This is a genomic window from Nocardiopsis endophytica (genome assembly GCF_027706725.1).
Classification (GTDB): Bacteria; Actinomycetota; Actinomycetes; order Streptosporangiales; family Streptosporangiaceae; genus Nocardiopsis_A; species Nocardiopsis_A endophytica.
Genome location: NZ_JAQFWQ010000044.1, coordinates 1 through 52,726, shown reverse-complemented (window position 1 = coordinate 52,726; position 52,726 = coordinate 1). Strand labels below are relative to the sequence as shown.

The 52,726-nt window shown below is 74.1% G+C and carries 49 protein-coding genes and 1 pseudogene; 30 read left to right on the top strand and 20 right to left on the bottom strand.

All coding sequences use genetic code 11. From position 1 onward, the window contains the following. Together O4J56_RS16380 and O4J56_RS16375 are read left to right on the top strand one after the other, a co-directional pair. Positions 1-222: hypothetical protein (locus O4J56_RS16380; protein ID WP_270686709.1), on the top strand; the 222-nt coding region annotated here is incomplete at its 5' end. A 10-nt stretch (positions 223-232) separates the two neighbouring features. Further along, the gene (locus tag O4J56_RS16375) at positions 233-1,081 is read left to right on the top strand and encodes a pyrroline-5-carboxylate reductase family protein (protein WP_270686708.1); all 849 of its coding nucleotides are present in this window, start codon (positions 233-235) and stop codon (positions 1,079-1,081) included. Between the two features lie 96 nt (positions 1,082-1,177). On the opposite strand, the gene O4J56_RS16370 is transcribed toward O4J56_RS16375, so the two are convergent. Together O4J56_RS16370 and O4J56_RS16365 are read right to left on the bottom strand one after the other, a co-directional pair. Then, the gene (locus O4J56_RS16370) at positions 1,178-1,747 is read right to left on the bottom strand and encodes a DUF7144 family membrane protein (protein ID WP_270686706.1); all 570 of its coding nucleotides are present in this window, start codon (positions 1,745-1,747) and stop codon (positions 1,178-1,180) included. A 155-nt stretch (positions 1,748-1,902) separates the two neighbouring features. Further along, on the bottom strand, positions 1,903-3,507 hold the full coding sequence (locus tag O4J56_RS16365; RefSeq protein WP_270686704.1) for an ABC-F family ATP-binding cassette domain-containing protein: 1,605 nt from the start codon (positions 3,505-3,507) through the stop codon (positions 1,903-1,905). A 259-nt stretch (positions 3,508-3,766) separates the two neighbouring features. Here O4J56_RS16365 and O4J56_RS16360 point away from each other — a divergent pair, with 259 nt between their 5' ends. Continuing rightward, entirely contained in the window at positions 3,767-4,420 is a 654-nt protein-coding gene (locus O4J56_RS16360) for a potassium channel family protein (protein ID WP_270686703.1), read from the top strand. 680 nt (positions 4,421-5,100) lie between these two features. Here the strand turns inward: O4J56_RS16360 and O4J56_RS16355 are convergent. Continuing rightward, positions 5,101-5,625: a lytic polysaccharide monooxygenase auxiliary activity family 9 protein gene (locus tag O4J56_RS16355; protein ID WP_270686702.1), complete on the bottom strand. Its 525-nt coding sequence runs from the start codon at positions 5,623-5,625 to the stop codon at positions 5,101-5,103. Positions 5,626-5,814: 189 nt separating this feature from the next. On the opposite strand from O4J56_RS16355, the gene O4J56_RS32045 reads away from it, so the two are divergent. The 5 genes from O4J56_RS32045 (at position 5,815) to O4J56_RS16330 (ending at position 9,817) form a co-directional block, all read left to right on the top strand. After that, a complete protein-coding gene (locus O4J56_RS32045) occupies positions 5,815-6,117 on the top strand; it encodes an aromatic-ring hydroxylase C-terminal domain-containing protein (protein WP_333563804.1) in 303 nt (100 codons plus the stop codon). 229 nt (positions 6,118-6,346) lie between these two features. Further along, positions 6,347-7,147 (top strand): ABC transporter permease, encoded by an 801-nt coding sequence (locus tag O4J56_RS16345; protein WP_270686700.1) that lies wholly within the window; start codon positions 6,347-6,349, stop codon positions 7,145-7,147. Next, positions 7,140-7,976 carry an ABC transporter permease gene (locus O4J56_RS16340; protein WP_270686698.1) on the top strand — a complete coding sequence of 279 codons (837 nt, stop codon included), beginning with the start codon at positions 7,140-7,142 and terminating at the stop codon, positions 7,974-7,976. Before O4J56_RS16345 ends, O4J56_RS16340 begins: the two co-directional genes overlap by 8 nt. A 2-nt stretch (positions 7,977-7,978) precedes the next feature. Further along, on the top strand, positions 7,979-8,983 hold the full coding sequence (locus tag O4J56_RS16335) for an ABC transporter ATP-binding protein (RefSeq protein ID WP_270686696.1): 1,005 nt from the start codon (positions 7,979-7,981) through the stop codon (positions 8,981-8,983). 120 nt (positions 8,984-9,103) lie between these two features. Further along, positions 9,104-9,817 carry a hypothetical protein gene (locus tag O4J56_RS16330; protein ID WP_270686694.1) on the top strand — a complete coding sequence of 238 codons (714 nt, stop codon included), beginning with the start codon at positions 9,104-9,106 and terminating at the stop codon, positions 9,815-9,817. 80 nt (positions 9,818-9,897) lie between these two features. Here the strand turns inward: O4J56_RS16330 and O4J56_RS16325 are convergent, their stop codons facing one another. Continuing rightward, on the bottom strand, positions 9,898-10,521 hold the full coding sequence (locus O4J56_RS16325) for a response regulator (RefSeq protein ID WP_270686692.1): 624 nt from the start codon (positions 10,519-10,521) through the stop codon (positions 9,898-9,900). After that, positions 10,518-11,750 carry a sensor histidine kinase gene (locus O4J56_RS16320; RefSeq protein WP_270686690.1) on the bottom strand — a complete coding sequence of 411 codons (1,233 nt, stop codon included), beginning with the start codon at positions 11,748-11,750 and terminating at the stop codon, positions 10,518-10,520. The genes O4J56_RS16325 and O4J56_RS16320 overlap by 4 nt, the downstream gene beginning before the upstream one ends. A gap of 203 nt (positions 11,751-11,953) precedes the next feature. On the opposite strand from O4J56_RS16320, the gene O4J56_RS16315 reads away from it, so the two are divergent. Beyond that, positions 11,954-12,511 (top strand): GlcG/HbpS family heme-binding protein, encoded by a 558-nt coding sequence (locus tag O4J56_RS16315; protein ID WP_270686689.1) that lies wholly within the window; start codon positions 11,954-11,956, stop codon positions 12,509-12,511. A 128-nt stretch (positions 12,512-12,639) separates the two neighbouring features. Here O4J56_RS16315 and O4J56_RS16310 read toward each other — a convergent pair whose 3' ends face one another. Next, a complete protein-coding gene (locus tag O4J56_RS16310) occupies positions 12,640-12,990 on the bottom strand; it encodes a DoxX family protein (RefSeq protein WP_270686688.1) in 351 nt (116 codons plus the stop codon). Between the two features lie 157 nt (positions 12,991-13,147). Here O4J56_RS16310 and O4J56_RS16305 point away from each other — a divergent pair, with 157 nt between their 5' ends. Next, positions 13,148-14,044 carry a LysR family transcriptional regulator gene (locus O4J56_RS16305; protein ID WP_270686687.1) on the top strand — a complete coding sequence of 299 codons (897 nt, stop codon included), beginning with the start codon at positions 13,148-13,150 and terminating at the stop codon, positions 14,042-14,044. Between the two features lie 34 nt (positions 14,045-14,078). Here O4J56_RS16305 and O4J56_RS16300 read toward each other — a convergent pair whose 3' ends face one another. Next, positions 14,079-14,552, bottom strand: coding sequence for a MarR family winged helix-turn-helix transcriptional regulator (locus O4J56_RS16300; RefSeq protein ID WP_270686685.1), 474 nt, complete (start codon positions 14,550-14,552; stop codon positions 14,079-14,081). A 64-nt stretch (positions 14,553-14,616) separates the two neighbouring features. Here O4J56_RS16300 and O4J56_RS16295 point away from each other — a divergent pair, with 64 nt between their 5' ends. After that, positions 14,617-15,054 carry a PaaI family thioesterase gene (locus O4J56_RS16295; protein ID WP_270686683.1) on the top strand — a complete coding sequence of 146 codons (438 nt, stop codon included), beginning with the start codon at positions 14,617-14,619 and terminating at the stop codon, positions 15,052-15,054. Between the two features lie 142 nt (positions 15,055-15,196). On the opposite strand, the gene O4J56_RS16290 is transcribed toward O4J56_RS16295, so the two are convergent. Next, a complete protein-coding gene (locus O4J56_RS16290; RefSeq protein ID WP_270686681.1) occupies positions 15,197-16,072 on the bottom strand; it encodes an alpha/beta fold hydrolase in 876 nt (291 codons plus the stop codon). A gap of 160 nt (positions 16,073-16,232) precedes the next feature. On the opposite strand from O4J56_RS16290, the gene O4J56_RS16285 reads away from it, so the two are divergent. From O4J56_RS16285 to O4J56_RS16270, 4 genes and pseudogenes are all read left to right on the top strand, one after another. Continuing rightward, positions 16,233-18,290: an AfsR/SARP family transcriptional regulator gene (locus tag O4J56_RS16285; RefSeq protein WP_270686713.1), complete on the top strand. Its 2,058-nt coding sequence runs from the start codon at positions 16,233-16,235 to the stop codon at positions 18,288-18,290. A 516-nt stretch (positions 18,291-18,806) separates the two neighbouring features. Further along, positions 18,807-19,358 (top strand): annotated as a pseudogene (locus O4J56_RS16280) ((2Fe-2S)-binding protein); the annotation flags it as partial. A 191-nt stretch (positions 19,359-19,549) separates the two neighbouring features. Further along, the gene (locus tag O4J56_RS16275; protein WP_270686680.1) at positions 19,550-20,548 is read left to right on the top strand and encodes an FAD binding domain-containing protein; all 999 of its coding nucleotides are present in this window, start codon (positions 19,550-19,552) and stop codon (positions 20,546-20,548) included. After that, a complete protein-coding gene (locus tag O4J56_RS16270) occupies positions 20,545-22,806 on the top strand; it encodes a xanthine dehydrogenase family protein molybdopterin-binding subunit (RefSeq protein WP_270686678.1) in 2,262 nt (753 codons plus the stop codon). Before O4J56_RS16275 ends, O4J56_RS16270 begins: the two co-directional genes overlap by 4 nt. A 107-nt stretch (positions 22,807-22,913) precedes the next feature. On the opposite strand, the gene O4J56_RS16265 is transcribed toward O4J56_RS16270, so the two are convergent. After that, positions 22,914-23,924, bottom strand: a complete 1,011-nt coding sequence (locus O4J56_RS16265; protein WP_270686677.1) for an alcohol dehydrogenase catalytic domain-containing protein — start codon at positions 23,922-23,924, stop codon at positions 22,914-22,916. 116 nt (positions 23,925-24,040) lie between these two features. On the opposite strand from O4J56_RS16265, the gene O4J56_RS16260 reads away from it, so the two are divergent. Further along, positions 24,041-24,790 (top strand): TetR/AcrR family transcriptional regulator, encoded by a 750-nt coding sequence (locus O4J56_RS16260; protein WP_270686676.1) that lies wholly within the window; start codon positions 24,041-24,043, stop codon positions 24,788-24,790. Between the two features lie 155 nt (positions 24,791-24,945). Here O4J56_RS16260 and O4J56_RS16255 read toward each other — a convergent pair whose 3' ends face one another. After that, complete coding sequence (locus O4J56_RS16255; RefSeq protein ID WP_270686675.1) at positions 24,946-25,785, bottom strand: siderophore-interacting protein; 840 nt, start codon at positions 25,783-25,785, stop codon at positions 24,946-24,948. A 303-nt stretch (positions 25,786-26,088) separates the two neighbouring features. Here O4J56_RS16255 and O4J56_RS16250 point away from each other — a divergent pair, with 303 nt between their 5' ends. Together O4J56_RS16250 and O4J56_RS16245 are read left to right on the top strand one after the other, a co-directional pair. Beyond that, the gene (locus O4J56_RS16250) at positions 26,089-26,586 is read left to right on the top strand and encodes a MarR family winged helix-turn-helix transcriptional regulator (RefSeq protein ID WP_270686674.1); all 498 of its coding nucleotides are present in this window, start codon (positions 26,089-26,091) and stop codon (positions 26,584-26,586) included. Next, positions 26,564-29,077 (top strand): PEP/pyruvate-binding domain-containing protein, encoded by a 2,514-nt coding sequence (locus tag O4J56_RS16245; protein WP_270686712.1) that lies wholly within the window; start codon positions 26,564-26,566, stop codon positions 29,075-29,077. The genes O4J56_RS16250 and O4J56_RS16245 overlap by 23 nt, the downstream gene beginning before the upstream one ends. Before the next feature lie 170 nt (positions 29,078-29,247). On the opposite strand, the gene O4J56_RS16240 is transcribed toward O4J56_RS16245, so the two are convergent. After that, positions 29,248-31,221, bottom strand: coding sequence for a caspase, EACC1-associated type (locus O4J56_RS16240; protein ID WP_270686673.1), 1,974 nt, complete (start codon positions 31,219-31,221; stop codon positions 29,248-29,250). Continuing rightward, entirely contained in the window at positions 31,218-31,727 is a 510-nt protein-coding gene (locus O4J56_RS16235; RefSeq protein WP_270686672.1) for an effector-associated constant component EACC1, read from the bottom strand. Before O4J56_RS16235 ends, O4J56_RS16240 begins: the two co-directional genes overlap by 4 nt. A gap of 571 nt (positions 31,728-32,298) precedes the next feature. Between O4J56_RS16235 and O4J56_RS16230 the strand changes: the two genes are divergently transcribed. Continuing rightward, positions 32,299-32,931 carry an NAD(P)-dependent oxidoreductase gene (locus O4J56_RS16230; RefSeq protein WP_270686671.1) on the top strand — a complete coding sequence of 211 codons (633 nt, stop codon included), beginning with the start codon at positions 32,299-32,301 and terminating at the stop codon, positions 32,929-32,931. A gap of 74 nt (positions 32,932-33,005) precedes the next feature. Continuing rightward, positions 33,006-33,533 (top strand): MarR family winged helix-turn-helix transcriptional regulator, encoded by a 528-nt coding sequence (locus tag O4J56_RS16225; RefSeq protein WP_270686670.1) that lies wholly within the window; start codon positions 33,006-33,008, stop codon positions 33,531-33,533. 33 nt (positions 33,534-33,566) lie between these two features. On the opposite strand, the gene O4J56_RS16220 is transcribed toward O4J56_RS16225, so the two are convergent. After that, the gene (locus O4J56_RS16220) at positions 33,567-34,553 is read right to left on the bottom strand and encodes a response regulator (RefSeq protein ID WP_270686669.1); all 987 of its coding nucleotides are present in this window, start codon (positions 34,551-34,553) and stop codon (positions 33,567-33,569) included. Positions 34,554-34,796: 243 nt separating this feature from the next. Between O4J56_RS16220 and O4J56_RS16215 the strand changes: the two genes are divergently transcribed. Continuing rightward, positions 34,797-36,014, top strand: coding sequence for a hypothetical protein (locus O4J56_RS16215; RefSeq protein ID WP_270686668.1), 1,218 nt, complete (start codon positions 34,797-34,799; stop codon positions 36,012-36,014). A gap of 99 nt (positions 36,015-36,113) precedes the next feature. Here O4J56_RS16215 and O4J56_RS16210 read toward each other — a convergent pair whose 3' ends face one another. Further along, the gene (locus O4J56_RS16210) at positions 36,114-36,428 is read right to left on the bottom strand and encodes a nuclear transport factor 2 family protein (RefSeq protein WP_270686666.1); all 315 of its coding nucleotides are present in this window, start codon (positions 36,426-36,428) and stop codon (positions 36,114-36,116) included. A gap of 273 nt (positions 36,429-36,701) precedes the next feature. On the opposite strand from O4J56_RS16210, the gene O4J56_RS16205 reads away from it, so the two are divergent. Continuing rightward, the gene (locus O4J56_RS16205; RefSeq protein WP_270686664.1) at positions 36,702-37,133 is read left to right on the top strand and encodes a VOC family protein; all 432 of its coding nucleotides are present in this window, start codon (positions 36,702-36,704) and stop codon (positions 37,131-37,133) included. Positions 37,134-37,146: 13 nt separating this feature from the next. On the opposite strand, the gene O4J56_RS16200 is transcribed toward O4J56_RS16205, so the two are convergent. After that, on the bottom strand, positions 37,147-37,608 hold the full coding sequence (locus tag O4J56_RS16200; protein WP_270686662.1) for an ATP-binding protein: 462 nt from the start codon (positions 37,606-37,608) through the stop codon (positions 37,147-37,149). A 132-nt stretch (positions 37,609-37,740) separates the two neighbouring features. Here O4J56_RS16200 and O4J56_RS16195 point away from each other — a divergent pair, with 132 nt between their 5' ends. Genes O4J56_RS16195 through O4J56_RS16185 form a run of 3 tightly spaced genes read left to right on the top strand, consistent with a single transcriptional unit; the run spans position 37,741 to position 38,919 of the window. After that, complete coding sequence (locus O4J56_RS16195) at positions 37,741-38,550, top strand: helix-turn-helix domain-containing protein (RefSeq protein ID WP_333563803.1); 810 nt, start codon at positions 37,741-37,743, stop codon at positions 38,548-38,550. Then, positions 38,547-38,741 carry a DUF397 domain-containing protein gene (locus tag O4J56_RS16190; RefSeq protein WP_270686659.1) on the top strand — a complete coding sequence of 65 codons (195 nt, stop codon included), beginning with the start codon at positions 38,547-38,549 and terminating at the stop codon, positions 38,739-38,741. The genes O4J56_RS16195 and O4J56_RS16190 overlap by 4 nt, the downstream gene beginning before the upstream one ends. After that, positions 38,731-38,919 (top strand): DUF397 domain-containing protein, encoded by a 189-nt coding sequence (locus O4J56_RS16185; RefSeq protein ID WP_270686658.1) that lies wholly within the window; start codon positions 38,731-38,733, stop codon positions 38,917-38,919. Before O4J56_RS16190 ends, O4J56_RS16185 begins: the two co-directional genes overlap by 11 nt. On the opposite strand, the gene O4J56_RS16180 is transcribed toward O4J56_RS16185, so the two are convergent. Genes O4J56_RS16180 through O4J56_RS16160 form a run of 5 tightly spaced genes read right to left on the bottom strand, consistent with a single transcriptional unit; the run spans position 38,903 to position 47,272 of the window. Then, on the bottom strand, positions 38,903-41,845 hold the full coding sequence (locus tag O4J56_RS16180; RefSeq protein ID WP_270686657.1) for a glycoside hydrolase family 2 TIM barrel-domain containing protein: 2,943 nt from the start codon (positions 41,843-41,845) through the stop codon (positions 38,903-38,905). The two genes, O4J56_RS16185 and O4J56_RS16180, sit on opposite strands and share 17 nt — an antisense overlap. A gap of 1 nt (position 41,846) precedes the next feature. Further along, entirely contained in the window at positions 41,847-44,066 is a 2,220-nt protein-coding gene (locus tag O4J56_RS16175; RefSeq protein ID WP_408639128.1) for an alpha-galactosidase, read from the bottom strand. Continuing rightward, complete coding sequence (locus O4J56_RS16170) at positions 44,063-44,983, bottom strand: carbohydrate ABC transporter permease (RefSeq protein WP_408639127.1); 921 nt, start codon at positions 44,981-44,983, stop codon at positions 44,063-44,065. Before O4J56_RS16170 ends, O4J56_RS16175 begins: the two co-directional genes overlap by 4 nt. Further along, complete coding sequence (locus O4J56_RS16165; protein WP_270686656.1) at positions 44,980-45,951, bottom strand: carbohydrate ABC transporter permease; 972 nt, start codon at positions 45,949-45,951, stop codon at positions 44,980-44,982. The genes O4J56_RS16170 and O4J56_RS16165 overlap by 4 nt, the downstream gene beginning before the upstream one ends. Before the next feature lie 28 nt (positions 45,952-45,979). Next, positions 45,980-47,272 (bottom strand): ABC transporter substrate-binding protein, encoded by a 1,293-nt coding sequence (locus O4J56_RS16160; protein WP_270686655.1) that lies wholly within the window; start codon positions 47,270-47,272, stop codon positions 45,980-45,982. 218 nt (positions 47,273-47,490) lie between these two features. On the opposite strand from O4J56_RS16160, the gene O4J56_RS16155 reads away from it, so the two are divergent. The 5 genes from O4J56_RS16155 (at position 47,491) to O4J56_RS16135 (ending at position 52,451) form a co-directional block, all read left to right on the top strand. Further along, positions 47,491-48,360, top strand: coding sequence for a DeoR/GlpR family DNA-binding transcription regulator (locus tag O4J56_RS16155; RefSeq protein WP_270686654.1), 870 nt, complete (start codon positions 47,491-47,493; stop codon positions 48,358-48,360). Continuing rightward, positions 48,357-49,439 (top strand): galactose-1-phosphate uridylyltransferase, encoded by a 1,083-nt coding sequence (gene galT / locus O4J56_RS16150; protein ID WP_270686653.1) that lies wholly within the window; start codon positions 48,357-48,359, stop codon positions 49,437-49,439. The genes O4J56_RS16155 and galT overlap by 4 nt, the downstream gene beginning before the upstream one ends. 79 nt (positions 49,440-49,518) lie before the next feature. Then, the gene (galE, locus tag O4J56_RS16145; protein ID WP_270686652.1) at positions 49,519-50,484 is read left to right on the top strand and encodes a UDP-glucose 4-epimerase GalE; all 966 of its coding nucleotides are present in this window, start codon (positions 49,519-49,521) and stop codon (positions 50,482-50,484) included. Beyond that, positions 50,477-51,685 (top strand): galactokinase, encoded by a 1,209-nt coding sequence (gene galK / locus O4J56_RS16140; protein ID WP_270686650.1) that lies wholly within the window; start codon positions 50,477-50,479, stop codon positions 51,683-51,685. Before galE ends, galK begins: the two co-directional genes overlap by 8 nt. A gap of 199 nt (positions 51,686-51,884) precedes the next feature. Then, positions 51,885-52,451, top strand: a complete 567-nt coding sequence (locus O4J56_RS16135) for a DUF2165 family protein (RefSeq protein ID WP_270686649.1) — start codon at positions 51,885-51,887, stop codon at positions 52,449-52,451. The last annotated feature ends 275 nt before the right edge of the window (positions 52,452-52,726 follow it).

Here is a 52,726-nt window from a genome sequence, read left to right as displayed (position 1 = left end):
GATAACCCCGACTTCCCCGAGATCAACACCAGCGCGCCCCCGCACCGCCGCCCCCTCGACGATCTCGACAAGAGTGCTGCCATTCCGGCGGTTTTGACAGCACCCTTGTCGAGATCATCGCCGAGCACACCCGTCGGTCCGCGCGCCTTCGATGGAACCGGCCCTCGGGTGATCGGCCGCCACACCGCGCATCTCCCGCAGCCGCCTCGCCACCTTCAGTAACCTTCCCGCTGTGATCAGCACAGATGCACTCCACGAGCCGGAACGGACCCGGATTGCGGTCATCGGCGCCGGGCACCTCGGGGAGGCGGTGCTCGGTGGCCTCCTGCGGGCGGGCCTTCCCGCGCGCGACGTCGCGGTGAGCGCCCTGCCCGCCGAGCGGGCCCACATCCTCGCCGAGCGCTACGGGGTGGCGGCGGGGACGGACGACGCGGCCGCCGCCGACGGCGCGGACATCGCCCTGGTCGCCGTGCCGCCGCCGGCCGTCCCCGCGGCCGCGGCCGAGGTCGGCCCCGCACTGCCCGAAGGGGCGGTCGCGGTCTCGCTCGCGGCCGCGGTGCCGCTCGCGCGGTTCGAGGAGGCTCTGGGCCCCGGGCGCCCGGCCGCGCGGGCCGTGACGAACACCGCCGCGGCGGTCGGCCGGGCCATGACGGCGCTGGTCGGCGGCATCCACCTGGACGGCGAGGCCCGGGCCCGGGTCGGCGGCCTGTTCTCCGGGATCGGCTCGATCACCTGGGTGGGCGAGGAGGCGATGGACGCGGTCACCGCGGTGGCCGGGTCGGGCCCGGCCCTCCTGTACCACCTGGCCGCCGCGATGGCCGGCGCCGCCGTCGACCAGGGCCTCCCACCCGGTGAGGCGCGGGCGGTGGTGGTGCAGACCCTGTTCGGCGCGGCGTCGCTGCTGCGGGAGGCCGACCGGGGCCCGGCCGAACTGGCCGCCGAGGCGGCCGCACCGGGCGGGACGACCCGGGAGGCGCTGGACCGCCTGGACGCGCACGGTGTCCCGGAGGCGGTCGCCGAGGCGGTGGCGGCGGCGGCCGAACGCAGCGGACGCCTGGCCGAGGACGCCGGACACCGGTGACGGACACCTGACGCTGGCCCTCGCACCGGCCCCCTCACATGGGGGCGCGGAGGAGGCCTCCTCCTCCGCGCCCCGCACGCCGCCGGTGTGCGCCGGTCACTCCATCGGCTGGGCATGCCTGCCCTTGGGCGGCGGGGGCATGCCCTCGTCCGACGCGCGCTCCTGGTCCATGCGCATGTCCGGCTCCCCCATGGGGCCGGACGCCGCGCCCGCCCCGGCCGGGGCCGCCTGGGCGTCGGACTGCCCCGCGCGGTAGGCGCGGCCCTCGCCGACGCCGCCCGCACCGGGCGCCCCGCTCGGCCAGCCCGCCGTCAGGCCGTAGATGGCCAGCATGTCCACGCCGATCGCCACCAGCGACCAGAGCGGGAACGCGGCCAGGAACCCCAGCTGCGCCACCGCGTTGACCGCCACCAGGACCACCGCGAGGGTGCGCGCCCACATGTGCCCGGTGAACAGGGCCAGCCCCGCCGCCATCAGCACGACGCCCCAGACGGTGAGGAGCAGGCCCCACCCGGAGAAGTCCAGGACGAGCATCTCGCCGCCGGCCACCGCGTAGTAGTCGGGGCGCGTCATGGCGACGATCCCCTGGACCAGGTTGACCGCTCCGATCATCAGCAGCAGTACGGCTCCGAAGACCATCCATCCGTTCGTGCGCGACGCTTCCATGCTCGGCCTCCTCGGTACGGGCTCCCCGCGGCCGCCCCGCCGGGCGGCGGGGCGGCCGCGGTCGTTCCTCAGGGCCGTGATGCCCACGGCACGACCCGTGACGGCCACGTTCCCGTAAAGAAGGGGCACTTGGTGGCAAAACGCCCGCCCCGTTCTCAGGTGAGCGCCACGAGCTCCCGGTAGTCCTCGCTCCACAGGTCCTCGTCGGCGTCCGGGAGCAGCAGCACCCGGTCGGGCCGGAGCGCGTCGATGGCCCCCTCGTCGTGCGTCACCATCACGATCGCCCCCGGGTAGGCCCCGACCGCGGAGAGCACCTCGCCGCGCGAGGCGGGGTCGAGGTTGTTGGTCGGCTCGTCCAGCAGCAGCACGTTGGCGCCCGAATGCACCAGCCCGGCCAGCGCCAGCCGCGTCTTCTCCCCTCCCGAGAGCACGGAGGCGGGCTTGTCGGCGTCGTCCCCGGTGAACAGGAACCCGCCCAGGACGCGCCGGGCCTCGCCCCGGGCCAGCCCCGGCGCCGCCGCCTGGAGGTTGGCCAGGACCGTGCGCTCCGGGTCGAGCGTGTCGTGCTCCTGGGCGAAATAGCCGAGGCGCAGGCCGTGGCCGTGCACGACGCGCCCGTCGTCCGGCGCCTCCCTGCCCGCGAGCAGCCGCAGCAGCGTCGTCTTCCCTGCACCGTTGAACCCCAGCACCACCAGGCGTGTCCCCCGGTCGACGGCCAGGTCCACCCCCTTGAGGACCTGGTGGCCACCGAAGGACTTGGCCAGGGACACCGCCCCCAGGGGCGTCCTGCCGCACGGCGCGGGCTCGGGCAGGCGGATGCGGGCGGTCCGCTCCGCGCCGCGCACCGGTTCGGTCTCGGCCAGCATCCGCTCGGCCCGCCGGGCCATGTTCTTGGCCGCGACCGCGGTCGACGCGCGCGCCCTCATCTTGGCGGCCTGGGCGTGCAGGGACGCGGCCTTGCGCTCGGCGCCCGCGCGCTCGCGGGCGCGGCGGCGTTCGTCCGCCGCGCGCTGGTCGAGGTAGCCCTGCCAGCCCACGTTGTGGACGTCGAGCGCGGCCCGCCGGGGGTCGAGGTGGAACACGCGGTCGACGACGTCGGCGAGCAGACCGGTGTCGTGGCTGATCAGTACCAGGCCGCCTCGGTGCGCGCGCAGAAACCCGCGCAGCCAGTGGACCGCGTCGGCGTCCAGGTGGTTGGTGGGCTCGTCCAGCAGCAGCATGCCGTCTGCGCCCGAGAAGAGGATGCGCGCCAATTCGACGCGCCGCCGCTGGCCCCCCGAGAGCGTGCCGAGCGGTGCGTCCAGCGCACGGTCGTCCAGGCCGAGCCCGGCGGCGAGGCGCGCCGCCTCGGCCTCCGCCGCGTGGCCTCCCGCCGCCTGGAACTCGGCGTCCGCCCTGCCATAAGCGCGCATTGCGCGTTCGAGGGCATCCGGTGTGGCGGCGCGGGCCATGGCCTCCTCCGCGCGCCGCAGCGCCGCCGACGCCGTGTCGAGCCCGCGCGCGGACAGGATGCGCCCGGTGACGGTGGCGGTCTGGTCGGCGGCGCGGGCGTCCTGGGGCAGGTAGCCCACCGGGCCGTGGCGCACGATCGTCCCCGAGGAGGGGGCGGCGGCTCCGGCCATCGCGGTCATCAGGGTCGTCTTGCCCGCGCCGTTGCGGCCGACCAGGCCGACGCGGTCGCCCGGGGAGACGGTGAGGGTGACGTCGGCGAGCAGCGTGCGGGCGCCCGCGCGCAGCTCGACACCACTGAGGGTGATCATGGGAGATACGCTCCGAATAAGCAGAAGGACACACTTCAGGCGGGGAAGCGGTGTCCTTCGCTAAGAGATTCGGGGCGTCGACATGCCCGTCAGGCTATCGGCGGGTGGGGCCGGAGGAACAACGGATTTTCCGTCCGGGAGCCGTGCCGTGCCCGCGCCGAGTGTCGCCCCCGCGCGGCGGCCGAGCCGCCCTACGATCCTGACCTGCCGACCTTCCGGGGCGGGCCCGGACGGGGACCGGTCAGAGGAGGCGTGGAACGTGCGCGACAAGGTGCTCCTGGGGTTCCTGGCGGCGGTGGCGCTGCTCCAGTTCGGCTACCCGGTGACCCTGCACGGGCCGGTGTGGACGGCGCTGTACATGTCGCTGTACGCGGTGATGATCGTCTTCGGGGTGATGATCTGCCGCGACGAGGGGCAGCGTACGGCCCCGGCGTTCATCGTGGCCGCGGTGTTCCTGGTGTTCGGCCTGTGGGTGGCCGTGGACCAGGACAGCAAGGCGGCCCACTTGGGGATGTTCGCGTCGGTGGCGGTCTTTCAGGTGGTGCTCGTCCACGCGCTGGCCGCCTTCATCTTCCGGCACAGCAGGGCGCACGGACTGGAGCTGATCCTGGCCGCGATCGCGGTGTACCTGCTGCTGGGCGGGCTGTTCGCGGCCACCTACGGCGCGCTGGAGATCCTGTGGCCGCAGAGCTTCGAGGACGCGCAGGCCCCGGGCGAGCAGGTCACCTGGCAGCGGCTCATGTACTTCAGTTATGTCACCCTGGCGACGCTGGGGTACGGGGACGTGCTGCCGATGACCGCGTGGGCGCGGACGCTTGCGGTGTCGGGGACGCTCTTCCTGACGACCGTGGTGGCCCGGCTGGTGGGCGCCTACATGTCCCCGGACGAGGCGCGGGGCGCCCGGTCGGAGTAGGGGCGGACGGAGCGGGGGCCCTGAGGGGACCGCCGCACAGGTCTGCGCGGAAACCTCCGCGGACCCCGCGAAACGCAAAGCGGGTGGCCGTCCCCGCTCGACGACCACCCGCGGTTCCGGTCTCGGGGACCGGAACTGATGCAACAGTATCGGGTCGCCCCAGGTCGTCAGGCCGCGTCGGCCGCCTGCGGCCACCTTCGGCCGACCTGCGCAAACCCGTCAACCACTTGGGCCTCTCAAGCGTCCACTCCCAACTGCCCCGTAACGTCCCCCTCTCGGGCCGTGGCGGGGGCGGGCGCCGGTGGGCGTCGACGGTGTACAGGATCCCTCGGATGGCGGGCCGGGGCCAGAGGGGGCGGGAGGGGAGGGCGTCCGCTCCGCGTGTGGGCCCGGGGCGGGCCCGTCGCCGGGTGCGGTGGAAGGCGGGGTGGTCGGCGGGCCGCGGGGCGCCGTGCACAAGAGGCGTGCGGCAGCCGGGAGGGGCGGACTGCCGCACACTTCATTGTCGCGCGGGCATCCCGTGTTCACAGGGAAACCGCGACTTCGGCGACGGATGCGCGCGAAGTGCCCCGCGTGGCCGGCGGGGCCGCCGTGCCCCGGACACGGGAACGGGGCGCACCCCTCAGGGCGCGCCCCGCGTTCCGTTCCGTCGCAGGCCTCCGCGGGCGGAGGGAGGGGGGTCAGGCCGCGCCGACGTTGACGTCGACGCAGGCGTAGAAGGCGTTGGCGGTGTCGGCGACGTTCCACACGGCCAGGACCTTCTGCTGGCCGCTGTAGCCGCTCAGGTCCACGTTGTGGGTGACGGTGGACGGGGGCTGCTGCCCGTTGCCGTCGACGGTCGCCACGCGGTCGCCGCCGACGTAGTACTGCCAGTCCGCGGTCGCGTGCCGGGCGGTGAAGGTCCAGGTGAAGTCGAGGCTGGTGCCGACGGGCTCGACCGACCAGCCCTTGGAGTCGTCGTCGAGCTCGGCGAAGGCCTCGTTGCCCCCGCTGCAGCTGGTCAGGCCCTTGGGGCCTTCGACGCTCTGCGGCTCCCACTTGATCGGGCCGCACTCGACGGTGCCCTCGGCGCACTGCGCCTGGCGGCTGGGGGGCGAGGAGACGTATCCGTGGGCGTAGGCGGCGCTGGTGGGAAGGAGGGCCAGGGCCAGTGGGGCGGCGGCCAGGACGGTGGCCGCCTGGATGGACTTCCTGCGCAGGTGCATCGCGTGCCCTTTCGTGCGGGTCGCGTCCCCCTCGGACCGTGTGGGCGGTCCGGCCTGCCGGGAGGATCGCCGTTCAGCGGGGATCGGGGCGGCGGGCGGCCCCTGCCGGACGGCCCACACGCGGAGCGCCGACCGGCCCTGGTGAACCTAAGAAGGCGCCCAAGAAAAAGATAGGAATCTTTTCAATTCTTGTGCAGTGCACAACCCGCCGCCCCGCACGGCCGGCGGGCGTCACGGCCCGGTCCGCTCCGCCCCCTCCTGCGCACCCGGCCCGGCCGGCGCGTCCCCGAGCCCCTGCGCGAGGCTGTGGAGGGGACCGCGGCGACGGTGCGGGTGCACGGCATCGGCGCCGGGGACGCGGCCGGGGTGCTGGCCCCGGCGTCGGCGGCGCTGATCCGGCCCGACGGCCATATCGCCGCGGTGGGCCCCGCGGACGCCCCGCAGGCGATCAGGGCGTATCTGCAGACCTGGACGCACTCCGCCGCCGGGTGAACGCATTCGCTCCATTCGACCGGCATTCGCCTCTCCGGCCGATTCCGGAATGGATTCCCTCCCTGGATCCGGACCGTGCTAGCATCCGTCATTCGCGGCGACCCGGACCTGCTCCCGCAGGGCCGTGCCGGACAACGGGCCCCGGTCCGGATCCGCTTCCGCAGTGCTTCCGGCCCCTGGCCCGATCGTTCTCCATTCGCACGGTCTCGAACTGCCAGGGAGTGCGCCGGTGCGCGTCTACTGTGCGGTGTTCGCCCTCGGGCTGCGCCGCTATTCCACTTATCGTGCGGCCACGGCGGCCGCCGTCTTCACCAATGTCGTCTTCGGCCTGATCAATGCCTCGGTCCTTCTGGCGCTCTTCCACGCGCGCCCGGAGATCAACGGCTATGACGCCGCGGACGCCGTCACGCACGTCTTCGTCGCCCAGGCGTTGATGGGCCCGGCCGCGGTGATGGGGCCGCCGCTGGAGCTGGCCGAGCGCATCCGCACCGGCGAGGTCGCGGTGGACCTGATGCGCCCGGCCTCGCCGCTGGCCTGGTGGCTCTCCCACGACATGGGCCGGGCGGCGTTCACCGTCGCCGCCCGCAGCGTGCCCACCTTCACGGCCGGGGCGCTGGTGTTCCCGCTCGCCCTGCCGGAGGCCCCGGCGCAGTGGGCGTGGTCGGCCGGGGCGCTCGCCCTCGCCGCGCTCATCGGCTTCGCGTTCCGCTACCTGTACGCGGTCAGCGGCTTCTGGCTCCTGGACACCAAGGGCGTGTCGGCCCTGTCCCACCTGCTCGCGCCGGTGTTCGCGGGCATGCTGATCCCGCTGGTGCTCTTCCCGCCGCCGGTGGCCGACGTTCTGCGCGTCCTGCCGTGGGCGGCGATGGTGCAGGTGCCCGTCGAGGTGTTCCTCGGCAAGGACACCGTCCCCGGCGGCGGGCCCGCCGGGGCGCTGGCGCTCCAGGCCGCCTGGGCGGCGGTCCTGCTCGGCCTGGGGGCGCTGGCCACCGCCCGCGCGGCGCGCAAGGTGGTGGTCCAGGGTGGCTAGCCTCCCCTCGGCCCTCCGGCACGGCCGGGCGCCGCGGGTGCCCGTCTACCTCCTGCTGGTCTGGACGTGGTGCCGGGCGAGCGCCCAGTACCCCGGTTCGCTGGCGCTGCTGGGCCTGGCCCAGGCGTTCTCGGCCGCCGCCGAGCTGACGGCGGTGCTGGTGGTGTTCGGCCACGCGGGCGAGCTCGCGGGCTTCACCGCGCGCGAGGCGATGCTCGTCTACGGCCTGGCGGCACTGGCGTTCGGCACCGCCGACCTGCTGATGGGGTCGGTGGAGCGCATCGGGGACCACATCCGCGCCGGTTCGCTGGACACGCTGCTGGTGCGGCCGGTCTCGCCGCTGCTCCAGTTGGCCGCGGACCGCTTCTCCCCGCACCGGCTGGGCAAGGTCGTGCCCGCGGCCGCCATCGCGGGCTACGCGCTCGCCACCCTGGACGTCCCGTGGACCCCGGGCCGCGCGGCGTACACGCCCGTGCTGCTCGCCAGCGGGGTGGCGATCTGCTGCGCGATCTGGACCATCGGGGCGTGCCTGCAGTTCTTCATCACCGACGCCCGGGAGGTCGCCAACTCGGTGACCTACGGCGGGCAGGCCCTCACCGAGTACCCCCTGGCCGTCTACGGCCGCGAGATCGTCCGCGCCGCCACCTTCACCGTGCCGCTGGCGTTCGTCACCTGGCAGCCCGCGCTGTACCTGCTCGACCGCCCCGACCCCACCGGCCTGCCGGACGCGCTGCGCTTCGCCCCTCCGGCCGTCGCCGCCGTGCTGTGCGCCCTGGCCGCCCTGGCGTGGCGCACGGGGCTGCGGCGCTACCGATCCACAGGGAGCTGACCTTGCCCTCCTCCGATTCCTCCGCCGCCCCCGCCGAGGGGCCCATCATCGACGCCCGCGGGCTCGGCCGGTCGTTCACCGTCTCCGAGGGGCCGCTGCTGCGCCGCAGGCGCCGCACCGTGGACGCCGTGGACGGGGTGACCTTCCAGGTGCACCCCGGCGAGGTCGTGGGCTACCTGGGGCCCAACGGCGCCGGGAAGAGCACGACGATGAAGATGCTCATCGGCCTGCTCACCCCGGGCCGCGGCCGCCTGCGGGTCCTGGGCGCCGAGCCGGCGCGCCACCGGACGCGGCTGGCGGCGCGCATCGGCATCGTGTTCGGGCAGCGCACCACCCTGTGGTGGGACCTGCCGCTGCGCGACAGCCTGGCGCTGACGCGGCACCTGTACCGGGTCCCGCCGCGCGACCACGCGCGGCGCCTGGCCGAGCTGACCGAGCTGCTGGAGCTGGGCCCGTTCCTGCACACGCCCGTGCGCCAGCTCAGCCTGGGCCAGCGCATGCGCGGGGACCTGACGGCCGCACTGCTGCACGACCCGGACCTGCTGGTGCTGGACGAGCCGACCATCGGGCTGGACGTGGTCAGCAAGTCCACGATCCGCGCGTTCCTGACCCGGCTCAACGCCGAGCGCGGCACCACGATCCTGCTGACCACGCACGACCTGGGCGACGTGGAGCGGCTGTGCCGCCGAGTGATGGTGATCGACCACGGCCGCCTGGCCTACGACGGTGACCTGGCGGGGCTGCGGGACCGCGCCCCGGGGCCGCGCACGCTCGTCGTCGACCTCGCCGAGCCCGGCCCGCCCATCGCCGTGCCGGGGGCGCGCTGCGTCCGCAGCCAGGGGCCGCGCCAGTGGCTGGAGCTGGACGGGAACCCGGCGGCGGTGATCGCGGAGGTGGCCCGGGACCACCAGGTCGCGGACCTGACCGTGCAGGAGCCCGACATCGAAGGGGTGGTCGCGCGGCTCTACAAGGGGGATGCCGCCCTGGCGGCGGACGGAGCGGAGTAAGCGGCGTGGCCCCGGGGGCGAGAGGGCCGGTGGTGATGTTCGCGGCGCCGGGGGTAAAGGATGGAACGGGCCAGTTCCCCCTGTTCCCTGCCGCCTCATCCCCACTAGGAATTCCCACCGATGTCCGATTCTTCCCCCGGCTCCTCCCCCGCCCCCGAACCGCAGGAGACCCCTTCGGCGGACGCCCGGCCCACATGGTGGTCCGACCGGCGGTACCTGATCGGCGGCGGCGTCGCCGTGGGGCTGGCCGCCGCCGTCTCCCTGGGCGTCTACGCCACACCCCCGGCGGCCTACGAGGGCATCGGCGACTGCGACGAGCTGCTCAAGGACGCCGTCGGGCACGTGACCAAGGACGACGTCAAGGTCGTGGAGTTGGAACCGGCGTTCACGGCGCCGCCGACGGCGGAGGACGACACGGGCCCCGAGTACTCGGCCTGCGGCGGCTGGGTCGGTGAGGGCGAGCTGGTCGTGGACATCACCCTCTACTCGCCCGACACGGCGGCCTCGGACTACAAGCCCGTGAAGGATCGCCTCGCCTCCGTCAGGGAGAGAGCGGACGAGGGGCCCGAGGACGACAGCGAGAAGCTCGCGGCCAAGGACATCGAGGTGGGCGACGAGGGGTTCGCCACCTTGTACAAGATCGTCGAGGAGGCGTCGTACACGGCCCCCTCCGGCGAGGAGAGCCTCCTCCACCGGGCCAATTTCCGCATGAGCAATGTCGCCGTGACGGTGCAGTACCGGACCGAGGACACCACTCTGCCCGACGAGGACCTGATGCTCGTCACCAGGGTCTCCGAGGGCCTGGAGGAGAGCATCGACGCGACCGCCGAGTAGCCCCGCTCGTTGATCTCGGGAGGAACGACGCTACCGGCACGGTTTTTGGGGCGGTTTTCCCGAGATCAACGCGGGTCCTGTCAGTCCAGGCGGATCAGGTCCTGTTCGACGGCCGCGCGCACCGCGGCGGTCCGGGTGTCGACCCCCAGCTTGGTGTAGATGCGCTGGAGGTGCGTCTTCACCGTCGCCTCGGTGACGAACAGCCGCTTGGCCATGTCCTTGTTGCCGAGCCCCTCGGCCAGCAGGGCCAGGATCTCCATCTCGCGCCGGGTCAGGGTCGGCAGCGGGTCGCGCACGCGGCGCATCAGGCGGGCGGCGACGTGCGGGGAGAGCACGGTCTCCCCTCGCGCCGCGGCCCGCACGGCCTCGAAGAGGCGCTCGGGCGGGCTGTCCTTAAGCAGGTACCCCGAGGCACCCGCGTCGATGGCGCGGATGATGTCGGTGTCGGTCTCATAGGTGGTCAGGACCAGCACCTTGGGCGGGTCCGGCAGCGCGCGCACGCGGCGGGTCGTCTCCACGCCGTCGGGGTCGCCGCCCAGGCGCAGGTCCATGAGCACGACGTCCGGCGCGCGGAGCGCGATCAGGCGGACGGCGTCGTCGCCGTTGTCCGCCTCCCCGGCGATCTCGACGTCCTCCTCCCCGGCGAACAGGGCGGTCAGCCCCGTCCGCACGATGGGGTGGTCGTCCACCAGGAACAGTCTCACCGGTCCTCCAGGGGGATCGCCGCCGACACCCCGGTGCCCTCGCCCGGGGTGCTCTCCACGGTCAGTTCGCCGCCGAGCTCTTCGGCGCGGGCGCGTGCCGCCGCCAGGCCGAAGCCGCGTCCGCCGCCGGGGGCGGCCGTCGCGGGGTCGAACCCGGCCCCGTCGTCGATGACGTCCAGGACGGCGCGGTCCCCCATCAGCGTGAGCGTGACGACGGCGCCCGTGGCGCCCGCGTGCTCGCGCACGTTGGCCAGGGCCCCCTGGGCGATGCGCAGCAGGGCGGCAGAGACGGGCTCCGGCAGCGCCGCCGCCTCCGCCGGGTCGGCGTCCAGGTGGAAGCGCGCGTCGACACCGCTCTGGGCCGCCGTGTCCGCGCACAGCGCTTCGAGGGCGTCGGGCAGGGTCTCGGCGTCCAGGCGCACCGGGCCCCGCCCCTGGACGAACGCGCGCGCTTCGTCGAGGTTGTCGCGCACGCTCACGGCGGCCTGCCGCACCAGTTCCCGCGCGCGCTCCGGTTCGGAGTCCCAGCACCGGTCGGCCGCCCGGAGCAGCATGCCGGTGCTGGACAGGCCTTGGGCGACGGTGTCGTGGATCTCGCGGGCGATGCGCTCGCGCTCCTCCAGCACGCCGGTGCGGCGGTTGGATTCGGCCAGGGCGCCGCGGGTGCGCAGCAGGTCGGCGATGGCGGCCCGGTGGCGCTCGCTCTCTTGGCGCAGCTCGGCGACGGTGACGACGACCATCAGCGCGATGGCGGCGGGGACCAGGTAGACGGTGGGGTCGCGGATGTCGGTCAGCGCCGCCCAGGCGGCGGAGGTGCCGACGGCCAGCACGGCGGCGACCGCGACGGCGGCGGGGACCGGCAGCAGCCGCAGCGCGAGGAACAGCAGCGGGATCGCGGCGAAGGCGAAGGACGGCGCCATGGTGACCAGCGCGATCCAGCACACCACGACGGCGGCGAGCCAGCCGATGAGGACCGGGCGGCGGGCGCGGCCCCACAGCAGCATGCCGACGGCGTACAGGACCGCGACCAGGGCGGCCAGCTCCAGGGAGGCGGCGGTGTGGGCGTCCATGTCGTGCCGGAGGACCAGGCGCGCGGAGGAGGAGGCCATCAGGGCGAAGAACCCGGCGTGCATGACGGCGGCGAGCCGGGGGCTGCCCACCCGGTCGCGCGGCTCGGCGGTGCCGGGCGCGGGGGCCGTTCCCTCGTCCTGCCGGGGATCGCGTCGCATCTGCCCCATGCTCCCCACGCGCACCAGTATCGGCGTCATCCGATCGGATGACAACGAGGCCCATCCGGACGGTGTGCCCCGTTCCGCCGCAGGCCCGATGGGGCGGGGGGCCGGCGGGAGCACTGTTGGGGGTGTCGGCGGACGGACGCCGGCGGGGCCGCTGGGACGGCCCGGACCATCCGCACCGGAAGGACTGATCGGACATGAAGCGCAGCCACATCATCGCCACCGCCGTCGGGGGCGCGGCCGGGCTGGCCCTGGTCGGCGGGATCGTCGCCACCGCCCTGCCGCAGGGCTCCCCGGGCGCCCCGGCGTCCGCGGCGGCCGACGCGGCCCCGCAGGCCGTGGTCGACCGCGGGGTGCTGGGCGGCGACGCGCTGGTCGCCGCGGCCCAGGCCGGGCTGGACGAGGCCCAGGAGCAGGACCAGCAGGTCTCCATCGCGGTGGTGGACCGCTCCGGCGCCACGCGCCTGGTGCTCAAGACCGACAACGCCGGCCCGCAGACGCAGGAGTCGGCCGAGCAGAAGGCGTTCACCGCGGTGTCCTTCGGACAGCCCACGAGCGCGCTGAGCGAGAACGCCGGGGGCGACGCGCCGAGCATCGGCGACATCCCCGGCACCCTGTTCCTGGCGGGCGGTGTCCCGGTCGCCTCCGACGGGGCCCCGATCGCGGGAATCGGCGTGGGCGGCGCGCCCGACGGCTCGATCGACGAGGAGATCGCCCAGGCGGCCCTCGACGCGCTGGAGAACTACGAGGGCTAGGGCGGCGGCCGCCCCGCCCGGGGACACGGGGGCCGAGGGAGGGCACCGACGCCCTGCCCCGCCCCCGCGGCGCCGCTCCGCTCCGGCAGGCGGAACCGGCGGGGTGCTCGGAGACCGGCGTCCGCCGCTCACCGGAGGAGGGTCAGCACCAGTGACCCCGCGGCGAGCGCCAGGTAGGCACCGGGAAAGGCGATATTGGAGAACACGCGTGCCCTCACGTGTGCCGCCACCGCACCGATGAAGAAGAGGACGAGGCCCGCCGCCGCTGCCGCCCCGATCCATCGGAACCCTGCCACACCGGCGAGGAGTCCGAGGGCACCGGCCGTCTTCAGGACGCCGAGAGGCATGATCCACGACGGCGGCAGGCCCACTGCGGCGGAATTGTCCATCACGAATCCCGCGCGCGCGAAGTCCGCGACGGCGATTCCCGCATTGGCCAGAATCGTGGCCCATACGACGACCAGGTAGACGGTGTGCATCGGGGTCCATCCTCCGTGTGGGATTCCATCGGGCGCCGACCGAATGGTCGGAACGGGCGGGGCGCCCGCATAAGGGCGCCCCGCCCGCCGCCTCTGTGCGCCACCCTTCCGCCCCGTGGACCGGCCCGTCCAATATCCGTTTCCATAACCTGATCGCATGGACGTGCACACCCGGCTGCTCCGCTATTTCACCGCCGTGGCCGAAGAGGGAGGGCTCACCCGCGCCGCCGAACGGCTCTATGTGTCCCAGCCGGCGGTGACCAAGCAGATCCACCGCCTGGAGGACCTGCTCGGGGCCCGCCTCTTCGACCGGACGCCGACCGGGATGCGGCTCACCGCCGCCGGGCACGCCCTGGCCGGGCGGGCCCCGGCGCTGCTCGCCGCGTGGGAGGAGGCGGCGCGCGACGTCCGCCTGGCCGCCGATCGCGAGGCGCGGGTCCTGCCCGTGGGGTTCATCGCCAGCGGCGGACCGGCATCGGCGGTCCAGGCGGCCTTCGCCCGGGTCCGCCCGGACTGGAGGATCGAACTCCGCCAGGCGCCGTGGTCCGACCCGACCGCTGGGCTGGCCGACCGGCGGGTCCGGGCGGCCCTGGTCCTCCTGCCCGTCCCCGCCCGGGAGGACCTGCGCGTTGAGGTGCTGTACACCGAGCCCCGCAGTGTGGTCCTCGCCGTCGGCCACCCTCTGGCCGAGCGGGAGGTGGTCCGGTTGGAGGAGCTGGAGGACGAGCCCTTCGTCGCCGCGCCGGAGCACACGGGCGCATGGCGGGACCACTGGTTGGCGGCCGGAGAGCGCACGTCGCGGCCGCGGCGGGTCGGAGCGGTGGCCGAGCACCCGGACGAGTGGCTGAACGCGATCGCCGCCGGGCTCGGCGTCGCGCTGGCCCCGGAGTCGGGCGCCCGTTACTACGCGCATCCGGGGGTGGTCTACCGCCCGTTGGCGGGGGTGAGCCCGGTCCAGGCGGGCGTCGCATGGCTCCCGGAGGCCGACGGCGACCCCGTGGTGGCCGACTTCGTCGAATGCTGCCGGGAGGCGTTCGGGACACCGGCCCCGTAGCCTTCCGGCCACCACGGGCGGCTCGGAGGGAGGGTCACGCCCTTCCGCGCTCTTCCTCTTCTCCGCCTCCCCCGCCCCCGCCCTCGTCGGGGCCGAAGGCGAGGCGGTGCAGTCCGGCGGCGGTCGCGCGGAACGCCTCCTCGCCCAGCAGGCCGCGCACCTCGGCGTTGAAGCGGTCCATCTCCGGGCGGGCCTCGCGCAGGGCGTCCTCGCCCTCCCCGGTCAGCTTCAGCACCACCGCCCGGTGCTCCTCCGGGTGCGCCCGCTTGGCCACCAGGCCGCCGTCGGCCAGCCGACGGACCAGCGCCGTCACGGCGGACTCGCGCAGGCCGAGCACCTCGGCGAGCCTGCGCTGGGTCATGCCCGGCTCGGCCCGGACGGCGAACAGCGCCCCGAGCTGCGCGCTGGTGACCCCGGCGGCCTCCACCAGGCGGCGGTCGGCGTCGGTGCGCAGGCGGTTGGCCGCCCGCTGCAGCAGGAAGTACAGGCGCTCGTCAGGTCCGGGCATGGTCCGATCTTGACAGAGCGCCCCGGGCGGCGCGATCCTCACTTCACTAGTGAAATGAGGAACCGTGGACACTCTCGACACCGACGACCCCGCCCTCCTGGACGCCCGCGCCGTCCTGCGCGCCCAGCCGTTCAGCGCCCTGCTCGGCACCCGGCTGACCGCCTTCGGCGACGGGCGCGCCGTGCTGGAGCTGGACATCCGCGACGAGCTGCGCCAGCAGTACGGCGTGCTGCACGGCGGCGTGCTCGGCTACGCCGCCGACAACGCGCTCACCTTCGCCGCGGGCACCGCCGCCGGAACGGACCTGATCACCGCCGGGTACACCATCGACTACCTCAAGCCCGCCGACGGCGTCCTGCTGCGCGCCGAGGCGCAGGTGGTCCGCGCCGGGCGCACACGCGTGGTGTGCCGGTGCGACCTGGTCACCGTGGACGCCGATGGCGTCGAGACGCTGGTCGCCGTCGCGCAGGGGAGCGTCTCGGTCGGCAACCGCACCCGTTAGCGCGCAGGGCCCGGCCGCGGCCCGCAGGCGCGGTGGACGGCGGGGCCGACCCGGGCCGGGAGCCCGGCCAACGCCGTCCGCGGCGCCGTCGGAACCGCGGCGCCCGCCCCAACGGGCTCCCGCGCCCGACGGGTCCACCAGGTCACCGCTCCAGGAGCTCCCGCAGCTCGGCGACCACGCGCGCCGGGTCGGCCTCGGCCATGAAGTGGCCCGCCGCCACCGTGCGGTGGACCAGGTCGTCGGCCCACCCCTTCCAGATGCCCTCGGCGTCGAACCCCAGCGCCGCGCCCCAGTCCTGCTGGAGGACGGTGACCGGCATGCCCAGCTTCCGGCCCGCGTCCCGGTCGGCCTGGTCGTGCTCGGCGTCGATCCCGGCCGAGGCCCTGTAGTCGGCGACGATCGAGGGGACCGCGTTCCTGGACGCCTCCAGGTAGGCCCCGCGCACGTCGGCGGGGATCGTCTCCGGGTCGGCGCCCCAGGCGTCGAGGAAGAAGGAGAAGAAGGCGTCCGGCTCGGCGGCGATCATCCGCTCGGGCAGGCCGGGCGGCTGGGCCATCAGGTAGAGGTGGAACCCGACGGCCGCGCTCCGGCCGTGCATCACGTCCCACATGTCCAGCGTCGGCAGCACGTCCAGGCTGGCCAGGTGGGTGACGCGGCCCGGGTGGTCCAGCCCCGCGCGGATGGCGACCAGGGCCCCGCGGTCGTGCCCGGCCAGGGCGAACCGCTCGTGCCCCAGGGCGCCGGCCAGCGCCACGACATCGGCGGCCATCGTCCGCTTGGAGTAGGCCCCGCCGTCCTCGGCGGGCTTGTCGCTGGCGCCGTACCCCCGCAGGTCGGGAACGATGACGGTGTGGTCGGCCGCCAGGTCGGCGGCCACGTGCCGCCACATCAGGTGGGTCTGCGGGAAGCCGTGCAGCAGCACGACGGGGCTGCCCGAGCCGCCCACGGCCGCGTTCAGCTCGACGCCGTCGGCGACGGGCACCCTCCGCAGGTCGAATCCGGGAATGGTCGGCGCCATGGTGTTCTCCTCGTTTTCGTGGTGGTGGTCCGATGCGGTGGCGGCGCGGGGCGGGACCCCGTCCGGCCCTCCGTCCGCCTTCGCCCCGAGCGTGCCGCGCGCCGATGAGCATCCGATGAGCGCATACCGTTGGACCGGCGTGCGAGCAGGAGAGGCGGGCATGGAACGGGTCGGGTTCGGTGTGCTCGGGCCGGTCGCGGCCGAGCGGGACGGCGCGGCGGTCCCCCTCAAGGGGCCGCGGCACCGGGCGGTGCTGGCGCTCCTGCTCATCGCCCGAAGGCGGGTCGTCCCCGTCGACCGCCTGGTGGACGCCCTCTGGGAGGACCCGCCCGACGGCGCGGTCGGCGCCGTGCGCACCTTCGTGGCCGCGCTCCGGCGCGCCCTGGAGCCGGACCGCCCGCCGCGCACCCCGCCCCGGCTGCTCGTGACCGAGGGCCCGGGGTACGCGCTGCGCGCCGCCCCCGGCACCGTGGACGCCTGGCGGTTCGAGGACGCCCTGCACGAGGCCGCGGACCGGCCGCCGAAGCGCGCGCTGGAGCTGCTCGACGGCGCCCTCTGGCTGTGGCGGGGCCCCGCCTATGCCGACTTCGCGGACGAGCACTGGGCGCAGGCCGAACGCGCCCGCCTGAACGAGCTGCGCCTTCAGGCGGTAGAGCGGCGCGCCGACTCCCTCCTGGCCCTGGGTGAGGCGGCCGACGCCGTCCCGGACCTGGACGCCCAGGCCGCCGACCACCCCTGGCGGGAGGAGAGGTGGCGGCTCCTGGCGCTGGCCCTGTACCGCTCCGGGCGGCAGGGGGACGCGCTGGCGGTGCTGCGCCGGGCCCGGTCGGCCCTCGCCGACGCCCTGGGGGTCGACCCGGGGCCGCGCCTCCGGCGCCTGGAGGCGGACGTGCTCGCCCAGGACCCCGCGTTGGACCGGCCCGAGGCGGCCCGCTCCGCCGCCGAGGTGTGGGCGCGCACCGCCGCCGTCTATGACCGCTCGGTGGCGGCCGGTTCCCGCGCGCGGCTGGAGTCGTCGGTCGGCCTGCTGCGCAGCCTGGCGGTGACCGGTGGCGGCGGCCTGGAGGCGGCGCGGGAGAACCGTCTGGCCGCCGTGCGCGCCGCCGAGGAGGCCGACGACCCGGAGCTGGCGGCGCGGGTGATCGGCGCCTACGACGTTCCCGCGATCTGGCCGCGCAGCGACGACCCGGCCCAGGCCCGCGAGATCGTCGCCGCCGCAGAGCGGGCGCTCGCGGCGCTCCCCTCGGACGGCGGGGAGCACGCGGCGGCGCGCTGCCGCCTGCTGGCGACGATCGGCCTGGAGATGCGCGGCGTCCGCTCGCCCCGAGGGCCGCAGGCGGCCCGCGAAGCGGAGGCGATCGCGCGCCGTCTCGACGACCCGGCGCTGCTGGCGTTCGCCCTCAACGCGGTGTTCATGCAGTCGTGCACGCGCGCGGGCGGGGCCGGGCGGCGCGACGCCATAGGCGCGGAGGCCACCGCGCTCGGGGCCCGGCACGCGCTGCCGACCTATGAGGTCTTCGGCCGGATGGTGCGGATGCAGGCGCGCGCGGGCCTGGGCGATTTCGCCGCCGCCGATGAGCATGCGGCGGCGGTCGACCGGTTGTCCCTCCAGAACGAGCTGCCCCTGGCCCGGGTGTTCACCCGCTGGTACCGCGCGCTCCGGGTCGCCGTGTCGGGGCGCACCGACGACGCGGAGAAGGCCTACCGCGACGCGGCCGCGGAACTGCGGGGCTCGGGGATGCCGGGTGTCGAGGAGGGGCTGCTGCCGTTGGCGCTGCTGTGCCTGCACCTTTCGAGGGCCCACCCGGGCGCGCCGAGTGCCGTGGAGGAGGCGCCCGAGTCGCCTGAAGCCGAAGGGGGCGGGGCGCCCGGGTCGTCGGTGCTCGCGGCAGTGGGGTGTGTGTCCCCGGACTCTGACTGGGGCCCCTACCGACCTTGGGTCGAACCGCTCCTGCTCTTGCACGCGGGGAAGGCCGACGAGGCCGGGGCCGCCCTGCGTGCGCTCCCCGAGCCCGCGCCGGACCTGCTCTATGAGGCGCTGTGCTGCCTGGAGGCGGCGACCGCCCTCGAACTCGGCGACCACCGGACGCTGGTCAAGGTCCGCAACCGGTTGCTCCCCGCCCGGAAGGAGATCGCGGGCGCGGGCAGCGGCATGGTCACCGTCGGCCCGGTGGAGGGCTGGCTGAAGGCGATCGCCGCCGCGACAGGGGAAGGCTGACGTTGTCCGCCTGGCACCTTTGAAAGGCACGATCGTCGGCCATCCGGCTCAGGACCGGCACCGAGCCGCGAGCGCCTTCCATCTGCCCCCGAGTGGTGTGGATTTCGCCGTTCGCGACCGCCCTCGGCGGGCGGCCGAAGGCCGCCTCGCCGTAGGGCCGGCCTCAGGTCAGAGGTCAGGCCGGGCAGGTCCCGTCCCAGGGACGTCACAGGCGCGCGGGCCTGGGCGGATGGGAATCACACCGCTCCTAGGGACACGGCGCTCACCGACGGCCATCCGGTCCCGGCGAACGCTCCCCTCCCTCTCCCCCAGGTCGCAGACTTGCGCAGAGTTGCACCGGGCTTTGCCGCGCGTCGGTATGGCGCGACCCGTCTCCCGGGGGAGGCTGGTCGGCGATGCCGCCTGGGAGGTGACAGGGGGCGCGCCGCAGCGCGCGGCCCGGGCGGCGATGTCCGCGCAGAACCGGGGGGATCCCATGGACCGCGTCGCGATGACCGAGCCCGAGGCGCCGGGGAGGTGGCCGCGGTGACCCGCCAGACCAGCCGCCCGCGCCTGCCCGCACAGGCGCGCCGCGAGGGACGGGGGGAGGCCCGCCCGCCCGAGCTCGGCCCCGGCGAGGTGGACGTCGCACTCACCGTCGACGGGACCGCGCGCACCGTGCGCGTCGAACCCCGGGTGAGCCTGCTGGACGCGCTGCGCGAGCGCATGGGCGTCACCGGGCCGAAGAAGGGCTGCGACCAGGGCGCCTGCGGCGCCTGCACGGTGATGGTCGGCGGCCGCCGGGTCCTGGCCTGCCTCACGCTGGCCGTCACCTGCGAAGGACAGGAGGTCACCACGGTCGAAGGACTGGCCGACGGCGAGCGGCTGCACCCCGTGCAGGAGGCCTTCATCGCCAACGACGCCTTCCAGTGCGGCTTCTGCACCCCGGGCCAGCTGGTGTCCGCGGTCGCGCTGCTGGAGGAGGGCCACACCGGGGACGACGCCGAGATCGCCGAGTGGATGAGCGGCAACATCTGCCGGTGCGCCGCCTACCCCAACATCCGCGCCGCCATCCGCCAGGTGCGCGACCGGCACGAGGGGCACGCCTCCGACGCGGTCGGCACGGCCGGGCCCGGCGGCACCGCCTCCGACGCCGCCGCGGCGCAGGCGCGCGGTTTCGCCGCCGACCCGGGCCCCGACTCCGTCGGACCGGCCGACCCTGCCGATCCGGCCGACCCGGCCCACGGCTCCGACCGCCCGCGCACGGAAGGAGCACAGTGATGCGCCCCTTCGCCTACACACGGGTGTCCGACGTGGCCACCGCCGTCGAAGAGGTCGCCTCCGACCCCGGCAGCGAGTTCCTGGCCGGCGGCACCACCGAGGTCGACATGCTCAGGATCGGCGTGGCGCGCCCGCGCCGCGTCGTCGACATCAACGCGCTGCCGATCTCCCGCATCGAGGAAGGCCCCGACGGCGGCGTGCGGCTCGGCGGCCTGGCCAGGATGAGCGACGTCGCCGCCCACCCCGTCGTGCGCGAGCGCTACCCGGCGCTCGCCCAGGCGCTGGAGATGGGCGCCTCACCGCAGCTGCGCAACATGGCCACCATCGGCGGGAACCTGATGCAGCGGGTGCGCTGCGCCTACTTCCGCGACGGCGGGGCGGCGTGCAACAAGCGCGTGCCGGGCAGCGGGTGCGCGGCGGTCGGCGGGGTGAACCGCGGCCACGCCGTCCTGGGCACCAGCGAGCACTGCATCGCCGCTCACCCGTCCGACGCCGCCGTGGCGCTGACCGCCCTGGACGCGGTGGTGCGGCTGCGCGGACCCGACGGCGAGCGGTCCGTGCCCGTCGACGACTTCTTCCTGCTGCCCGGGGACACGCCCGAACGCGAGCACCCCGTGGCGCACGGGGAGCTGATCACCGCCGTCGACGTGCCGCGGATCCCGTTCGCCCGCACCTCGGTCTACCTCAAGGTGCGCGACCGGGAGTCCTACGAGTTCGCGCTGGCCTCGGCGGCGGTCGTGCTGCGCGTGGAGGACGGGATGGTCGCCGAGGCCCGAATCGGCCTGGGCGGCGTGGCGACCAAGCCGTGGCGGGCCCACGCGGCCGAGGAGGAACTGGTGGGGTCCCCGGCCGAGGGCGCCTCCTACGAGCTGGCCGCGGTCCGGGAGATGCGGGGCGCGGTCCCCAGGGGCATGAACGCCTTCAAGATCGAGTTGGCCCAGCGCACCATGGTGCGCGCGCTGCGCATGGCGGCCGAACGGCAGGGAGGGGCGCGATGAGCACCGTTCCGCAGGAGGCGCGGGCGGCCCAGACCGGGCGGCCGATGGACCGGGCCGACGCCCGCGCGAAGGTGACCGGGGCGGCGCGCTACGCCGCCGAGTACGCACCGCCGGGGACGGTGCACGCGGTGCTGGTGGGCGCCGGGATCGCCGCCGGCGAGGTGACCGGGATCGACGACCGGGAGGCGCTGCGCTCGGAGGGGGTGCTGGCGGTGCTCAGCCACCTGAACCTGCCGCCGCTGGCCGCCGAACCGCACCTGCTGCCGTCGATCGCGGGCGCGAGCGCCTCCGGGCAGAGCTTCTTCCCGATGCGCGACGCCCGCGTGCACTACGCGGGGCAGCCGGTGGCGATGGTGGTCGCCGACACCCTGGAGCGGGCCGGGCACGCGGCCTCGCTGCTGCGCATCGGGTACCGGGGCGAGCCGCACGTGACCACCCTGGAGGAGGGCCGGGAGCGCGCCTACGAGCCCGACCGGATCCTCGCCGGGTTCCTGCCGGGGCGGCTGGGCCGGGGCGACGTGGAGGCCGGGCTGGCCGAGGCGGACGCGGTCGTGGAGACGGTGCACCGGATGGCGGCCAACCACCACAACCCGATCGAGACGGCGGCGGCCACGGCGTACTGGGAGGACGGGCGGCTGACCGTCCACGACTCCACGCAGGGGCCGACCGCGACCCGGCTGACCGTGTCCGAGCTGCTGGGCGTCCCGCCGTCGCGGGTGCGGGTGGTGGCCACGGCGGTCGGCGGGAGCTTCGGGTCCAAGGCGATGATCTGGGCGCACCCGACCCTGGCGGCGATGGCGGCCCGGCACGTGCGGGCGCCGGTGAGGCTGGTGGTGACGCGCGAGCAGATGTTCACCGCCTGCGGGCACCGGGAGGAGCAGGAGCAGCGCATCACCCTGGGGGCGCGCCGGGACGGGACGCTGACCGCGATCCGCCACCACAAGCTCTCGCCGACCTCGCCGTTCGACGACTGGACCGAGCCGTCGCTGGAGATGCCGGCGCGGATGTACGCCTGCCCGAACCACGAGGGCGTGTACCGGCTGTTCCGCGCGAACACGATGACCCCGGCGTTCATGCGGGCGCCGGGCGAGGCCTCGGGGATGTTCGCCCTGGAGACCGCCATGGACAAGCTCGCCTCGGAGCTCGGCGTCGACCCGGTCGACCTACGGCTGCGCAACCACTGCGACACCGACCCGGTGAGCGGGCTGCCGTGGTCGAGCAAGGGGCTGCGGGAGTGCTACGAGCACGGTGCGCAGATGTTCGGCTGGCGCGACCGCGACCCGGTGCCGGGCACCCGCACCGACGGGCACTGGCTGGTGGGCACCGGCATGGCCTCGGCCGTGTACCCCGTCTACCAGGCGATGAACCCGCAGCGGGCGCGGGTGCGGCTGCACGCCGACGGCCGGGCCGTCGCCGAGACGGCGTGCGCGGAGTTCGGCACCGGGGTGGGCGCGGTGATGCGGCAGGTGGCCGCGGCGGCGCTGGGCATCGACGCCGAGCAGGTGGAGGCGCGCTACGGCGACACCGACCTGCCCACGACGGTGGCGGCGGTGGGCTCGGCCGGAGCGGGGGCGATCTCGTCGGCGGTGCACACGGCGGCGACCGCGCTGCGCGAGCAGATGGTGGAGCGGGCGGTGGCCGACCCGGACTCGCCGCTGCACGGCGCCGACCCGGCCCGGGTGGAGGTGGCCGGGGGCCGGATGTTCGTGCGGGACGGCGGCGGCGAGTCCTACACCGAGCTGCTGCGGCGGCACATGATGTTCGACGCGGAGGCGCTGGGGTCGTGGGACCCGCCGCGGTCGGACGCCGGGTTCGCGGCGGCGACGTTCGGGGCGCAGTTCGCCGAGGTGGGGGTCGACCCGGACCTGGGGCTGGTGCGGGTGCGGCGGATGCTGGGGGTGTTCGCCCCGGGGCGGGTGCTCAACGCCAAGACGGCGCGCAGCCAGCTGATGGGCGGCATGCTGTGGGGGCTGGGGCACGCCCTGCTGGAGGCGACCCGCATGGACCCCGACTCGGGGCGGTGGGCGAACGCGAGCATGGGCGAGTACCTGCTCCCGGTGAACGCGGACGCCCCGGAGGTGCGCGTGGAGTTCGTCGAAGCGGAGGACCGGATGGTCAACCCGCTGGGGGTGAAGGGCGTGGGCGAGGTGGGCGTGGTCGGCGCCGCGGCGGCCATCGCGAACGCGGTCCACCACGCGACCGGAAGGCGCTTCCGGGACCTTCCGATCACCGTCGAGGCGGTGCTGGGCGGGCGCTGAACGGCGGGGACCGTGGAACCGGCGAGGGACGACGGGGGGGACGGCACAGAACGGCCGTAGGCGCGTACGCGCCTACGGCCGTTTCCCGTGTTTCCCGTGTTCCCCGCTCAGGGCACCAGCACGTTCCGGAAGCGCGCCTTGCCCATGGCCTCGAACGCCTGCTCGGCCTCCTCCAGCTTGTACTGCTCGACCATGGGCCGCACGCCCTTGAGGGCGGCGAACTCCATCGCCTCCTCGCTGTCCATGGCGTGGCCGCTGTACCAGCCCCGGACGCTCCTGCGGCCGGTGACCAGCAGCAGGCTGGAGACGGGGATCGGGTCGTGCGGGGTGCCGATCACCATCATCTCCCCGTTGCCCTGCAGGCCCTGGGCGATGTCGGCCTGGGCGGCCGCGTCGTCGACGGTGGCGAGGACGACCCGCGCGCCGCCCGCCGCCGCCAGGGCCTCGCCCGCGCTGCCGTCGGCACCGTCGATGTAGGCGTCGGCCCCCAGCGAGCGGGCGGTCTCCTCCTTGGCGCGGCCCCGGCTGACGGCCACGGTCCGGAAGCCCATCTTGTGGGCGTACTGGATCCCCAGGTGGCCCAGGCCGCCCACGCCTTGGACGGCGACGGTGTCGCCGGGGCGGGCGCCGGTGTTCCGGAGCGCGTTGAAGACCGTCACCCCCGCGCACATGAGCGGGGCGGCCTCCTCGAAGGCCAGCTCCTCAGGGATGCGTGCCAGCGCCTCCTGGGGGACGACGGCGTACTCGGCGTACCCGCCGTCGTAGTCGGCGCCCAGGATCAGGCGCTCGGTGCAGTTGGCGAAGTCGCCCCGGCGGCAGGAGGCGCAGGTGAAGCAGTGGCCCCCGTGCCATCCGGCGCCGACCCGGTCTCCGGGGCTCCAGGAGCGCACCCCGGCGCCGAGGGCGTCGACGGTACCGGCGATCTCGTGGCCGGGCACGCGCGGGTGGCGGGTGCCCATGGCGCCGAACCGGGGGACGGCGTCGCCGCCGCAGACGCCGCAGGCGCGCACGCGCACCCGGACCCGGCCGGGGCCGGGCTCGGGGACGGGGAGCCCGGCGGGGGTGAACGGTCCGCCCGCCTCGGTGGCCTGGACGGCGCGCATCGTGGTCGCGGTCATGGTGGTCTCCTCCCTCTGGCGCGGCCGGCGCGTGTCCGGCCGCTATCGCTGATAACGGTATGACGCTTCCATCGTTAACGCAAGCGTTGATACCGAGAATCCGTTATCATCGATACATGGCTGAACGGAGCGACACACGCGCCCGCATCGTCGGCGCCGCGGCACGGCTGCTGGACGAGGAGGGCCCCGAGGCCGTCACCACACGGTCGGTCAGCGCCGCCGCCGGGGTGCAGCCCCCGGCCATCTACCGCCTGTTCGGCGACATGGGCGGCCTGCTGGACGCCGTGGCCGCCGAGGGCTTCGCCCGCTACCTGGCGCGCAAGGAGGCCCAGCCCGCCACCGGCGACCCGGTCGACGACCTGCGCGCGGGGTGGGACCTGCACCAGGAGTTCGCCATGGAGCACCCGGCGCACTACCGGCTGATGTACCGGCCCGACCGCACGGACGCGACGAGCGGGGCGCTCGAGCGGTCCGAGGAGATCCTGCAGGGCCTGATCCGGGCGATCGCCGAGGCGGGACGGCTGGTGACTGGCGTGGAGCACGCGGCCCGGATGGTGCACTCGGCGGGGCGCGGCGTCGCGTTCTCACAGATCGAGGTGCCTCCCGAGAAGCGCGACCCGGACCTGTCGGACCGCATGCGCGAGGCGGTGCTCGCCTCGATCACCACCGACGCGCCGGACCGGAACGCCGGAAGGGGCGGGGACAGCGCCGCCGACGAGGACGCCGGCGGCCCCGACCGCGAGCCCGCACGCCGCGCGATCGCCCTGCGGGCGATCCTCGACGACTCCCCCGCCCCCCTCACCCGGGGAGAGCGGACCCTGTTGGAAGAACTCCTCGACCGCATCGCGGGCGGCACAGGACGTTAGCGGAGTCCGTCACCCCAGACGTAGGGTCGCATGGGAGCAGCGGGCACCCCGCTAGGGTGTGCCCGGCGTTGATCTCGGGAGAAACGACGCTACCGGGCCGCTTGTAGGGGCGCATTTCCCGAGATCAACGGCGCAGGGGCGGGGTCCGGCGGCCCTCAGGCGCCCTCCTGCTCCTCCTCCACCTGGCGGGTCCATTCGCGCTTGGAGGACTGCCATCCGTCCTCGTCCATGCCCAGGCGCCAGTAGCCCGAGATCGACAGGCGCTCCCGCGGCACCTCCCACTCCTTGCGCAGCAGGCGGCGCAGCTCCTTCACGAAGCCCGCCTCGCCGTGGACGAACGCCTGCACCTCGCCCCCGGGCCGCTCCAGCTCCCGGACGGCGCGGACGAGGGCCTGCCCCACCCGCTCCCCGCCGCGGTGCAGCCAGGTCGGCTTGACACCCGCCGCGTTCGGCAGCGGCTGCTCCTCCTCGGGCCCCTCGACCTCGATGAAGACGTGCGCGTCCGCCCCTTCGGGGAGGCGCTCCAGGGAGGCCGCGATCGCCGGGAGGGCGCTCTCGTCGCCCGCCATCAGGTGCCAGTCGGCCCCGGCGTCCGGCGCGTAGGCGCCGCCGGGGCCCGCGAACCGCAGGACGTCCCCGGGCCGGGCGGCGACCGCCCACGGGCCCGCGAGCCCCTCGTCGCCGTGGATCACGAAGTCGACGTCCATCTCCGCCCGCGCGGCGTCCCACCGGCGGACGGTGTAGGTGCGCATGTCGGGCCACTGCTCGCGCGGCATCTCCGCCCGGATGCGCTCCAGGTCGAACGGCTCGGGGTACTCCACCCCGGCGCGCGGGAACAACAGTTTGACGTAGTGGTCCGAGAACCGGTCCGCACCGAGTGCGGCGATCTCCGGGCCGCCGAGCACGACGCGCACCATGTGCGGCGTGAGCCGCTCCGTGCGCACCACCGTCGCCGTCGTGACACGCGGCGCCTTCCGTCCAGGGCGTTCGGCCATGGTCCTTCCTTTCTGCACACGGCGCGCCGGGCCCGCATGCGCGGGGCCGGCGGAGGCCGGTGGGCATCGGTCAGGAGCGCTGGGCACGGCGGGCGCGGGGCGGCCCGGCCGGTCGGCAGCGGCGCGGATCTCCGCCCAGAGCCTACTCCCGGACGGGCGCGCGCCTGGGCCCCGGGGCGGCGCGGGCCGGGCCGCCCCCGGGGGCCCCGCTGACGCGCCCCGTCGCCCCGCGTCAAGAGCGCGTATGGATCGCCTCCGCCTTCTGGACACCCGCGGTTCGGCCGCCCTAGATTTGATTGCGCAATGGCAATCGATGCAGACACGCACAAGTATCAGCGTGAACGTCTAGAGGCCGTGATCCGCTCCATGCAGCGCGACACGGTTCCCAGCCTCGTGCGGGTCAACGACGACGAGGACCTCTCGCTCATCGAGATGGCCCTGCTCCAGACGCTCGACCACGACCGCCCGCCGTTCCCGGGGGATCCGCCCCTGAGCGGGCTGGCCGAGGTGCTCGGCCGCTCCACCTCGCGGACGAGCCGTGTGGTCGACCGTATGGTGCGGCGCGGTCTCGTGGAGCGCTACGAGGACGCCGCCGACCGCCGGGTCAGGCGGGTCCGCCTCACCGACGCGGGACGGGAGGTGCTGGACGGCATCGCCCGCGTCCGGATGGAGGCGCAGACCGCGCTGTGGGACTACCTGACGGCGGAGGAATTGGAGGCCGTGGTGAGCGCCATGGAGCTGCTCGCCGAGGCGGCGCACAGGATGAGGAGTGAACGCGATGCACGTGGTCGGCCTGAGTGAGATCGACGCCGGCATGATCGGCCTGGTCGGCGGCAAGGCCGCCGGGCTGGGCGAGATGATCGCCGCCGGCGAGCGGGTCCCGCCCGGCTTCTGCCTGACCACCGAGGCGCACCGGGCGGGCGCCGTCCCCGAGGAGGAGCTCGCCGCGGCCTACGCCGAGCTGGGGGGCGGCCGGGTGGCGGTGCGCTCCAGCGCCACCGCCGAGGACCTGCCCGATGCCAGCTTCGCCGGGCAGCAGGACACGATCCTCGGCGTCGAGGGCGTGGAGGAGCTGGTGGACGCGGTCCGCCGCTGCTGGGCGTCGCTGGACTCCGAGCGGGCGGTGGCCTACCGCAGGGACAACGAGATCGACGGCGACGACGTGCACATGGCGGTCGTCGTCCAGCGGATGGTGGAGGCGGAGACCGCCGGGGTGCTGTTCACCGCGGACCCGCTCAGCGGCAGCCGCTCGGTGATGGTCGCCGACGCGGTGTACGGGCTGGGCACGGGCGTGGTCGACGGAACCGGCGAGCCCGACCACTACACGGTGGGCCCCGACGGCGTCGAGGGCCCCGAGGACGGGTGCCTCACCCGCGCCCAGGTGGAGGAGCTGCGCGCGGCGGGCGAGCGCCTGCAGCGGCACTTCGGCTCCCCGCAGGACGCCGAGTGGGCCTACGACGCCGACGGCGTGCTGTGGATGCTGCAGTCGCGGGCCATCACCACCCTGTTCCCCCTCCCGGACGACGCGCACCTGCCGCAGCCGCGCGCCTACATGGAGGCGGGCAACATCCAGGGGCTGCTGCGCCCGATGACGCCCATGGGCTTCTCCATGATGGAGACCATGCTGGAGGACTGGCTCGGGGACTTCATGAAGGCCCCGCGCAGCGGCCCGTCGGCGCCGATGATGGCCGGGATCGGCGGGCGCCTCTACATCGACATGACCGACTTCCTCCGCAGCAAGGCGATGCGGCCGCGGCTGGGGTCGATGGCGGACGTGTACGGTCCCCGCGCCAAGGCGGGGATCGAGCACCTGATGAAGGACCCGCGCTTCTCCCCGGTGTCGGGGCTGCCCTACAAGATCGGGCCGATGCTCCGCCTGACGCTGCGCCACGCCGGGCCCGCCGTGGCGGGCATGGTCCACGCGCTGGCCAAGCCGGCGGCCGCGCGGGCCAAGGTGGACGAGGCCATCCGCATCCTGCGTGAGGAGACCCCCGCTCCCCCGCCCGAGGGCGCGCCCCTGTCCGCCCGGCTGCGCTACGTGGAGGGGTCCGTCAGCGACGAGACCATGTTCCGCGGGATCATGATGCTGATGTGGCCGCTGTTCGCCGGGATCGTGCTCACCGGGCTCCCGTCGGCGGTGCTGAAGGGCATCATGACCGAGGAGGAGGGGGACGCGGCGCTCGGCGGCATGCCGCACAACGTCACCACCCAGATGGACATGGCGCTGTGGCGGATGGCGACCCGCGCGCGCGAGCACGGGGACCTGTTCGTGTCCACCCCGCCGGAGGAACTGGCCGACAAGTACCGGGCGGGCACCCTGCCCGACATCGGCATGGAGGGGTTCCTGCGGCTGTACGGCCACCGGGCCGCCGCCGAGGTGGACATCGGCATGCCCCGCTGGGGCGACGACCCGTCGCCGCTGTTCGCGACGATCGCCAACTACCTGCGGGTGGAGGACCCCGAGCAGGCGCCGGACCGGCGCTTCGCCCGGGCGGCCGAGCGCGCGGAGGCGGTCATCGCCGACGTGGCGCAGAGGGTGCGGCGCAGGCACCGGGTGCGCGGGCGGCTGGGGCTGTTCCTGATGCGGCGCTCGCGGGAGCTGACCGGGCTGCGGGAGGTCGCCAAGTTCGCCTGGCTGATCCCGTTCTGGACGACCCGCCGCGAGCTGGTCCGGATCGGTGAGGAGCTGGTCTCGCGCGGTCTGCTGGAGCGGGCCGATGACGTCATGTTCCTCAAGGTGCCCGAGCTGCGGAGCATCGTGGAGGACGGCGCCGACCAGCGGGAGACGGTGGCCGAGCGGCGCGCGTTCTACCGCCGCGAGCTGCGCCGCCCGGAGGTGCCCGCGCTGCTGCTGTCGGACGGCACCGACGTGGAGGCGCTGCTGCCCGCGCCGCCCCCGGAGGAGGGGGCGATGGTCGGCAAGCCCGCGGCGGCGGGCCGGGCCACCGGCAGGGCCCGGGTGGTGCGCGACCCGGCGGGGGCGTCGCTGGAGCCGGGCGAGATCCTGGTCGCCCCGACCACGGACCCGGGCTGGACGCCGCTGTTCATGACGGCGGCGGGGCTGGTCACCGAGACGGGGTCGCCGATCGCGCACGGGCCGACGGTGGCCCGCGAGTACGGCATCCCGGCGGTGATCTGCCTGCGGGACGCCACCCGGCGGATCAAGGACGGCGACCTGATCACGGTCGACGGATCGGCCGGGACGGTCACGCCGGTCGACGAGCAGGACGCCTCCGGGGCCGGCGGCGCGTCCGGCGGCACCGACCGCGAGCACGAGCCCGCCGACCGGTGAAAGCACGGACCCGGCCCTGGGAGGACGGCCCCGGGCCGGGTCCGGACCACCGTCGCCCCTCGGAGGAGCGGCGCCTCCGTCCGCCCTGTGGTCGGCACGACCGCGGCCGCTTCGGGCCGGACCTGCCCGGCCCTTCCCGGCCGACCGGCGCCGCGCCCGTGCCTCCCCGCCTACCCGCCGAGGTCGACGGAGAGCGCGTGGACGCGCGTCTCCTGCGACTCGCGGCCGTTGTCGTCGCTCACCAGGTACAGCGTGCGGCGGCCGTCGTCGCCCGGTGCGGTGCGCTCCGGGGCCAGCGCCATGCCCTCGACGTTCTGCAGAACCGGGTTGGGCTGCGCCTCCTGGACCCGGACGCCGCCCGGCGGGCACCGGCCCAGGTCGACCACGAGCCGCTTGCCGACCAGGAGTTCGGCCGCGTTCGCGTCCAGGACGCGGTCGGAGACGTCGCGGGCGCCGCCGAGGTCGACGTCGTAGACCCGGACGGCGTTCCCGACCCCCTTCAGGTACCCGCGCTCCAGGGCCAGGAGGCGGTCCTCGGCGACGGCCACCAGTTCGACCAGGTACAGCCCCTCCTCGGTCTGGTAGCCGAACTGCCGGTCCGGCGTGTAGCCGCCGCCCGCCTCCCCCTCGTACCGCTGGATCCGGACCTGGTGGCGGCCGTGGACGTCCGCGTCGCCCAGCAGCGGCCCCTCCATCCCCGCGAAGAGGTACCGGCCGCCCGGCGACGCCGCGAGCGACTCCAGGCTGCGTCCCTCCTGCGCCCGGCCCTGCGGTGCGTACCCGAAGCCGGAGGGCAGCGGCAGCGGTTCGCCGGCCTGGGTCCCGTCGGACAGGCGGAACCGCCGGATCGAGGGGCCGCCCTCCGCGGCGACGAGCACGGTCTCCCCGCCCTCCTCCACCACCAGGCCCTCGCCGTCGAAGGAGTCGAGCCGCCCGCCGTCGGCCCCCTTGAGCGTCCGCACCGATGTGACCTCGGGCCGCAGCTCCTCGGGGGATCCCATCCGCACGCCGAACAGGTGGGCGGGCTCGTTGTCGCGCATCGCCAGCGCCTCGCCCCCTTTCCCGGTCAGGGCCAGCGCCGACAGCCCTTCGACCCGGCTGCCCAGGTGCTCGTTCCCCGGGGGCCGGGCCAGCCGGTCCGAGACGTCGAGCAGCTCGGCGCCCTCCTCCCCGCACGGGCCGGGGATCGCGTCCCCGGCGGCCTCGGCGACCGGCCGCAGCCGCTCACGCAGCCCGTACCCGACCGCGACGCCCGCGAACAGGCCGACGGCCAGCCCCGCCGCGCCCACCGCCGCCAGGGCGCGCCGCGCGGGCGCGGGCCGCGGGGGAGGCACCGCCGAGGCCCGGTTGCGCACGAACGGCAGTGCGCCCACCCCGTTCTGGTCCAGCCGCCAGGGCGTGTGCATCCTCCGGTCGAGCAGCTCGTCCCGGACCAGGCCGTGGATCCGGTCGAGGCTGAGCGCCCGGTCGCCGGGCGACTTCGGGTCGCCGTGTTCGAGGGCCCTGATGAGGGCGCCGGTGAAGGCGGTGTAGGTGTCCCGGGGCGGCGCCTCGGCGTGCTCGGCGTCGCCGGTGGAGGTCAGCACGTAGGAGCCCTGAACCTCCACGTGGCGGCGGTCGGGCATGATGTGGCCCGTCCCGGCCATGGCGCCCGCGTCCTGGGTGGCGCGGCCGCTGTAGCAGCAGTCGAGGATCAGCACGCAGCGCCGGGCCCTGCCCTCGTCCCGCGCCCGCCGGAGCGCGTCCCGGAACATGCCGAAGGCGAGCGCCGTCTCGGGCCGCCCCTTCATGGTGCGGGGCAGGGTCAGGTAGAGCTGGTCGTCCTGGGCGTCGAGGAGGCCGTGCCCGGCGTAGTAGACGATGAGGGTGTCCTCGGCCCGTTTCGCGGCGTCGTAGAGGGGTTCGGTGAGCTCGTCGTGCGAGCGCGGGTCGAGCAGCTGCCAGACGCGGGAGTCGGGGACCCCCCAGATGCGCCGGTCGGTGAGGGCCTGCCTGAGGCCGGCCACACTGCTGCGGACGGTCCCCAGCGGGGGCATGCGGGTGTAGCCGCCGACGCCGATGAGGACGCACGCCGAGCGCCGCGGGTCGATCCGGTCGCCGCCCGGCGGTTCATCGGCCGGGGGCGGGGGGTCGGAGCCGCTCATGCCTCCCTCCCGTCGCCCTCTTCCCCTCCGCCTTCCTCCTCGCCGGGGGTGGCCGTGCCGTCCTCCCCGTGCGGCGCGCCCGGTTCCTCCTCGGAGTCCGGGGCGTCCCTGGAGTCCGGGGCGTCCGCTTCCGCTTCCCGCAGGTCGCGCAGCTCCCGTATCTTCTGCGCGACGGCTTCGGGGTCGGCCGCCTCGGCCCCGCTCAACGTGACCACGACGCCATCGCATTCGAGGACGACCTTGCTGTCGGCGCCTTCAGCGGGGGAATGGGCCCGGCGCCAGGAGGCGAGCGCGACGGCGAGGGCCCCGTACTGGGCGACCGCATTGAAGACGAACTCGATGACCTCGAACGCCGGGCCCATGGCACCGTCGGGAGGCGCGGGGCCGCCCGGATCGAAGGCGATCCCTTTGTCGGAGAGTTCTCCTTTCCTGCTCCGGAGCCAGCGGACGAGCGAGCGCATCTCGGTCCGGCTCCTGGGTCCCTGCAACGAGAGGTGGACCTGCATCACGACACTCCGTGGGGCATTTCCGAAAACAGTGGACAGGGGGATGCAGAGGTCGGGGAGGCCGAGGCCGGCCGCCCGGGTCGGCCGGGGCTCCCGGAGGACCGGGGATCCGCGTTCCTGGCCGCCGTTCCTTCCAGGATGCAGGGGGCGCATCCGCCGAGTCCACCGATATACCCGTTTTCCACGGACGCATCAGAAGGGAACCGGTGCGGACGGGACGGAACCCCGCGGCGTCCGCGCACACGCCGCTCCGCCCGCAGGGCCGAGCGCCCCGTATTTCGCAGGGTCATCCGATGGAGAAGCGCACAACCGGGATATCGGCCCTTCCATTTCGCGCACGCTGGAACGGGAAGGGGCGGGCAAGGACGGACACGGAACCCGACCGGCCCCGGCCGCCCCTCCTCTGTGAGAGCGAGTGCCGCGGGCCGCCCCGGTCCCGCAGGAGAGGAAACCCGCTGTACTATTCGTATATCCGAACTATCACCCGCATCGGCGGGACGGGCGGGCGTCCCCGGCCAGGGCGGGGCCGACCCTGCCCCGCCCGACCCGGATCGGGCCCAAGGAGGACACCATGCACCTCGCGGTATTCGGCGCCACCGGCGGGACGGGTAAGGAGATCACCGCGCAGGCCCTCGACGCCGGGCACACCGTCACCGCGGTCGTCCGCGATCCGGCGCGGCTGCCCATCGAGCACGACCGGCTCTCCACGGTCGAGATGGACTCGTTCACCGCCGACGCGCTCGTCCCCGTCCTCGCCGACGCGGACGCCGTCCTCTCCGGGCTCGGGGCGAGCGCCCGCGCCGGCTCCCCGGCGACCGCGTGGGCGCGGGCCGTCGTGGCGGCGATGGAGAAGACCGGTGAGCGGCGGATCGTCGCCGTCAGCGCCGCTCCCCTGGGCGGCCCCGTCCCCGGCGACCCGCTCCTGCACCGCCTGGTCGTCCACCCCCTGATCGGCCGCATCTTCGCCGACGTGTACCGGGACCTGCGGACGATGGAGCGGACGCTGCGCGACAGCGGCGCCCCGTGGACGGCGGTCCGGCCTCCGCGCCTGACCGACCGCCCGAAGACCGGCACCTACCGCTCCGTCGTCGGTGCCAACCCCCCGGGAGGCGCCACCATCTCCCGGGCGGACCTGGCCCACGCGGTGCTGGAGGTCCTCGAACGCCCGGAGACCGAGCGCGGCCCGCTCGGGGTCGCGTACTGAGGGCGCTGACGGCGTTGAGGACACGGGACGAGCCCGGAGCCCGGAGCCCGGAGCCCGGAGTAATGTCGGATCCCATGAACGACGGCGGCGGCACGGGGCCGGTGGACGACGGCGGGACGGCGGCCCCGTCCCCCGACGCGCTTCCGCCCCCTGAGGTGATCGACGGCTTCATGCGCTTCGTGCCGCTGCTCGAAGCCTGGTACCGGCGTGCGCCTGAGGAGATGCCCCGGGAGCTGGCCGACGCCTTCGAGCGCAACAGGCTCACCGGGCGGCACGGCAGTGTGCTCTCCCAGCTCGTCCACGGGCAGGAGCCGACCGTGGGCGAACTGTCGTCCCGGCTGGGCGTGCGCCTGTCGACCGTGAGCGAGCTCGTCGGGGACCTGGCCTACGCGGGGCTGGTGACGCGGCGCAAGGACCCCGCCAACCGCCGTCGGGTCCTCGTGGCGCTGTCCGCCGAGTACCGCCCGCTGATGGAGCGGTTCGCGGCGAGCCGGGCCGCACCGCTGCTGAGGGTGCTGGACCGGTTGTCGCCCGAGGCGAGGCAGGGGTTCGCAGAAGGCCTGCGGGCGTGGGCGGAGGAGGTCACCCCCTCGGACGGGTGACCGGTCCGGATCGAAGCGGGGCCGGGGCCCCGGTCACTCCTCAGGCGAGTCGATGATCTGCTCGCGCTCCTCCTGCGTCCCCGGGCGGACGTCCTGCGCGGCGGCCACGAGGTCGGCCTCGCCGTCGTGCTGAGCGGGGAACACGGCGACCACGGTGCCGTCGGGCAGGACGGTGCGGACCTTGTCGATCTCCCCCTCCTCGCGGACGATCACCAGGCCGTCCCGCCGCTCGCACTCCATCTGGGGGTAGTCGCACTGGACGTCCACCGGTTCGTCGTGCGTCCCGTTCCACGTTTCGACGCGTACACGGTCCCCGCCGCGGTGCTTGTAGTAGAGGTTGAGCCGCCCGTACTGGTCGCTGAAGCCCGTCCGCGTCCAGTCCGGGCCGTCGAGGACCGCGAAGTCCGTGCCCGGGTCGCCCATGGCGGTGCTGCGCTCCGAACGCTCCTCGTACCACTCGATCAGCGGCGGCATGGCGAGCGGCGCGGCGAGGGCCCCGACGACCGCGACGGCGATGCCGACCGCCCGTAGGCGGGGCGACCGCTCGACGAGCGCGCACCCCGCACCCACCACCAGGCCGGCCGCCGGACCCACGGCGGCCAGATGGTCGACCGTGGAGCCGCCGTAGAACGTCAATGCGGAAAGGACGAAGCAGCCGGTCCCGACCCAGGCCACGGCCTTCGGTGCACGCCCCCCGTTCCTCTTCAGAGCGGTGCGGCCGAGCCACCACACCCCGAGGGCACTGGCGGGCAGGGCGGCCAGGACGAGCACGATGACGACGACGAGCAACGGGCCGAGGTCGGAGAAGGCGGCCCCCATGAGGGCGATGAAGGCCCCGAAGACCACACCCATTCCGGCCCAAGGCATCGCGAACCCGTAGGCGGCGGCGGTGATCAGTGGGGAGCCCGGGGTCGGAGGCGGCGTCTGGGATCGGGGCTGGTCCGGGGCCGGTCCACTGCCGACCGGGCCCACGGCCGGAGTGCCGTCGCCGTCCTGGGGCCGAGGGGTGTTCTCGCTCATGCCCTCCATCCCACCCCATCAGCCGCGGCCGGGACAGAGTACGCGTACTCACCCCGCCATCCTCGCGTTGATCTCGGGAAACTCGGGGTTGAACCGGACACGATAAGCCCGACTTCCCCGAGATCAACAACACCACGCCCCCGCACCGCCGCCCCCTCGTTGATCTCGGGAGAAACGCCCCTACAAGCACGGTTTTAGCGTCGTTTCTCCCGAGATCAACGAGGTTGTGGCACGCTTCTGGGCATGCGCGAACAGGCGGGGCCGACCGACTCCACCGCGTCCACGGCGGCCGCGTGGGTGGACCTCTCCCGCCTCCGGCGGAACACCCGCCGGTGGATGTGGGCGCTCATCGTCCTCTTCGCCGCCCTGCCCACGGTCGCGGTCACCGCGAGCGCCTTGGCCTTCCCCGTCACCGGCGGCGGGACGGCCTCGCTGCTCTTCGCGCTCCCACTGTGGGCACTCCTCCTGCTCTTCACCGCGCTCACCGTGCGCTCGACTCCCCGGGACAGGGCGCCCCAGGGCATCAGGGTCGACGGCGGCGGCCTCACCCTCCTGCAGGAACGGGCCTGGTGGTTCGGCGGGCGCGAGGTATCGGTCCCCTGGCGGAACGTGAAGGCGCTGCGCCCCGCCTTCCCGCCCCCGGCCGCTACGGACACCGTGGTCGTCGAGCTGCGCCGAGGCCCAGTCCCGCCGGGGCTCCCCTACTGGGCACGCCCGCTCGGCGGGTCGTTCACGCCCTCGCCCCCGGTCGACGGCCCCGCGTTGCTGCTTTGGCTCCCCCACCCGCACGCCGCCCGGCTTCGTGCCGGGGTCGAAGCGGTCCGCCCCGGGGCGTGGTGCGGCGGGGCGGAGGGTGCGCCGCCGGCGGTGCCGGAGCGCGCGGCGCCCGAGGCCGACGCCCCCGCCCCTTCCCACTGGATGGACCTGCGCGGGCGCACGTCGGACTTCAAGGGCTGGCTGGTCGCCGCGGTCTTCTGCGCCTACATCACCGTGGGAATGGCCGTCCTGCCGGTCGCCCTCCCCCTCCTGTCGGAGGCCCCGCTGACGGGCTTCTGGGACGCCGCCGGGTTCTTCGGCCTCTTCGCGGCCCTGTTCGCGGTGTTCGCCGTGCTCACGACGCTACTGGCGCGCGGACTGCCGCGTCGGGCGGCCCGGCAGGGCGTGCGGGTCGACGCTGAGGGAATCACCCTCGTCCAGGAGCGCAAGTGGTGGTTCCCCGGGGTCGAGATCCCGTTGCCCTGGTCGGCGATCAGCGGCGTTCGGGCGGACTCCCAGCGGAGGACGGACGGGGCGCGGGACCTCGTGGTCGCGGTCGACCTGCACGGCGACGCGCCGCCCGCCCTGTTCCCGGGCTGGGCGGTCCCCACGGGGCGCACGGTCCGCATCCTGCCCGGGAACTCCCGCCGGGACGAGCTGCTCGCCATGGTCAGGGATGTCCGTCCCGACCTGGTGCCCTCCTGACCCCGTGGGCCCTTTCGCGATGATCTCGGGAAAAGCGACGCTAAAACCGCGCCCGTAGGGTCCTTTTTCCCGAGATCATCGCGAGCCCGGTCCCGGCCGTCAGGCCTGGCCCGTGTCGAACCGGGCGATGCGGCCGTCCCGGACGGTGAACCTCCACCGGGTGCGCATGGCGCCCCAGGTGTCGTTGGTGTAGTCCGCGACCAGGTCCCGGCCGCCGTCCTCGGCGGATACGACGTCCATGCGCCCGTTGGAGGAGAAGATCTCCCGGTCGGCCCACTGGTTCAGGTCGCGCTCGCTGCCGTCGTCGGTCATCGTGGCGTCCGGGGTGAGCGCTGCGTCGAACGCCTCCCGGTCGCCGGAGTTGACGGCCTCGATGAACGCTCGGACGGCGGGATCGTTGACGTTCGCCGACATGGGCCCCTCCTCGTGCTCGGTGCGGCTGCGCGATTCGCCCGCGGCGCCGGTCGGCCGTGCCGGCCCCCGGTACCCGGCTCAGGGTCTTCCCGGTCACGGCTCCGCGCCCCGCCGCCAACGCGATCTTGACCGATCCGGGGGCGGCCGTTTGCCTCGGGACCTCCGGCCCCTCCCGCCCGCGATGTTCGAATGTTAACATTCAGACATTGCCTGGTCGGAGGCGTCGTGCGCCTCCGCCGGCGAACCCTCTCCCCGTATGGAAGGCGGCCGCCCATGACCACTCTCGACTCGCCCATCCCCCGGTTCCACCTGGCCATGCCCGTGGACGACCTGGACGCCGCGCGCCGGTTCTACGGCGAGGTGCTGGGGCTGGAGCAGGGCCGCAGCTCCGACACGTGGATCGACTGGAACCTGCACGGCCATCAGTTCGTGACGCACGTGGCGCCCGAGCGGCAGAAGCGGATCCACAACCCCGTCGACGGCCACGACGTGCCGGTCCCCCACTTCGGCCTGGTCCTGGCCGTTCCGGAGTTCCACAAGCTGGCCGACCGGCTGCGCGCGGCCGGGACGCGGTTCGTGATCGAGCCGTACGTGCGGTTCGAGGGGCAGCCGGGCGAGCAGTGGACGATGTTCCTGCTCGACCCGGCCGGGAACGCGCTGGAGTTCAAGGCCTTCGCGGACGACTCGCAGGTCTTCGCGACCTGAGGTCCGGTGCCGTTCATCCCTGCACCGGGAGGGGCGCCCGGTCGGGGGTGAGGAGCGTGAGGGACAGGCACCCGCCGTCGGCTCGGGGGACGTAGAGCCAGTGGGCGGCGAGGGAGTCGATGAGGAACATGCCGCGGCCGCTCTCGACATCGGTGTCGAGGGCGGCCGCGCGCACGCGCGGCCGGTCGCCTGGGCGGAGGGGGCCGGCGTCGGCGAGGTCGATGTAGAGCGGTCCGTCGGCGGCGGCGTAGAGGGCCAGGGTGACCGTGCCGCCGGGGTGACCGCTGCGGGTGTGGCGGCGGGCGTTGCAGAAGGCCTCGTCGACACAGAGCTCGGCATCGTCCACGAGCGGGTCCGCCCACAGGGGGCGAAGCCGGATGCGGGTGAGGGAACGGGCGATGCGAAGCCCGTCGTAGGTGCAGGGAAGCTGTTCCCGCTCACTGAGGACAAGCGGACCACAGGACAGATCGGACATTTTTTCACCTCGTGAAGGGCTGTTCGATGCAGCCACGATGCCCCTACAGTCTGTGACCTGCCATAATCCCTACTCCATTGACCAATACTGGAGATCTGGTGGTGCATTGTCAGCGCTACGTGTAATTCTGTAGTGGTGAGCGAATCCCCCCGTACCCCCTGGCTCCGTTGGGGCGCGGAACTCCGACGCCACCGGAACGCATCAGGTATGACTCAGCAGTCACTCGCCTCGGCGATCAATGTCTCAAGTGCGTTGATCAGCGGATTCGAGCGCGGAACACGTATCCCGAAACGGGCGCACGCGGCCGATGGCGACCTGGCGCTCTCAACGGCGGGCGAGCTCGAACGACTATGGCTGGAGATCAACGACACCCGTGAGATCCCGGACGAGTGGCGATCCTTCGCGGTCCTGGAACGCCAGGCGTCGGAGATCCGCGAGTACCAGACGGCGCTCATCCCCGGCCTGCTGCAGTCCCCGGCGTACGCTCGCGCCGTGATGCGCCAAGGACGGGATCAACAGGACACCGATGAACAGATCGACCATTTGACCCAGGCACGGACCTCTCGCCTCGCACACCTGCACAACACTCGACTATCGTTCGTACTTGAGGAGACGGCTCTCCGCCGCGTGCTCGGGTCGAAGGAGGCGATGGTCGAATGCCTCACCCATGTGCTGGCCCTGCTCGAGGACCGTCGGATACGTCTCTCGGTCATTCCGGACGACGCTCCGCTCAGGCCCGTGGTGTCTGCACCGTTTCGCATCATGAATCTCCCTGATGGGAGACTTATCGGACATGCAGAGCACATGTTCGGCGAGAACGTCGTCTCCGACCCTCACCAAGTCAACTTCATGGTCGCCATCTTCGGCGATATGCAGGCGGAATCCTTGTCCCCGAGTGTGTCCAAGACTGTCATCGAGCAGATCAGGAGATCACTGCAATGACCGCCTTCCGGTGGCACAAGTCCAGCTACAGCGCGAACACGGGCCCGCAGTGCGTCGAGGTCGCGGAGACTCGGTGTTCAGCCAGAGTCCGCGACACCCAGCACAGACACCTCGGCCACCTGGAGTTCCCTACCAGCGAGTGGCAGGTGTTCCTTGGAGCCCTGCGAGGGGAGGCGGAAGGTGCCGACTGAGCGATGGCATAAGTCCAGCTACAGCGGCGCCTCAAGTAGCTGCGTCGAGGTGTCCGAGGGGCTGAGAACGGCCGTCCGGGACAGCCGCTACAGACACCTCGGACACCTCGACTTCCCCGCCGACGAGTGGGCGAGGTTCCTCTACTCCCTCAAGGGCGGCTTCACCCCACCGGCGTGAACGCCAGCCTCAGGACGTGGCTCCCTGCCTCAAGCCTGTGCTGGGGCAGGGTCTCCGGGCCGCACGACGCCGTCCCGATCCCCTGGTGCTCCGCGTCCAGGTACAGGTGCACCCTCCCGTCCGGCTCCAGTTCGTGCGTGTGGGCCGCCGCGTCCAAGGCCGCCGTGTCCCACCTCCGCGCGCTGAAGTCGAACACCGGCGCCCCGCTGACGCGAATGCCCGTGCCGTCCGCCCCGTACAGGTCCAGCCGCCGCGCGTCCACGCGGTTGCCGTTCTCCTGAGGACGCAGGTACGGCGTCTGCAACTCATCCACCGTGCTGGAGTGGAGCCCCACCCTCGCCGCCTGGGCGATGTCGCGGTACGCCTCCCCCGGGCCGCCCCCGAACCACGTGACCCGGTCCAGGGTCTCCGGCAGGGTCGTGTGCACACCGAAGCGCGGCAGCGGCCCCGGCCACTCCCCTTCCGCCTCGCCCTCAACGGTCAGCAGCAGCCGTCCGTCCGCCGTCCCCCACCGGTACACCACCCGCATCCCGAAGCCCTGCGCCGCAGGTGCGACCCGCTTGCGGACCACGAACTCGTCCCCCTCCCAACCGAGGGACACCAGTCGCGACGTCAGCCGGTGCAGGCCCGCCGCGCGCCACCCGCGCTCCACCGACACACCGTGCCGCGCGACGTCGTTGTCCGTCGGCGCCCGCCACAGCTCCACCGCGAGCGGCCCCACCCGCACGTCGCCGACCGCCAGGAGGTCACCGGTGCGCGCGTCGATCTCCCCTGGGCCGATGCGGAGAACCGCCCCGCCATCGCCCGAAGAGGCGACCGGCTCAGGGGTGTGCGCGGCCGCCGGCGCCTCGCCGACCCTCGCCTGCCCCCAGGCCAGCTCGTGGCCCGCCTCCGCCCAGGGCTCGTCCTTGGCCAGGACCACGGAGACGGTGATCCACGATTCGCGGTCGCCCACCGCCTCCGGAAGGGCGGGCAGCGGGACCTCCGCCTGCTCGCCGGGCGCGAGCACGGGGACGTCCAGATCGCCCTTGCCGGGAACCAGGGAGGGCCATCCGAACGCGTGGTCCTCCGACAGCCACCACCTGAACGCCAGCCCGGACGTGTCCCGGAAGTCCCAGGTATTGGTGACCGTCACCGTCCCCTTACCGGGGTCGGGCACCACGCGCACCGGCTCGATCGTCTTGGCGTAGGCCGCCAGCCCCGGGCCCGGCGTCCGGTCCGGCAGCAGCAGCCCGTCGGCCACGAAGTTCTCGTCGTGCAGCGGCTCTCCGAAGTCGCCGCCGTAGGCGAACCACTCCGTCCCGTCGGCCTCCTCCCGCCGGACCCCGTGGTCGATCCACTCCCAGACGAACCCGCCCTGGAGCCGGTCGTACCGCTCGAACAGCCGCTGGTACTCCTCCAGGCCGCCGGGCCCGGTCCCCATCGCGTGGCCGTACTCGCACAGGATGAACGGCAGCCCCCGCCGGTGCGCGTCGGCCCCCGGGTCGCCGGTCGGCTCCTCCTCGCCCCGGCCGATCTGCTCGACCTCCGCGTGCGGCGCGTACATCCGCGAGTACACGTCCACGTAGGGGCAGTCCCGGTCGCCCTCGTAGTGCACGAGCCGCGACGGGTCGTTCTCGCGCACCCACGCGGCCATGGCCTCCAGGTTGCGCCCTGTCCCGGCCTCGTTGCCCAGCGACCACACGATGATGCTCGGGTGGTTGCGGTCCCGCGCGACCGTGCGCCGGATCCGGTCGATGCAGGCCTCCTCCCAGCGCGGGTCGTCGGAGGGGTTGCCCTCCCACCCCAGGAGTTCGAACCCGTGCGTCTCCAGGTCGCACTCGTCGATGACCCACAGGCCCAGCTCGTCGCACAGGTCCAGGAAGTCGGGGTGCGGCGGGTAGTGGCTGGTGCGCACCGCGTTGATGTTGTGCCGCTTCATCAGCAGCACGTCCTCGCGCATGGTCTCCAGGGACACGGCCCGCCCGTGGTCGGGGTGCCACTCGTGCCGGTTCACCCCGCGCAGCAGCAGCGGGCGGCCGTTGACGCGGATCGTCCCCCCGGCCAGCTCCACGGTGCGGAAGCCGACGCGGGCGCGCACCCGCTCCCCGGGCGTGCGCACCTCCAGCTCGTAGAGCCGCGGCAGCTCCGCCGACCAGGGCTCGACGGCCCCGACCCGGTGCTCCACCCCGGCCTCGGCCTCCTCCAGGCCCAGCTCCGGGACGGACACCAGCGCACCGGCCGCCCCGTCGACGTCCACCCGCAGCGTGCCGGTGCCCGTCTCCGGGTCGTAGCCGGCGTGCACGGCCAGGTCGGCGACCCCGTCCTCGGGCCGGGCGAGCAGGGTGACGTCGCGGAAGATCCCCGACAGCCACCACATGTCCTGGTCCTCCAGATAGCTGGCGGCCGACCACTGGTGCACCCGCACGGCCAGCGTGTTCCTGCCGGGGCGCAGCAGGGGTCCGACATCGAACTCCGACGCCAGCCGGCTGCCGGTGGCGAACCCCAGCTCAGTGCCGTTCAGCCACACCCGGAAGCAGGAGTCCACCCCTTCGAAGCGGAGCACCGCGGGCCCGTCCGGCCACCCCTGCGGCAGGTCGAACCCGCACCGGTAGTCGCCGGTGGGGTTCTCGTCGGGCACGTGCGGCGGGTCCACCGGGAACGGGTACACGACGTTGGTGTAGGCGGGCGCGCCGTGGCCGTGCATCTGCCAGTGGGACGGCACGGGCAGGTCGCACCAGGCGGGGCCGCCGCCCCCAGCGGCCTCGTCGTAGCCGGGCTCTTCGAAACCGTCGGTCGCCTCCTCGGCCCGGGGGTGCAGGCGGAAGCGCCAGGTCCCGTTCAGGCCGACCGAGGGCGCGTCGGTGGTGAAGCGGGCGCGCGGCGGCCGCACGCCCCGCGACGGGGCGAAGTCCTCCAGGTAGGCGGGCTTGTCGGGCGCGGTCACGTCAGACCTCCGTCAGGTGCAGGAGCAGGGCTTGGGACGGGTTGAGCACGGGCATCTGCAGGCCCGACCGGGCGAGCACCGCCCCCGAGGCGGTGAGCCCCCCGGCGGTGGTCCACAGGGGCGGCGCCGTCTCGAACGTCGAGGGCGTCCCGGCCTCTCGGCGCCACTCGACCCGGTAGGTGCGGTCCTCCCGCAGGCCGGGCAGGCGCACCCGTCCAGGTGCGGCGCGCACGGAGGAGGCCGTGCGGGCGTAGCGGAACACGGCCCCGCTCCCGTCCTCGGCGACGACCCCGTCGAGCTGCTCGGCCGGGTCGGGGGCGTCGCCGCGCACGGTGAGGCCGGTGTGCAGCAGCGGCCGCAGCTCCTTGTAGAGGCGGATCCACGCGTCGAGGGCGGCCAGTTCCTCGTCGGTGCACGCGGTGATGTCCCACTCGATCCCGGCGTGCCCGATGAGCGCGGTCAGGAAGCGCAGCGACAGGTCGGCGTCGCGGCCGGTGGTGTGCGCGGTGCGCGCCCCCACGTGCGAGCCGACCAGCTCGGGCGGGATCAGCAGCCCGGTCCAGCGCTGCAGGGCGAGCCGTTCGAGCGGGTCGTTGGTGTCCGAGCCCCACACCCGGTCGGTGCGCTCCAGGATGCCCAGGTCGACCCTGCCACCGCCGGAGGAGCAGGACTCGATCTCCAGGCCGGGGTGGGCCTTGCGGAGCCGGTCCAGCAGCTCGTAGACGGCCAGGGTCTGGCCGTGCGTGCCGGCCGACCCGGTGGGCGCGTGCACGGGTTCGAGGAAGTCGCGGTTGTGGTCCCACTTGAGGAAGGCGGGGCGGTACTCGGTCACCAGGGCGTCGAGCAGGCCGAAGACGTGGTCGAAGGCCTCGGGCCGGGACAGGTCGAGCGGCTGCTGGTTGCGGCTGGGCAGGGAGGGGCGGCCCTCGGTGGTGAGCATCCAGTCGGGGTGGGCGCGGACGAGGTCGGAGTCGGGGTTGACCATCTCGGGCTCCACCCAGAACCCCGGCTCCATGCCCAGGGCGCGCACGTGGTCGAAGAGGGGGTGCAACCCCTCGGGCCACACGCCGGTGTCCACGGTCCAGTCGCCGAGCCCGGCGGTGTCGTCGCGGCGGCCGCGGAACCACCCGTCGTCGAGGACGAAGCGTTCGACGCCGATGTCGGCGGCGGTGTCGGCGAGCCGCTTGAGCTTGTCCAGGTCGTGGTCGAAGTAGACGGCCTCCCAGGTGTTGAGGACGACCGGGCGCGGCGCGGACGGGTGGTGGGGGCGGGAGCGCAGCCACCGGTGGAAGCGCGCGGACATGCCGTCGAGCCCCTGGTCGGACCAGGAGAAGAAGACCCAGGGGGTGGTGTAGGACTCGCCCCGGGCCAGGCGCACCTCGCCCGGGTGGGGCGCCTCGCCCCCGGCGAGGAGGGCGTCGGCCTGTCCGGCGCCTTCGGGCAGGCGCTCGGCGAGGTGGACGTGGTCGCCGCTCCACGCGGTGTGCACGCCCCACACCTCGCCGGTGCGGAACCCGAAGCCGGGGGTCCCGGCGGTCAGCACGAGCGGGGCGTCGTGGCCGGTGCGCCCGCGCCGGGAGGCGCGCATGCGGGTGCCCATGCCGAGTCCGCTGCGCTGGGGGGAGCGTTCGCGGCACCAGCGGCCCGTGAGGTCGAGGACCTCCTCGGCCTCACGGGGCAGGGGCAGCGCGGCCATGAGCGTGTCGAGGGTCCAGGGGGCCGGGTCGGTGTTGGTGACGGTGTGCCGGACGCGCACGAGGCCGGAGAGCTCCATGCGCAGCTCGCAGGTGAGCTCCAGGCCGTCGGCCTCGGCGGTGACGGTGAGGGAGCCGCCTTCGGACCCGTCGTCGACCTCCCGCACGCGCCAGCGGGGGAAGGAGGCCCGGCCCTCGTGGTGCCCGGCGATGCCGGGGTGGCCGCGCCAGCCCTCCCCTTGGGTCGGCACCAGGGAGATGTGCCGGGGCGTGTCGGTGTCGTTGTTCATGGCGGGCGGGACCGATGCCTCGGCCAGCCCTTGGGCGCCGCCGGGCAGGTCGGCACCCCAGTGCAGCACATACGGAAGCCCGTCCGCGGGGACCCGCACGACGAGTGCGGTCCCCGCGGCACTGAGGCGGACGGTACGGGTCGTGTTCACGGGGCCGGCGGGCCCGGTGGGCCCGCCGGTCTCGTCGGTCTGCTCGGAACGGGCTGCGCCGTCGGCGGCTGCGGTGCGGTCCGTCATCCCTTGCTGGCTCCCAGGGTCAGTCCGGCCACGAAGTGGCGCTGGAGTACGAAGAACACGATCAGCGTCGGCAGGGCGATGAGCACCGACCCGGCCGACAGCAGGTTGTAGTCGACGAAGAACGAGCTCTGCAGGTTCTGCAGCGCGGTGGTGATGGGCAGTTTGTCGCCGCTGGACAGCAGTGCCAGCGCCCAGAAGAGGTCGTTGTAGATCCAGGTCACCAGCAGTGTCGCCAGCGCGGCGAGGCTGGGGCGGCACAGCGGCAGCACCACTCTCCAGTACTGCTGGAACACGCTGGCCCCGTCCACCCGCGCGGCCTCGATGAGCGAGGGCGGCAGCGCCTTCATGAAGTTGCTCAGCACGAAGGTGCAGAAGCCCATCTGGAAGGCGGTGTGCACGAGCACCACGCCGATGTGGCTGTCGTAGACCGCGCCGGACTCGCTGATCCAGTACGGCAGCGGGACGGCGTTGGCCATCCGGAAGAGCGGGACGAGCAGCGCCTGCACCGGCAGCAGGTTGGCGGCCAGGAACACCGCCAGCATCACCAGGTTGAACCGGCGCGAGTAGTGGGTCAGCACGAACGCCGCGCACGACGACAGGAACAGGATGAGCAGCACCGAGGGGACGGTGATGATCAGCGAGTTGACGAAGTAGCCGGGCAGCTCCCCCTCGACCCAGGCGCGGCGGTAGTTCTCCAGGGTGAACCCGCCGAAGGACAGGTAGCCGTGCTGAGCGGTGAACTCGTAGTCGCGGAAGGAGTTGACCAGGGCCCACACGATCGGGAAGAGCCAGGCCAGGGCCGTCACGGCGAGGAAGATCTGGAGCACCGCGCGGGCCGGGCGCACGCGGCGCCGCGGCTCGGGCGGCGCCGCGCCGCGGGGCGGTGCGGGGGCGGCGGCTGTGGTGGTGGCGGTCACCGGTCGGCCCCTCTCAGCAGGGTGGACACGTAGATGAGGATGAACACCAGCGAGAACGCCAGCATGATCACGGCCAGCGCCGAGCCGAAGCCGACCCGGCTCGCCTCGCCGATCACGTTCGCGGTGACCAGCGCCGAGATCAGCTCCAGGCCGTTGCGGCCGCGGTTGATGATCCAGACGATGTCGAAGGCGCGCAGCGCGTCGATCACGGTGACGACGAGCACCACCAGGTTGATCGGCCGCAGCGCCGGGAAGACGACGCTGGTGAAGGTGCGCACCGGCCCGGCGCCGTCGATCGCGGCGGCCTCGCGCAGCGACGGGTCGACCGCCTTGAGCCCGGCCAGGTACAGCAGCATGATGTAGCCGGTGTGCCGCCAGGCGGCGGCCACGAGCACGGCGTACAGGTTGATGTCGGGGTCGCCGAACCAGTCGACGGGCTCGGCCCCGGTGGTGGCGCCCAGGAACGTGTTGAGCAGCCCCTGGTCCTGGGAGTAGATGAGCTGCCAGATGAACCCGACCAGGCCCAGCGACAGCACCACGGGCATGTAGAACACGCTCTGGTAGATGCGGCCGCCGCGCAGCTCCCGGTCGAGCAGGACCGCCAGGAACATGCCCAGCAGGGTCGGCACCAGGAACAGGAACACCAGCCAGATGAGGTTGTTGCGCAGGGCCGGCCAGAACGGCGGGTAGAGGGTGAAGGCGTCGGTGTAGTTCTGGGTGCCGACCCACTCCAGGGTGTCGAGTCCGCCGATGCCGTCCCAGCGGGTGAACGAGAACACGATGGTGGCGGCGGCGGGCAGCCACACCAGGCCGACCACCAGCAGCGTGGGCACGCCGATCATCAGTGCCAGGGTGATGCGGTCGGCGCGGCCGTTGCGCAGGGCGGTGCGCGAGCGGCGGGGTGCGGAGCGCGGGGGCGCCCCGCCGGGCTCGGCCGCGTGCGGCGGCGAGGGGGTGCTGGGGACCACGCGTTCCTCCTTCCGGGGGTGGGCGGCCTCAACGGCCGAAGATGGAGACCTTCTGGCGCTGGATGCTGGCGGTGAGGTCGGCGATGTCGTCGGGCCGCCGCAGGAAGCGCTGCATGGCGGGGATCATGACGATGGAGGCGAAGTCGGGCCGGGTGTCGCGGTCCATGTACTGGGTGAGGGTGTCGGCGCCGGCGATCATCCCCATGATCTTGGCGTCCAGATCGCTCAGCCCGGAGGTGTCGGCGTCCTGGTGGACGGGCAGCGCCTGGGGGTCGATGGCGGTGTAGATCTCCTGGGACCGCAGCGTGCCCATGTGGCCGACCAGGTCCATGGCGGCCTCGGGGTTGCGCGGGTCGGCGGAGACCATGAACCCGTCGACGGGGGTCTCCATCGCGTCCGACCCGATCTCGGGGTCGAACTCGGGGAACGGGAAGCAGTCGAGGTCGGCGATCTGGTCTTCGGACATGACGTGGGTGAGGAACAGGCCGCAGAGCATCATCCCGGCCTCGCCGCGCACCAGGGAGGTCTGCGCCTCGTTGATGCCGCGCCCGAGCGGGGCGGCCTGGTGGTAGGGCAGCAGCTCGGCCCAGGCGCCGAAGACGCTGCGGACCTCGGGGCTGTCCCAGGACTCGTCGCCGTCGAGCAGGGACAGATGGAACTCGGGGCCGTTGATGCGCAGGTTGAGGTGGTCGAAGGTGCCCATCGCGGGCCAGCCCTCGCGCACCCCGTAGGCCAGGGGCTGCAGGCCGTCCTCGCTCATGCGCTCGCACAGGTCGACGAACTCCTCGCGGGTGGCGGGCACGTCGTATCCGCGCTCCTCGAAGACGCTCTTGAAGTAGAAGACCGCCCAGGGGGATGTGGAGTCGGGGATCATGTACTGCTTCCCGTCCGGGGCGCTGCACAGGTCGCGCACCTGGTCGGAGAAGGCGCCCTGGAAGCGCTCGTCCCACACCTGGCTGACCTCGCTGATCAGGCCCCGTTCGGCGAAGAACCGGGTGCGGTACCCGGCGAACCAGGCGATGACGTCGTCGGGTGTGCCCTGCAGGTAGTTGTTGAGGCTCTCCTGGAAGCTCGTGGAGTCGATGGTGTTCAGCTCCACGGTGATCCCGGAGTCGGCCTCCCACAGGCCGAGGATCTCGCCCACGGCCTCGCGCTGGGCGTCGTTGGCGCGGTTGGAGCCCATGGTGACCACCCCGGGATCCCCGCGCCGGGAACCGCATGCGGCCAGTCCCGGCACCGCCGTGAGCGCGGCGGCGCCGGCCAGGCCGCGCAGCAGGGCGCGGCGCCCCAGGGCCGGTGGGCCCGTAGGTCTGTGGTGCATCGGGGGACCTCCGAGGTGCGTGAAGTGGGTCACTCCGGCGTTCCAGACATGTTCGACACCTAGGCCCCCACTTGTCAACGGACTCCAACTTTTTCCAACAAATTTCCGCAGTGGTCCCCTGATCCGACCCCGCCCGATCCGAACATTGACACCGACGGGCCCCCTGCACGACAGTGATTCCAACAAGATCCGACAACTTCGATCACGCAGGGGGGCGGATGCTGGCCGCGCAACGGCAGGAGCTGATCCTCGACCGGCTGCGGCGCACGGGGGCCGTCCGGGTCGCCGAGCTCGTGGAGAGCCTGGCGGTGTCGGACATGACCGTGCGCCGCGACCTGGACGCACTGGCCGCCCGCGGCGCCCTGCGCAAGGTCCACGGCGGCGCGGTCGCCCCGGAGGGGCCGCGCACCGAGGAGCCCGGCTTCGAGGCCAAGTCCACCCGGCAGGCCGCCGAGAAGCGGGCCGTGGCCCGCGCCGTCGCCGGCCTGGTCGAGCCGCACACCGCGGTGGGCCTGTCCGCGGGCACCACCACGGCCGCCGTCGCCGAGCACCTGACGGAGGTGCCCGGCCTGACCGTGGTCACCAACTCGCTGCGGGTGGCCGAGGTGTTCCACGAGTCCCCCCGGCCCGACCGGACGGTGGCGCTCACCGGCGGGTTCCGCACCCCCTCCGACGCCCTGGTGGGGCCGCTGGCGCTGGCCTCCATCCGCGGCCTCAACCTGGACACGCTGGTGCTGGGGGTGCACGGCATGCAGGAGCGGGCCGGGTTCACCACCCCCAACCTGATGGAGTCCGAGACCGACCGGGCGCTGGTGGAGGCGGCCGGGCGCCTGGTGGTGGCCGCCGACCACACCAAGTGGGGGACGGTGGGCATCAGCACCATCGCCCCGCTGGAGCGGTGCGACGTGCTGGTGACCGACGACGGGATGGACGCCGAGGCGCGTGCGGCGCTGGCCGAGCGCGTGGGGCGGCTGGTGGTCGCCGACGTGCCCGGCACCGGGCCGGACGCGGAGCACGGCGAGGACGGCGAGGACGGCGGGCACCGCGAGCACGGCGGCGACCGGCCGACCGACGGGGAGGACGCATGATCAGGACCGCCGCACGCCTGGCGGACGGACGCGAGATCATCTACTTCGACGAGGGGGACGCGCCGCGCGACCCCGCCCCCGACCCGCGCGACCTGCCGCCGTCGGCGACGGGGTCGGAGATGCGGTTCGACCCGCTGCTGCGCGAGTGGGTGGTGGTCGCCTCGCACCGCCAGGGCCGCACCCACCTGCCGCCCAGCGACGACTGCCCGCTGTGCCCCTCCACGGACGGGCGCGCCACCGAGATCCCCGCCTCCTCCTACGACGTGGTGGCCTTCGAGAACCGCTTCCCGTCCCTGGTCGCCGACGACGGGCGGGTGCTGGAGGACGTCGGGGAGCTGGAGCACACCCGCAGGGTCGGGGCGGGCCGGTGCGAGGTGCTGGTCTTCGGCTCCGACCACGACGCCTCCTTCGTCGACCTCGGGCACGAGCGGGCGGAGACGGTCGTGGAGGCCTGGGTGGACCGCACCCGCGCGCTGTCCGCGCTGCCCGGCGTGGAGCAGGTGTACTGCTTCGAGAACCGGGGCCGGGAGATCGGGGTGACCCTGCACCACCCGCACGGGCAGATCTACGCCCTGCCGTTCGTCGCCCCGCGCACCCGGCGCATGCTCGACTCGGCCGCCGAGTACCGCGCGCGGACCGGCGGCGACCTGTTCGCCGACGTGCTGCACGCCGAGCAGAAGTCGGGGCTGCGGGTGGTGGCGCGCACCGCGCACTGGACCGCCTTCGTCCCGGCGGCGGCGCGCTGGCCGGTGGAGGTGCACCTGTACCCGCACCGGGCCGTGCCCGACCTGCCCGCCCTCACCGACGAGGAGCGCCGCGACCTCGCCGGGGTCTACCTGGACGTGCTGGGCCGCTTCGACGCGCTCTACGGGGCGCCGCTGCCCTACATCTCGGCCTGGCACCAGGCGCCGGTGCACGAGGGGCGCGACCTGGCCCGGCTGCACCTGGAGCTGTTCTCGGTGCGGCGGGCCGCCGACAAGCTCAAGTACCTGGCCGGGACCGAGTCCGGCATGGGGGTCTTCATCAGCGACGTGGCACCGGAGGCCGTCGCCGAGCGGCTGCGGGCGGCGGCGCCGTGAGGCCGCCCCTCCCCCGCCGCTGCCCTCGCCCCATCGTCCCTCTCGACCCCCTTCACCCCCGAACCCCCCGGAGGACCGTGTGAGACTGCTCGTCACCGGCGGCGCCGGATACATCGGCAGCGTGGTGACCGCGCTGCTGCTCGGCGCCGGACACGAGGTGACCGTGCTCGACGACCTGTCGACCGGCCACCGGGACGCCGTGCCGGACGGGGCGCGCCTCGTCGAGGCCGGCCTGCACGATGCGGCCGAGGTCCTGGAGCCCGGCTACGGCGCGGTCCTGCACTTCGCCGGGAAGTCGCTGGTCGGCCGGTCGGTCGAGGACCCCGACGAGTACTGGCACACCAACGTCGGCGGCACGCTCGCCCTCGCCCGGGCGGCGGTACGGCACGGGGTGCGCCGCATGGTGTTCTCCTCCAGCGCCGCCGCCTACGGCGAGCCCGCCTCCGGCGCGCCGCTGCGCGAGACCGACCCGGCGGTGCCGACCAACCCCTACGGCGCCACCAAGCTGGCCGCCGACCACCTGCTCGCCTCCTGGGCGCGCGCCTACGGGCTGGGGGCGGTGAGCCTCCGGTACTTCAACGTCGCCGGGGCCCACCTCGGGTTCGGGGAGCGGCACGCGACCGAGACGCACCTGGTGCCGAACCTGCTGAAGGCGGCGGCCGGGCGGGACGAGTGCGCCCGCGTGTTCGGCACCGACTACCCGACGAAGGACGGGACGGCCGTGCGCGACTACCTGCACGTGGCCGATCTGGCCGACGCGCACCTGCGGGCGCTGGAGGCGGTCGAGCCGGGGGCGCACCGGGTGTACAACCTCGGGACCGGCGGCGGGAGCAGCGTGCGCGAGGTGATCGAGACCGTCCGGCGGGTGACGGGGCGCGAGGTCCCGGCCGAGGACCACGCGCGCCGTGCGGGCGACCCGGCGGTGCTGGTCGCCGCCAACGACCGGGCCCGCGAGGAGCTGGGCTGGAGGCCGGAGCGGACGCTGGAGGAGACGGTGGGGGACGCCTGGGAGTTCTTCCTGAAGCGGGAGGCGCACCATGACTGAGGCGGCGAACGGGCAGGCGGAGGCGCCGGCGGACGGGCCGTCGCCGGTGAACGCGGACCGCCGGGCCGAGCAGGCCGCGGACGCCTTCACCCGGCACTTCGGATACGCACCTGAGGGGGTGTGGGCCGCGCCGGGGCGGATCAACCTGATCGGGGAGCACACCGACTACAGCGACGGGTTCGTGCTGCCGTTCGCGCTCCCCCACACGCTGCACGCCGCGGCGGCGGCGCGGGCGGACGGGAGGGTGCGCCTTCGGTCCCTGCAGGCGCCGGAGGGGATCGAGTTCGACGTCACCGAACCGGCACCCGGCACGGTCGAGGGGTGGGCCGCCTACCCGGCGGGGGCGCTGTGGGTCCTCCGGCAGGAGGGGTACCGGGTGGACGGGCTGGACCTGCTGGTGGACAGCACCATCCCGAGCGGCGCGGGCCTGTCCTCGTCGGCGGCGCTGAGCTGCGCGGCGGTCATGGCGGGCGCGGCCCTGCACGGGGCCGAGCCGTCGGCGTCGCAGGTCATCCGCATGGCGCGGCGGGTGGAGAACGACTTCGTCGGGATGCCGTGCGGGGTGCTGGACCAGTCGGCGTCGATGCTGTCGGCCCAGGGGCACGCGCTGTTCATGGACACCCGGACCATGGAGACCGAGCAGGTGCCGTTCGCGCCGGACCGGCAGGGGATGACGGTGCTGGTGGTCGACACCCGCGCGCCGCACCGGCTGGTGGAGGGGCACTACGCCGACCGCCACCGGGCCTGCCAGGAGGCGGCGAAGGCACTGGGCGTGGCGGCGCTGCGCGACGTCACGGACCTGGAGGCGGCGCTGGCGGCACTGGCCTCCCCGGAGCTCCGCCGCCGGGTGCGCCACGTGGTGACCGAGAACGCCCGGGTGCTGGACACGGTCGACCACCTCCGCGCCGGCCGCCTGCGCGAGGTGGGGCCGCTGCTGACCGCGTCGCACATGTCGCTGCGCGACGATTACGAGGTGACCGTGCCGGAGGTGGACACGGCGGTGCGGGCACTGCTCGCGGCAGGGGCGCTGGGGGCGCGCATCACCGGCGGCGGGTTCGGGGGCTGCGTGATCGCCCTGGTTGAGCGTGAGCAGGTGGAGGAGTGCGGCTGGGCCGTGGAGGAGGCCTACCGCGAGGAGGGCTTCACGGCGCCGTCCCTGTTCGAGGCCACCCCGTCGGCAGGCGCCCGCAGGATGTGGTGAGGCGGACCGGCCCGGCGCCGGACCGACCGATGGCGTCCCGCCGCGTGGGGTGATCTCTCGCCGGTCGCAACCGCCACCGGAGGGTGGTCCCGGCCGCGAAGGGCGCCGGATCCGGGCCCCTCCGCGCCGGTTCGGCGACCCTCGGCGAGGGCAGGGACACGGTCGGCGACAGCGGCGACACCGACCGGCGGGAGGCACCATGGCGACGGGCGACGGCGGCGCACCGGCCCCGGCGGAGAAGGCCCCGAGCGGGTACGTCCTGACGGTCCGGGCCGCCAAGGCGGCCGTGCTCGGCTCGGTCTCGCTGTTCTTCCTCCTCGTCGTGTTCGGCAACGTGACCGACTACGCGGTGAACTTCGAGTTCGTCGCCCGGGTGTTGTCCATGGACTCCCATGACCCGGCTCTCGACGAACTGAGCCGGACCGACTACCGGGCGGTGACCTCGCCGGTCCTGCACCACGCCGTCTACATCGTGATCATCGCCGCCGAGCTGTTCACCGCCGTCGCCTGCGGCCTCGGCGCCTGGCGCACCGCCCGTTCCCTGCGAAGGCCGGACCGGGACTTCAACGCGGCCAAGGTGTGGGGCGTGGTCGGCCTGCTGGCCGGGATCCTGCTGTGGTTCACCGGTTTCCAGACCATCGGCGGCGAGTGGTTCGCCATGTGGATGAGCCCGGCATGGAACGGGATCCCGGCCGCCGACAGGATCACCACGTTCCTGGTACTCGCGCTGGTGTTCACCACCATGCGCAACGACGGAGCCGACTGAACGGACGACGACGCCGTCCCCCGCTCACGGCCCCCGCCCGGGCTGAGGGTCGGCGGGGTGCGAGGTAGAAGGCAGCGACGAGGACAGGCCGGCGGCCCTTGCGGCAGCGTTGTCGGGCGCGGCGCGTGTGCGTGGTCACCGTGATGGGCGGCGACGGATGAGCCGGCCAGGTCCCCGGCCCCGCCTGCCGTCCGTCGGGCCACTCTCGGTCCGGGCGGCAGCGCGGTACTGGAGGCGCGTGCCCGCCCGCGCTCGTGGCGCCCGCACCCCGGTGC

What these genes read in the sequence shown, in the direction of transcription:
- O4J56_RS16245 (WP_270686712.1), top strand. Translation starts at nt 26,564, where the DNA reads ATGCACGTGGTCGGCCTGAGTGAGATCGACGCCGGCATGATCGGCCTG.
- O4J56_RS16215 (WP_270686668.1), top strand. Translation starts at nt 34,797, where the DNA reads ATGCGCGAACAGGCGGGGCCGACCGACTCCACCGCGTCCACGGCGGCC.
- O4J56_RS16270 (WP_270686678.1), top strand. Translation starts at nt 20,545, where the DNA reads ATGAGCACCGTTCCGCAGGAGGCGCGGGCGGCCCAGACCGGGCGGCCG.
- O4J56_RS16250 (WP_270686674.1), top strand. Translation starts at nt 26,089, where the DNA reads ATGGCAATCGATGCAGACACGCACAAGTATCAGCGTGAACGTCTAGAG.
- O4J56_RS16370 (WP_270686706.1), bottom strand. Translation starts at nt 1,747, where the DNA reads ATGGAAGCGTCGCGCACGAACGGATGGATGGTCTTCGGAGCCGTACTG.
- O4J56_RS16225 (WP_270686670.1), top strand. Translation starts at nt 33,006, where the DNA reads ATGAACGACGGCGGCGGCACGGGGCCGGTGGACGACGGCGGGACGGCG.
- O4J56_RS16305 (WP_270686687.1), top strand. Translation starts at nt 13,148, where the DNA reads ATGGACGTGCACACCCGGCTGCTCCGCTATTTCACCGCCGTGGCCGAA.
- O4J56_RS16240 (WP_270686673.1), bottom strand. Translation starts at nt 31,221, where the DNA reads ATGAGCGGCTCCGACCCCCCGCCCCCGGCCGATGAACCGCCGGGCGGC.
- O4J56_RS16220 (WP_270686669.1), bottom strand. Translation starts at nt 34,553, where the DNA reads ATGAGCGAGAACACCCCTCGGCCCCAGGACGGCGACGGCACTCCGGCC.
- O4J56_RS16320 (WP_270686690.1), bottom strand. Translation starts at nt 11,750, where the DNA reads ATGCGACGCGATCCCCGGCAGGACGAGGGAACGGCCCCCGCGCCCGGC.
- galT (WP_270686653.1), top strand. Translation starts at nt 48,357, where the DNA reads ATGATCAGGACCGCCGCACGCCTGGCGGACGGACGCGAGATCATCTAC.
- O4J56_RS16210 (WP_270686666.1), bottom strand. Translation starts at nt 36,428, where the DNA reads ATGTCGGCGAACGTCAACGATCCCGCCGTCCGAGCGTTCATCGAGGCC.
- O4J56_RS16285 (WP_270686713.1), top strand. Translation starts at nt 16,233, where the DNA reads ATGGAACGGGTCGGGTTCGGTGTGCTCGGGCCGGTCGCGGCCGAGCGG.
- O4J56_RS16235 (WP_270686672.1), bottom strand. Translation starts at nt 31,727, where the DNA reads ATGCAGGTCCACCTCTCGTTGCAGGGACCCAGGAGCCGGACCGAGATG.
- O4J56_RS16260 (WP_270686676.1), top strand. Translation starts at nt 24,041, where the DNA reads ATGGCTGAACGGAGCGACACACGCGCCCGCATCGTCGGCGCCGCGGCA.
- O4J56_RS16190 (WP_270686659.1), top strand. Translation starts at nt 38,547, where the DNA reads ATGACCGCCTTCCGGTGGCACAAGTCCAGCTACAGCGCGAACACGGGC.
- O4J56_RS16290 (WP_270686681.1), bottom strand. Translation starts at nt 16,072, where the DNA reads ATGGCGCCGACCATTCCCGGATTCGACCTGCGGAGGGTGCCCGTCGCC.
- O4J56_RS16300 (WP_270686685.1), bottom strand. Translation starts at nt 14,552, where the DNA reads ATGCCCGGACCTGACGAGCGCCTGTACTTCCTGCTGCAGCGGGCGGCC.
- O4J56_RS16230 (WP_270686671.1), top strand. Translation starts at nt 32,299, where the DNA reads ATGCACCTCGCGGTATTCGGCGCCACCGGCGGGACGGGTAAGGAGATC.
- O4J56_RS16175 (WP_408639128.1), bottom strand. Translation starts at nt 44,066, where the DNA reads ATGACGGACCGCACCGCAGCCGCCGACGGCGCAGCCCGTTCCGAGCAG.
- O4J56_RS16275 (WP_270686680.1), top strand. Translation starts at nt 19,550, where the DNA reads ATGCGCCCCTTCGCCTACACACGGGTGTCCGACGTGGCCACCGCCGTC.
- O4J56_RS16160 (WP_270686655.1), bottom strand. Translation starts at nt 47,272, where the DNA reads ATGCACCACAGACCTACGGGCCCACCGGCCCTGGGGCGCCGCGCCCTG.
- O4J56_RS16315 (WP_270686689.1), top strand. Translation starts at nt 11,954, where the DNA reads ATGAAGCGCAGCCACATCATCGCCACCGCCGTCGGGGGCGCGGCCGGG.
- O4J56_RS16135 (WP_270686649.1), top strand. Translation starts at nt 51,885, where the DNA reads ATGGCGACGGGCGACGGCGGCGCACCGGCCCCGGCGGAGAAGGCCCCG.
- O4J56_RS16355 (WP_270686702.1), bottom strand. Translation starts at nt 5,625, where the DNA reads ATGCACCTGCGCAGGAAGTCCATCCAGGCGGCCACCGTCCTGGCCGCC.
- O4J56_RS16330 (WP_270686694.1), top strand. Translation starts at nt 9,104, where the DNA reads ATGTCCGATTCTTCCCCCGGCTCCTCCCCCGCCCCCGAACCGCAGGAG.
- O4J56_RS16265 (WP_270686677.1), bottom strand. Translation starts at nt 23,924, where the DNA reads ATGACCGCGACCACGATGCGCGCCGTCCAGGCCACCGAGGCGGGCGGA.
- galK (WP_270686650.1), top strand. Translation starts at nt 50,477, where the DNA reads ATGACTGAGGCGGCGAACGGGCAGGCGGAGGCGCCGGCGGACGGGCCG.
- O4J56_RS16365 (WP_270686704.1), bottom strand. Translation starts at nt 3,507, where the DNA reads ATGATCACCCTCAGTGGTGTCGAGCTGCGCGCGGGCGCCCGCACGCTG.
- O4J56_RS16310 (WP_270686688.1), bottom strand. Translation starts at nt 12,990, where the DNA reads ATGCACACCGTCTACCTGGTCGTCGTATGGGCCACGATTCTGGCCAAT.
- O4J56_RS16200 (WP_270686662.1), bottom strand. Translation starts at nt 37,608, where the DNA reads ATGTCCGATCTGTCCTGTGGTCCGCTTGTCCTCAGTGAGCGGGAACAG.
- O4J56_RS16255 (WP_270686675.1), bottom strand. Translation starts at nt 25,785, where the DNA reads ATGGCCGAACGCCCTGGACGGAAGGCGCCGCGTGTCACGACGGCGACG.
- O4J56_RS16155 (WP_270686654.1), top strand. Translation starts at nt 47,491, where the DNA reads ATGCTGGCCGCGCAACGGCAGGAGCTGATCCTCGACCGGCTGCGGCGC.
- O4J56_RS16205 (WP_270686664.1), top strand. Translation starts at nt 36,702, where the DNA reads ATGACCACTCTCGACTCGCCCATCCCCCGGTTCCACCTGGCCATGCCC.